Origin of the sequence: Streptomyces sp. MspMP-M5, assembly GCF_000373585.1 — a bacterium.
Lineage (GTDB): Bacteria > Actinomycetota > Actinomycetes > Streptomycetales > Streptomycetaceae > Streptomyces.
This window is the reverse complement of the sequence record NZ_KB891910.1, coordinates 1-55,174: the sequence shown is the minus strand read 5'-3', so window position 1 is coordinate 55,174 and position 55,174 is coordinate 1. Positions and strand designations below refer to the sequence as shown.

Here is a 55,174-nt window from a genome sequence, read left to right as displayed (position 1 = left end):
TGCTGGTCCTTAGGGTTCTTGGGCTCGGGGGCCGTGGATCGGGTGGTCGGCGTCAGGAGGTGGCGGACACGGGCCGGGCGGGGGCCTGGGCGGGCGTGGCCGCGGCGTCCGCCTCGGCGGCTGCCGGGGCGGTGGCCGCCGGGGCGACCGGGCCCGCCGGGGGAGGGGCGACGGCCTGCAGCGCCGTGGTGACGACACCGGCCGGCTCCGCCGCCGGACCCTCGTTGACGTTGGTGTGGTCGACCGGCTTGCGCCGGGAGGCCGCCCAGATGCCGCCGCAGACCGCCAGCGCCAGGACGGCCACCGCCGCCACACCCCAGGTGCCCTGGTCGGCGAGGAACGCGGCCCCCGCGGAGACCAGGCCGGCGGCCGGCAGCGTCAGCCCCCAGGCCACGACCATCCGCCCGGCCGTGGACCAGCGCACCACGCCGCCCTTGCGGCCCAGCCCGGAGCCCATCACGGCGCCCGAGCAGACCTGGGTGGTGGAGAGCGCGAAACCGAGGTGGGAGGAGGCCAGGATGGTGGCGGCCGCGCCCGTCTGGGCGGCGAAGCCCTGCGGCGGCCGGATGTCGGTGATGCCCTTGCCCATCGTGCGGATGATCCGCCAGCCGCCCAGGTAGGTGCCGAGCGCGATGGCCAGGCCGGCGGAGGCGATCACCCAGAGCGGCGGGTCGGAGTGCGGGGCGATGACCCCGCCGGTGATCAGCGCGAGGGTGATCACGCCCATCGTCTTCTGCGCGTCGTTGGTGCCGTGGGCCAGCGAGACCAGCGCCGCCGAGGCGATCTGACCGGCGCGGTAGCCCTTGGCGGTGTCCTCCTCGGCGCGGCCGCGGGTCAGCCGGTAGGTGAGCCGCGTCGCCGCCATCGCGGCGAGCCCCGCGACGAACGGCGCGGCCACCGCCGGGATCAGGACCTTCATCACCACGGCCTGGCCGTGCACCCCGTCGGCGCCCGCGGACACCAGGGTCGCGCCGATCAGACCACCGAACAGGGCGTGGGACGAGCTGGAGGGGAGACCGGCGAGCCAGGTCAGGAGGTTCCAGATGATCGCGCCGACCAGACCGGCGAAGATCACTTCAGGTCTGACGCCGGCCCGTTCGTCGATGATGCCGCCGGAGATGGTCTTCGCCACCTCCACGGAGAGGAATGCCCCGACGAGATTGAGTCCCGCCGACATCGCCACCGCGACCTTGGGTCGCAGAGCCCCGGTGGAGATGGTGGTGGCCATTGCGTTGGCCGTGTCGTGGAAGCCGTTCGTAAAGTCGAACACCAAGGCCGTGACGATCACGATCCCGATGAGAAGCGTGATGTGTTCCATTCACCCAGGCAATCCGTTCGATGGTCAGTGTCCTCGGGAACGTACGGACAGCGGGTGAACGGAAAGTGAACTGGGCCGGGCGCCGCGGTGACGCCCCCGCAGTGTTCACGCGGAGGCGCCTCAGCCGTCACTTCCGTCTCACCCGTCGGCACATTCCTTGTGCTGGGCCGGGGTGCCGTTCCAGCGGTCCTGATCCCCCGGCAGCGGGCCATGGTGTAGATCACCGGCCGCCGGCCCGTTCTGCGCCTGCCGGGTGTCCGACGAAGCGCTGGGCACCGCGAAGTCGCGGCCGTCGGCCGCGTCCGGCGGGCGGCGCGGTCACAGGTCATGGGTGCCCCCTGGCGATGACATGTGAGGAGGTGCGGATCACTCGACGTTAACGGATGATCGACGCAAGGTGGTCGAACTCCGGCCAATCACCCGCAGTGGAACAGCCATCCCTATACGGCGGATACCGGGCGGCCGGTGCCGGCGCGTACAGTGCCCCGGCCCGCCCGTACGGTGTCGTGCACCGCCCTCGTGCCTTTCCGCACGTCCCGCAGCGTCGCACCGGAGGAACGCCATGAAGGAGCACCCCGACCACCTCTCCGACGCCTGGAGCGAGCTGGTCGCCACCGCCCGCCGGACCGCCGCCGACGGCCTCGTCGTCGGTACCTCGGGCAACGTCTCGGTCCGCGTCAGGGACCTGATCCTCGTCACCCCCAGCGGCATCCCCTACGACCGGCTGGGCCCCGCCCATCTCACCGGGGTGGACATCGAAGGCCGCCCGATCGTCGGCAGACTCCGCCCGACCAGCGAACTCCCGCTCCACCTGGCCGTCTACCGCCACACCCCGGCCACCGCGATCGTGCACACCCACGCCCCGCACGCCACCGCCGTCTCCACCCTCGTCCCCGAACTCCCGCCCGTCCACTACATGGCCGCCGCGCTCGGCGGCCCCGTGCGCGTCGCCCCCTACGCCCTCTACGGCAGCGACGAACTCGCCGCCCACATGCTCGACGCGCTCCGCGACCGCACCGCCGCGCTCCTGCAGAACCACGGCACCATCGCCTACGGCGACAGCCTCGCCCAGGCCCTGGAACGCACCGCCCAACTGGAGTGGATGTGCCGGGTCTGGCTCACCGCCGCCGCCGTCCCCGGCCACACCCCCAGCCTGCTCTCGCCCGCCCAGCTCGACGCCGCCGGCGAACGGCTGCGCGGCTACGGCCAGCCCGAAGACGATGCCCGGTAGCGCCCCGCGCGGCACGGCACCGCCGGCACGGCCGGTCCGGCCGCCGGTCCCGGGCGCCCGGTGGCCGGGACCGGTGGCGCTGCGCACACTGGAGGGGTGCGACTGGGTACCGTGGCGGCGGTGACCGCCACCACCGTGATCGGAGCCGGGGCGGCCGCCGTGGCGGCCGGGCGGTACGCCGGCGACGTTGCCCTGAAACCGTCCCCCGGCCACCCCTTCCCGGGCGACTCCCGCCTCACCGTCCACTCCGCCGACGGCGACCACATCGTCCTCACCCGCAGCCTGGGATCCCTCCGACCCGGCATCTACGGCCTCTCCGGCGCCGGCTGCCACGCCGTCGTCGGTCCCGTCGTCCACGGCACACCGCATCCGCCCGATGCCGTCGTCCGCCGACTGGAGCGGGTCACCCACGGCACCCTGCGGCCCGGCGCGCGGATGCGGCTGACCCCGCAGGTGCACCTCGGCACCCCCTACGACGCCCTCGGCCTCGCCTTCACCGACGTCGACGTCCCCGGCGAACTGGGCGCCCTGCCCGCGTGGTTCGTGCCCGGTGCCCGCGACACCTGGGTCATCACCGTGCACGGCCTCGGCACCACCCGCGAACACCCCATGGTGGTGCTGCCCTTCCTGCACCGGCACCGCTTCCCCGTCCTCGACCTCGCCTACCGCAACGACCCCGGCGCCCCGCGCACCGCCGACGGCCTGCACCACCTCGGCGACACCGAATGGCGCGACCTGGACGCCGCGATCCGCTACGCCGTCCGGCACGGCGCCCGCGCGGTCGTCCTCCACGGCTGGTCCGCCGGCGCCACCATGGCCCTGCGCGCCGCCCTCAACTCCCCGCTGCGCGACCGGGTCTCCGGCCTCGTCCTGGACTCCCCGGTGCTCGACCGGCACGCCACCGTCCGCGCGCTGGCCGCCGCCCGGCGCATCCCGCGCGCCCTGCTCCCGCTGGCCGTCCGCGCCGCCGAGGGGCACACCGGACTGCCGGTCGACCGCCCCGCCGACGCCGTCGAGGCCGACGAACTCGACGTGCCCGTCCTCCTCTTCCACGGCCCCGAGGACACCCTCGCCCCCTGGGACGCCTCCCGCCGCCTGGCCGCCCGCCGTCCGGAGCTGATCACCCTGCACCCCGTCCCGCACGCCCCGCACGCCGCGATGTGGAACGCCGCCCCGGACCGCTACGAGGAGACCCTGCGCCGCTTCCTCACCCCGCTGATGTGACCCCGCCGCCCGGCGGACCCCCGGGTGCCTCCGCTTCCGCGGCCGGAGCCGGAGATGGCCGGCCGGACAACTCCCACCGGCCGGAGCGGGACGGCGGGGTGACGCGGGGCCGAAGAGCCGCAAGCAGGGTTCCGATTGGGTTTTCGGGCCGTCAGCGGCAAGACTGCTCCTGTGACGTCCCGTACACCGCGCGACTCCCGGCTCCGACTCGTCCCCCGACAACCGATTGCGGCCGCCCGCCGGGCGGTGAGCACCCGGGCCGCCCGCCCGGCGCCCCGGCCACCCGAGGGCACTCCGCCGCCCGCGGAACTGGCCCGCCAGGCGCGCGCCGTACTGGCCGGCGCGGCCCGTCTCGCGCGCTGGGCCGACCACGCGGGCAGCCTCCGCGCCGGCCCCGACGGATCGCTCCCGGAAGCCGCCGTCGCCGGCGCTGCCGAGGCCCTGGGCCTGACCCACCGCCAGGTGCGCGCCGACTGGGACCGGGCCCGGCTCGCCGGGCTCGTCGAACTCCACGACGGCCTGGCCCGCCCCGGCTGGCGGCTGCGTGCCTGGGACCGCGACGACACCGCCGCCCTGCGCGGCTGGGTCGCGCTCTTCGACGCCTGGTCGCTGGCCCTCGCCGCGCCGGCCGCGGCCGGCCCCTCCGCCGTCGCCGAGGTCGTCGAGGCCGTCCCGCAGCTGCTGTCCCTGCTGCACCTGTCCGCCGGACCGGTCCGGCTGCCGGTGCTGCTGGACATGCTCGGCCAGCGCGTCGCCGAACTGCGCACCGAGCGCTGCGAGGTGCCCTACGGAACGGACCCGGCGGACGGTACCGACGCCGCGGGGCCGGCGAGCGACGCCGCGGGGGCGCCGCTCGCCGACCTCCTGCGCTGGGCGCTGGACGCCCTGCTCGCGGTCGGCGCGCTGATGCCGCCGCGCGGCGCCCACGAGGCCGGCGAAGGCACCGGTGAGTGGCACCACGGCCAGGAGGCGCAGCTGACGCCGCTGGGCAACTGGTCGGTGTGGGTCAAGCTGGAGCAGATCTGCGTCGCCGCGCAGAGCCCGGCCGGCAACATCGAGCAGTCCGCGGAGGCGATGCTGCGCGGCTGCGCCCGGCTGACCCCGGGCCCGGCCCGCGCCGAGTACCGCGCCTGGCTCGCCGCCCGCTCCGTCGGCGCCGCCGTCGAGGAACTCCTCGCCGTCGCCCGCGGCGAGGACGCGCTGCTGCGCGGACTGGCCTTCGAGGCGCTGCGCGCCGTCGGCGCCCCCGCCGAACCGGCCGTGCGCGCCGCCGCCGACGAGTCCGTGCTGCGCCCCTACGCCCTGCTGTGGCTCTTCGAGCACGAGGGCGGCGATCCCGAGACCGCCTCCGACGTCCTCACCCGCGAGGAGTCGACCTGGCTGTGGGTGGACACCGCGGCGGCCGTCGCCGACCACGGGGAGACCCAACTGCTCGTCCGGCACCTGGACTCGGCCGTCCAGGGCTCGGTGCCGCGGCTGCTGGCGGAGGTCCGCGCCGTCGGCCACCCCCGCACCGTGCAGGTGCTGGTCGCGCTGGCCGCCGCGCACCCCGACCCGGCCCTCGCCAAGGCCGTCCGCCGGGCCGCCTTCCAGGTCCACACCGGCGGCGCGTAACGCCCCGGGCACCCCGGCCGGGCCCTGGCGGCTCATGACCCCGCCCCGCCCGGCCGGTAGGTGCCGAAGCTCCAGACATTGCCCTCGGCATCCCGGGCCAGATAGTCGCGCGAGCCGTAGTCCTGGTCGGTGGGCGGCACCAGGATCTCCACCCCGGCCCGCCGGGCCCGCTCGCAGTGCGCGTCGGGATCGTCGACGACGACATAGACCCCGCTCGGCCCGGCGTCCCCCATCGCCTCGTCGAACGGGCCGCCGTGGCCCTTCGAACCGACCATCACCGCGCCGTCGCCGTAGGCGAGTTCGGCATGCAGCACCGTGCCGTCCTCCCCGTCGTACCGTGCGGCGACGGTGAATCCGAACGCCTCCGTCAGCTGACCCAGGGCGGCCGGGGCGTCCCGGTAGCGCAGCGTCGGGAACATCGTCGGCGTGCCTGCCATGCTGATCACCATGCCTCTCGCGCACCGGACGGCGCCCTGCCGCCCGGATTCCTGTGTCCTGCCTCACAGTCTCGCAGGAGGGTCCGACAACGCCGGAAAACGATTTGCCCCGGCCCGTTAGACTGCCTGCATGGCAGTTCTCCTCTGGGTTCATTAGACGGCGCAGACCGCTCTCGGACCGTCCGTCCAACCCGCCGTCTTCCTGCCCTGGAGTTTTCCCCGTGATCACCGCTTCCGGCCTTGAGCTGCGCGCCGGCGCCCGCGTCCTCATCGAGTCCGCCTCGTTCCGTATCGCCAGGGGCGACCGCATCGGCCTGGTGGGCCGCAACGGCGCCGGCAAGACCACCCTCACCAAGGTCCTGGCTGGCCAGGGCATCCCGGCCGGCGGCTCGGTCACCCGCTCCGGCGAGGTCGGCTACCTCCCGCAGGACCCGCGCACCGGCGACCTCGACGTGCTGGCCCGCGACCGCATCCTGTCCGCCCGCGGCCTGGACACCGTGCTGCGCAAGATGCGCGAGAACGAGGACCGGATGGCGAACGGCAAGGGCGCCACCCGCGAGAAGGCCATGAAGAAGTACGAGCGGCTGGAGACCGAGTTCCTCACCAAGGGCGGGTACGCCGCCGAGGCCGAGGCCGCGACCATCGCCGCCAGCCTGGGCCTGCCCGACCGCATCCTCGGCCAGCCCCTGCACACCCTCTCCGGCGGACAGCGGCGCCGCGTCGAGCTGGCCCGCATCCTCTTCTCGGACTCCGACATCCTGCTGCTCGACGAGCCCACCAACCACCTCGACGCCGACTCCATCGCCTGGCTGCGCGACTACCTCAAGACCTACCGCGGCGGCTTCATCGTCATCTCCCACGACGTCGACCTCGTCGAGACGGTCGTGAACAAGGTCTTCTACCTGGACGCCAACCGCGCTCAGATCGACGTCTACAACATGGGCTGGAAGCTCTACCAGCAGCAGCGCGAGGCCGACGAGAAGCGCCGCAAGCGCGAGCGCGCCAACGCCGAGAAGAAGGCCGCGGCGCTCAACTCCCAGGCCGACAAGATGCGGGCCAAGGCCACCAAGACCGTCGCCGCCCAGAACATGGCCAAGCGCGCCGACAAGCTGCTGGCCGGCCTGGAGGCGGTGCGGATCTCCGACAAGGTCGCCAAGCTGCGCTTCCCGGACCCCGCGCCCTGCGGCAAGACCCCGCTCACCGCCGAGGGCCTCTCCAAGTCCTACGGCTCCCTGGAGATCTTCACCGACGTCGACCTCGCCATCGACAAGGGCTCCCGGGTCGTCATCCTGGGCCTCAACGGCGCCGGCAAGACCACCCTGCTGCGGCTGCTGGCGGGCGTCGAGACGCCCGACACCGGCGAGGTCCGCCCCGGCCACGGCCTGAAGCTCGGCTACTACGCCCAGGAGCACGAGACCCTGGACCCGGAGCGCACGGTCCTGGAGAACATGCGCTCCGCCGCGCCCGACATGGACCTCGTCGAGGTCCGCAAGGTGCTCGGCTCCTTCCTGTTCTCCGGCGACGACGTCGACAAGCCCGCCGGCGTGCTGTCCGGCGGCGAGAAGACCCGCCTCGCGCTGGCGACGCTGGTCGTCTCCTCCGCCAACGTCCTGCTGCTCGACGAGCCCACCAACAACCTCGACCCGGCCAGCCGCGAGGAGATCCTCGGCGCGCTGCGCACCTTCACCGGCGCGGTGGTCCTGGTGACGCACGACGAGGGCGCGGTGGACGCGCTGGCGCCGGAGCGGATCATCCTGCTGCCCGACGGCGTCGAGGACCTGTGGGGCCAGGACTACGCGGACCTGGTCGCGCTGGCCTGATCACCGCCATACCGCCGCCACCGGTTGGATCACGCCCGCTGGATCATTCGGCCCATGGGTGATCCATCATCTGAGTGAGAACGGCTCGTACACCGGCGAGCCTGCAGCAGGGGGCCGGGCCCTCCCGGCTCGGCCCGCGCCGTTTCGGTGACATACCACCTGACCTGGCACTTCTCGCCCACCGGGGCGTGCGTCGGCGTCGCGGGGCGCGCGGAAGAAGGAGTTCCGACCGCTCCGGGCGCCCGCAGGACGGCGAAGGATGTCGCACAGACCTTGCGGAATGGGTGGCCAGGAAGCCGGGGAGGGGTGATCATGAGAGTCCAGAGCGCACTTCCCACGAGGAGGCACGGGTGGCCGAGACTCTGAAGAAGGGCAGCCGGGTGACCGGCGCCGCGCGCGAGAAGCTCGCGGCAGACCTGAAGAAGAAGTACGACGCCGGAGCGAGCATCCGGGCGCTGGCCGAGGAAACCGGCCGCTCCTACGGATTCGTGCACCGGATGCTCAGCGAATCCGGCGTGATCCTGCGCGGCCGTGGCGGAGCCACGAGGGGCAAGAAGGCCGCCTCGGTCTGACGGTCGCGGCTCCGGGTAAAGGCGGTGCCCCCCGGCCGTCCGAGCAGTCGGCCGGGAGGTTACCGTTCAGTCACTTACGCACGCAGGTGCGGTGGCTGACTCGGAGGCGCCCTCATGACTCTGCTCGACAAGCACGGTGTGCGGCTCACCGTGGACGACGCGATCGCCACGGTGACCCTCGCCAACGCGGCCAAGCGCAACGCCCAGAGCCCCGCCATGTGGCGGGCACTGGCCGAGGCGGGTTCGCTGCTGCCGGGAAACGTACGGATCGTGGTGCTGCGCGGAGAGGGCAGGTCCTTCTCCGCGGGGCTCGACCGGCAGGCGTTCACGCCCGAAGGGTTCGACGGTGAGCCGTCGTTCCTCGATCTGGCGCGCGGTACGGACGAGGCGCTGGACGCCACGATCGCCGAGTACCAGGAGGCGTTCACCTGGTGGCGGCGGAACGACCTGGTGTCGATCGCCGCCGTCCAGGGGCATGCCATCGGCGCCGGCTTCCAGCTCGCGCTCGCCTGCGACCTGCGGGTCGCCGCCGACGACGCGCAGTTCGCCATGCGCGAGACCAGTCTGGGCCTGGTCCCGGACCTGACCGGCACGCACCCCCTGATCGCACTGGTCGGCTACGCCCGGGCGCTGGAGATCTGCGCCACCGGGCGCTTCGTGCACGCCGCGGAGGCCGAGCGGATCGGCCTGGTCAACCTCGTCGTGCCCGGCGGCGAACTCGACGCCGCGGCGGCCGATCTGGCCGCCGCGCTCGTCGCCGCGCCCCGGGACGCCGTCATCGAGACCAAGGCCCTGCTGGCCGGCGCCGTGGACCGGACGTACGAGGAGCAGCGCCGCGCGGAGCGTGCCGCCCAGGCGCGGCGGCTGCGGGACCTGGCCGGCGTCGGCGACTGACCGCCCGCGGCTCCGGTCGTCAGCCGTCCGCCACCGCCGTGACCAGCACCGCGGCCGACTGCGGTGCCGGCGGCGGACCGGTGACCGCCCGGCGGACGGCGCGGGCCACGTCCACGGGGCGGTGGCCGGCGGCGGTCGCCAGCTGGACGAGGACATGGTCGCCGGTGCGGGCCACCGGGCGGGAGCGGCCGGCCAGGGCCGGGGCGAGCCGGGCCACCCCGGGGACGGCGAGCACCCGGGCGACGAGGTCCGCGGGGTCCGTCGCGGCGTCGCCTGGTTCCGCGGTGGCCGGTGCCGTGGCGGCCGGTGCCGCGGCCCGGCCGGCGGTCCGGTCGCCGTCCCCGGGGCCGCCCTCGGCCGGGGCGTCCAGCAGTTCGCCGATCCGGAGGTCCACCGCGCTCACCCGCAGCCCCAGGCCGTCCTCGGCCGCGGCCAGCAGCGCCGTCCGCACGTGCGCGGCGAGCGCCGGCAGCGGGCGGCCGGGCGGTGCGGCCAGGTCGGCGGTGATCCGCAGCCGGCCCGGCGGCAGGGCGCTGGGCGGTGCCGGCACGGTCGGCGCCGGGGCTTCGCCGGGGGTGGCGAGGGAGAGTCGCAGGGCGTCCAGGCGCACGCCGGGCGGGGTGCCGGGGGCCCGCAACAGGGCCGCGCGGGCCGCGCGTTCGGTGATCCAGGCCCCGTCCGCCGGGCCGCCGAGCGGCAGGATCCGGCCGATGCCGAGCTGCTGCCGCACCGTGTGTGCCAAGCCGTTCGCGGCCACCGCGTCACCTCTTTCCCGGACCACCTCCCCAGCCTGCCCCAGCCCGCCCGCCGCGGCAGGCTGCGGCACTCCGCTGCCGCATCCCCGGAGCGCACCCCGCCGTCCGCCCCTACTGTGGGGAGTGGGATGAATGGTGTGAAAGGTGCATAACCCAGAAGGGACGCGCGGCGATGACCGAGAGCCAGCTGGGCGCGGACGCGGCGAGGCCGGTGAAACGGGGCGGCGGCGACCCCGGCACCCGCGGTCGGACCACCATCGCCGACGGCGTCGTGGAGAAGATCGCCGGACTCGCCGCCCGCGATGTGGTGGGCGTCCACGCGATGGGCAGCGGATTCGCCCGCACGCTCGGCGCGGTGCGCGACCGGGTGCCCGGCGGCGGGCGGTCGGCCGCTCCCACGCGCGGGGTCAAGGCCGAGGTCGGCGAGGTGCAGACCGCGCTGGACCTGGAGATCGTGGTCGATTACGGGGTCGCCATCGCGGAGGTGGCCCGGGCCGTCCGGGAGGACGTGATCGCCGCCGTGGAGCGGATGACCGGTCTGGAGGTCGTCGAGGTCAACATCGCGGTGAGCGATGTGAAGCTGCCGGACGAGGCGGACGGCGACTACGGGCCCCACGCGGCCGAGGCGGCGGAACCGCGGCTCCAGTGACCGGGCCCGGACGGAGCCGTAGCGAAGGAGCGCACGATGAGCATGACCGTGATCGGTCTCGTGGCCGGGATGGCGCTGGGCTTCGCCGGGTACTTCGGCGGGTTCGGGGCGTTCGTCCTGGTGGCGGCGCTGGGCGCCGTCGGGTTCATGGCCGGCAGGTTCCTCGACGGGGACCTGGCGGTCGGGGAGTTCTTCCGCGCCCGCACCGGCGACCGCGACGACCGGCGGCGGTGAGCGCGGATGGCAGCCGTCTACCGGGCGGCCCCGCCCGCCGCTGCCGGCGACGTACCGGCCGGTGAGCGCGGCGCCACCAGGATCGCCGACCGGGTGGTCGCCCGGATCGCCGCGCGGGCGGCCCGCGAGGCACTGCGCGAGGCGGCCCCCGGCGCCCCCACCGATGCCCATGCCACGGTGACGGTGACCCGCCGGGACACCCGCCCGCCGTTCGGCGAGGCCCGGCTGCGGATCGCCGTGGAACTCGCCTACCCCGCCCCCATCGGCGCCCACTGCCGCTTGGTGCGCCGTCAAGTGACCGAGCGGGTAAGGGCATTGGCGGGGACGACGGTCACCGAGGTGGCCGTGCAGGTGGAGCGGCTGAACTCGCCGCTGCTGACGGACCGGGCCCGGGAGCGGGTGCGGTGAGCGGGCCGGCACCGGGGCCGGGAAGCGCCGGGGAGGCCGGGACCGGTGCGGCGACCGGCGGGCGCTCCGGTGAACCGCCCGGCACCACGGGCGAGTTGGCGGCGCCGGGAGCGGCGGAGCCCGCCCCGGTCGCCAGCGGGCCCGCCCGGCGCTTCTGGTCGGCCCGCCGGGTGCCCGCGGCGCTGGTCGCCCTGGTGCTGCTGGGCGCCGGCGGACTGCTGCTCTACGACGTGGCCGCCGTACGGGCCGGCCGCACCGCGATGGCCTGGCGCCGGCGGCTGGCGCACGAACTGACCGTCCGGCACCTCGACGACCCCTGGGTGCTGGGCGCCGCGGCCGCCGCGCTGGCCCTCGGGATCTGGCTGCTCGTCCTGGCCGCCACCCCGGGGCTGCGGACCGTGCTGCCGATGCGGCGCACCGCCCCCGGCGTCCGCGCCGGTCTCGACCGGTCGGCCGCCGCGCTGGTGCTGCGCGACCGGGCCATGGAGGTCGCCGGCGTGCAGGCCGTACGGCTGACCGTCGGCCGGCGCCGGGCGCGGGCCCGGGCCCTGGCGCACTTCCGGGAGCTGGAGGCCGTCCGCGGCGACCTCACCACCGTGCTCGGCGACGGCCTGCGCCAACTCGGCCTGACCCGCCGGCTGCGGCTGACCGTCGACGTCCGGCGCCCGAAGAGGAGGTGAGCGCGCGATGCGCACCGTCCGCGCGAGCGTCAACCGGGTGCTGCTCGGGCTGGTCGGCGTGCTCCTGCTCGGCGCCGGCGGGCTGGTCCTGCTGGGCGGCCTCGACCTGCCCGCCCGCCTGCACCTCGACCTGCCGTCCGGCTGGCCCTGGGCCCGCCCGGACGACGTCCTGCTCCCGGCGGCGGACCGCACCCGCTTCACGGACCGCGGCTGGTGGTGGCCGGCGGTCATCGCCGGGCTGGCCGTCCTGGTGCTGTTGCTGCTGTGGTGGCTGCTGGCGCAGGTCCGGCGGCGTCGGCTCGGCATGGTGCTGGTCGACAGCGGCGACGGGGAGGGCGCGACGGTACGGGGCCGGGCGCTGGAGACCGTCCTGGCGGCCGAGGCGGCGGCGGTGGACGGCGTCGACCGGGCGGCCGCCGTGCTGACCGGCCGCCGCACCGCGCCGCAGGTGCGCGCCCTGCTCGTCCTCGCCCCGCACGCCGACCCCGGGACCGTGGTGCTGCGGCTCTCCGACCGGGCGCTGGCCGACGCCCGCAGCTCGGCCGGCCTGGACCGCCTGCCGACCGAGGTCCGCCTGCGGGCGGTCCGCCACCGGCCGGAACGGGTCAGCTAGCGCGGAGCCGAGGGGGCATGGGGACGCCGCGCCTGGCACGGAACTCCCCGGCCGATGCCAGCCCGGGAGCCACCCCGACCACCGGACGCCGCGGCCCGGCCCGCCCCGCCGGCCTCAGAAGCCGCGCCGGGCCCCGCCGTCCACCGGGACCATCACGCCCGTCAGATAGGACGCGGCGGGGGAGAGGAGGAAGGCGGCGGTGCGGCCGAACTCCGCGGGGTCGCCGTAGCGGCGCAGCGGGATGGTGGCGGAGTTGCGGGCGCGGGAGCCCTCGGGGTCGCCGGAGAGCTCGTCGAGCTGGGTCATCCGGTCGGTGGCGATCCGGCCGGGGAGCACGCCGACGACGCGGATGCCGCGCGGCCCGACCTCGTCGGCCAGGGACTTGGCGAAGCCGGCCAGGCCCGGGCGCAGGCCGTTGGAGACGGTGAGCCCGGCGATCGGCTCGTGGACGGAGCCGGAGAGCACGAAGCCGATGACGCCGCCCTCGCCCAGCTCGGCGGCGGCCGTGCGGGCGAACCGCACCGCACCGAGGAAGATCGTCTCGAAGTCCGTCCGCCACTGGTCGTCGGTGGTGTCGGCGGCCCCGCTGGGCGGCGGGCCGCCCACGCTGATCAGGAGGCCGTCGAAGCGGCCGAAGCGCTCCCGGGCGGCCGCCACCAGGCGGGCCGGGGCCCCGGCGTCGGAGTTGTCGGCGGCCACGCCCAGGGCCCGCTCGCCCAGGGAGGCGGCCGCCTTGGCCGCGGCCTCCTCGGAGCGGCCGGTGAGCACCACATTGGCGCCGTCGGCGACCAGTTCGCGGGCGGTGGCGAAGCCCAGCCCGCGGGTGGCGCCGGTGACGAGATACGTCCGGTCGGTGAGTCCAAGATCCATGGCCCTAGTCTGCCCCCGCCCCGGCCCGCAACGCGAAGGCGGTCCCCACCAGGCCGACATGGCTGAACGCCTGCGGGAAGTTTCCCAACTGCCGCCCGGTGGCCGGGTCGTACTCCTCCGAGAGCAGCCCCACGTCGTTCCGCAGCGCCAGCAGCCGCTCGAACAGCTTCCGGGCCGCCGCCCGGCGCCCGGTCAGCAGCAGCGCGTCCGCCAGCCAGAACGAGCAGACCAGGAACGTGCCCTCGCCGCCCGGCAGGCCGTCCACCGACCGCCCCTCGGTGCTGTAGCGGCGGACCAGACCGTCGTGGGACAGCTCGCGGCGCACCGTGTCGACGGTGGAGACCACCCGCGGATCGTCCCCCGGCAGGAAGCCGACCCGCGGGATGAGCAGCGTCGCGGCGTCCAGTTCCGCGGAGCCGTAGGACTGGGTGAAGGTGCCCCGCTCGGCGTCGTAGCCGTGCGCGCAGACCTCCCGGTGCACCTCGTCGCGCATCGCCCGCCAGCGGTCCACATCCCCGCTGAGCCTGGGGTGCTGCTCCAGCGCCCGTACCGCGCGGTCGGCCGCGACCCAGGCCATGACCTTGGAGTGCACGAAGTGCCGGCGCGGGCCGCGGATCTCCCAGATGCCCTCGTCGGGGTCGCGCCAGGTGGACTCCAGGTAGTCCACCAGCGCCCGCTGGATGTTCCAGGCGTGCGGCTCGGCCGGCAGCCCCGCGGTGCGCGCGACATGGAACGAGTCGATCACCTCGCCGTAGACGTCGAGTTGGCGCTGCGCCACGGCGGCGTTGCCGATCCGCACCGGCAGCGAGTCCTGGTACCCGGACAGCCAGGGCACCTCGAACTCCGGCAGTCGCCGCTCCCCGGCCAGCCCGTACATGATCTGCAGGTCGTCGGGGGCGCCGGCCACCGCGCGCAGCAGCCAGTCCCGCCAGGCGCCGGCCTCGTCGAGATACCCGGCGGAGATCAGGGAGTTCAGGGTCAGGCTGGCGTCCCGCAGCCAGCAGTAGCGGTAGTCCCAGTTGCGGACCCCGTGCGGCTCCTCGGGCAGCGAGGTGGTGGGGGCCGCGACGATCCCGCCGGTGGGCGCGTAGGTGAGCGCCTTGAGGGTGATCAGGGAGCGGATGACCGCGGCGCGGTACGGGCCGTCGTAGCGGCACCGCGCGGACCAGGCGTGCCAGTCGTCGGTGGTCTCCGCCAGCGCCTCGAACGGGTCGATCCGGTCGGGACGGGGCTCGTGCGAGGGGTGCCAGGTCAGCACGAACGCGGTGCGCTGGCCGGCGGCGACGGTGAAGTCCGAGCGGGTGCTGAAGTCCTTGCCGTAGGTGGTGCCCTGGGCCGGGGTGCGCAGCCAGACGGAGTCCGGGCCGGCGACCGCCACCCGGCAGCCCTCGGTGGCGCGCACCCACGGCACCACCCGCCCGTAGTCGAACCGCAGCCGCAGCTCCCCGCGCATCTCGACCCGGCCGCGCAGCCCTTCCACGACCCGGACGACGTCGGGCATGCGGTCGCGCTGCGGCATGAAGTCGGTGACCCGGACGCTGCCGCCGGGGGTCTCCCAGACGGTGTCGAGGATCAGCGAGTCCCCGCGGTAGGAGCGTTCGGCGCGGGCCTCGGCGGCGCACGGTGCCAGCGTCCAGTGGCCGTTGTCCTTGCCGCCGACGAGGGCGGCGAAGCAGGCGGGGGAGTCGAAGCGGGGCAGGCACAGCCAGTCGATGGAGCCGTCCCGGCCGACGAGCGCGGCGGTCTGGAGATCGCCGATGAGTGCGTAGTCCTCGATGCGTGGGTGCACTCCGCGGCCTTTCCCGCGCGGCGGGGGCGTTACTCGGGGGCGACCGCCGTCCGGGCTACGGCCCCGGCGCCGCCGCTCTCCGCCGGCGCCGCGTCCTCCTCGTCGCCCTCGGACCCCCCGTCCCGCTTGTCCGGCTCGGCCGGCTCGCCCTGCCCGGCCTCCTCGGCCGCGGCGGCCAGCCGGTCGCGGCGCTCCCGGCGGACCAGCACGACCCAGCCGACCGGCACCGCCGCCGCGAACAGCCACCACTGCACCGCGTACGCCATGTGCGGCCCGATGGAGTCGTGGTCCGGCTCGGGCACCTGCTCGGGGGTGTCCGCCTTGGGCGCGGTCTGCTCGATGTAGCCGCCGAGCATCGGGCGGCCGCTGAGCTTCGCCTGCTGCCGACTGTTGATCAGCATGACCTGGCGGGGCGGCAGGCCCTTGGTGTCCTTGATCCCGCTGGCCGCGGTGGTCTCGTCGGCCATCATCCGGCCGGTGACCGTGACCGTGCCCTTGGGGGCGGCCGGCACGTGCGGGAACTTGGTGAGGTCGTCGCCGGCCGGGATCCAGCCGCGGTTGACCACCACCGCCTGCCCGTTGCCGAGCACCAGCGGCGTCAGCACGTAGTAACCGATCTTCTGCTCGTCGGCGGCGGTGCGCTGGCGGACGACGACCTCGTGCGCGGTGTCGTAGCTTCCGGTGGCGGTGACCCGGCGCCACATCTCGCCGTGCGGCAGGGTCCGGCCGACCGCGGTCAGGTCGGTCACCGGGACCGGGGTGGCGGCGAGGTTGTGCGCGATCTGCGCGTTCTGCGCCACCTTGTGCTGATGGCGGTGGAACTGCCAGAACCCCAGCTTGATCATGACCGGGATCAGGACGAGGCCCACGAGGGTGAGGATCACCCACTGCCGGGACAACAGGAAGCGGTACACGGCAGCGACGGTACCCCGCGGCCCTCGGCGCCCGGCCCGCGGGTCCCCCCCCGGCGGCGGCGCGCGCCGGGCCCGCCGGGGCCGCGGGGCGCGCCGGGGCCGTCGGCGCCGTCAGACCCGGTCGACGATGCCCACCCGCCCCGCCGAGCGGGCGCAGTGCGCACCGCAGTACCACTGCCCGTCCGCCTCCACGCCCTGCCCGATGATCTGCACCCGGCAGTGCTCGCAGATCGGTGCCATGCGGTGGATCGCACAGGCGAAACAGTCGAAGACGTGCACCGCGCCCTGCGCGTGCACTTCGAACGTCATGCCGTAGTCGTTTCCGCAAACCTCACAACGTGCCATGCGCCACAGCGTGCGGGCGGGGCCGTCGGCGGGCGAGGTGCCAGCGGGTGTGTTGGCCGCGCTTCACCCGGACGACGGTGCCGCCGGCCGGACGTCCTGGAGAAGCTGCATGAACGCCGCCTCGTCGACGACGGCGGTGCCGAACGAGGCGGCCTTGACCGTCTTGGACGTGCGGGCGTCGGGGTCGTTGGTCACCAGCAGGCTCGTCAGCCGGGACACGCTCGTCGCCACGTGCAGTCCGGCCTCGATCGCCCGGTCCTCCAGCAGCTCGCGGTCGACGGAGGTGTCGCCCGAGAACGCGACCCGCATGCCCTGGACCAGCCTGCCGCCGGGCTCGTAGCGCCCCGGGTTCGGGTACGGGCAGGCCGGGCGCTTGCGGGCCGGCCGCCAGGACGCGGGGCGGTACGCGGAGCCGGTGCCGCGCGGGCGGGGGGCGGGGGCGTCGGACCACTCCGTCAGCGGCTGGCAGGTCAGCAGTGGCAGCCGGACGTCGCTCTGCGCGGCTCGGCGCAGGCTGGGGCGGAACGCCTCGGCCAGCACCCGGGCGTCGTCCAGGGCGTGGTGCGCGCGCTCCTGGACGACGCCGAAGTGCGCGGCGAGGGACTCCAGCTTGTGGTTGGGCAGCGGCAGGCCCAGCTCCTTGGAGAGCGCGATGGTGCACAGCCGCTGGCGCACCGGCGCGACCGCGGAGGCGCGGGCGTACTCGCGGGCCAGCATCGACCAGTCGAACATGGCGTTGTGCGCGACCAGCACCCGGTCGGCCAGCCGGTCGGACAGCTCCGGCACGATCTCGGGGAAGAGCGGTGCGTCGGCCAGCACCTCGCTCGTCAGACCGTGGATCCAGACCGGGCCGGGATCGCGCTGCGGGTTGACGAGGGTGTACCAGGAGTCCTGGAACTCGCCGTGGGCGTCGAGTTGGTACACGGCGGCGGAGATGATCCGGTCGTCGCGGGCCAGGCCGGTGGTCTCCACGTCGACCACCGCGTATCCCTGGGGATACCCGGCCGGCCAGTCGGCCGGCGGCGTCTGCGGGCCCGGCTGCCGGCCGATCTTCGGCGCGATCGAGGGGGCGGCTGCGCTGCGGTCTTCGAGCATGGTCACTGAGGATACGGGCCACCACCGACAGCCACCGAACCGCCGGGGCACATCCGGCCGGGACACCCGCACCACCGCGGCCGGCCGGCGCCGTCCTGATGCCGACACCGCATCAGCCCGGCCGTCGCGAACGGGCCTTCCGCACCGGGGGGCTACCGCCGGTACGTCCACCGGGGCTACCGCCGGTACGCCCGCCCCCGAAGCTGACGCCGAGTCTTACATACTTCTGAGTAACAACCCCTAGCCGTACGCCCGTCGGCGCACTTATGGTGCGGGGCATGCCGCACCTGCCCGATGTCGTGTTGTGGTCCGTGCCCGCCTTCGTCCTGCTCACCGTCGTGGAGATGGTGAGCTACCGCCTGCACCCCGACGACGACGCCGCCGGCTACGAGGCGAAGGACGCGGCCACCAGCGTCACCATGGGGCTCGGCAGCCTGGTCTTCGACGCGCTGTGGAAGATACCGATCGTGGCGATCTACGCCGCGCTGTACGAGCTGACCCCGCTGCGCATCCCCGTGACGTGGTGGACGCTGCCGCTGATGCTGCTCGTCCAGGACTTCTTCTACTACTGGTCGCACCGCGGCCACCACGTGATCCGTGTGCTGTGGGCCTGCCACGTGGTCCACCACTCCAGCGAGAAGTTCAACCTCACCACCGCGCTGCGGCAGCCCTGGACGACCTGGACGGTCTGGCCCTTCTACGTGCCGATGGTCGCGCTGGGCGTGCACCCGGCCGTGATCGCCTTCACCTCCGGCGCCAACCTCGTCTACCAGTTCTGGGTCCACACCGAGCGGATCGGGACCCTGCCCCGCCCCGTCGAGTTCGTCTTCAACACCCCCTCCCACCACCGCGTCCACCACGCCTCCCAAGGCGGCTATCTGGACCGCAACTTCGGCGGGATCCTGATCGTCTGGGACCGGATGTTCGGCTCGTTCGTCCCCGAGACCGAGCGGCCCGTGTTCGGTCTCACCAAGAACATCAGGACCTTCAACCCGCTGCGGGTCGCCACCCACGAGTACGCCGCCATCGCCCGCGACGTCCGGGCCGCCGAGAGCTGGGGCGAGCGCGCCGGCCGGGTGTTCCGCGGGCCCGGCTGGCAGCCGGCCCGGCTCCGGGACGCGGCGCCGGGCGGCACCACGGGGGCCGCGGGCACCACGTCCGTGAAGGCCGGTGCGCCGGCCGGCAGCCGCCCCGCCGCGGACCGGGCCCCGGCCGCCGGGCCGGCCGAGCCCACCGTCGGGGAGCCCGCCGCGTGAGACCCCTCGCACCCCGGCCGCGCGCCGCACGGGCCCTGCTCGTCGTCTTCGCCGTACTGGCCGCCGGCCACCTCGCCGCCCTCCTGGCGCACGTCGCCGCCGCGCCCGGCAGCGGCCCCGCGTCCCTCGCCGGCACCGCCGTCCACCTGACCAAGCCGGCCCTGATGCCGCTGCTCGCCGCCCACGTCCTGCTCCGCGGCGGCCCGCCGCTGCTGGCCGGGGCGCTGCTGTTCGGCTGCGGCGGCGACACCTTCCTCCAGATCGGCGGCGCGACCGCGTTCCGCCTCGGCATGGGGTCGTTCGCCGCCGGACACCTCTGCTACCTGCTGCTCTTCGCCCGGCACGGCGGCCCGATCGGCTCCCGGCCGACGCGCACCGCCGCGGTCGCCGGGCTGTACGCGGCCGCGCTGGTCGCCACCGTGCTGCTGCTGTGGCCCGACCTGCCCGCCGGTCTGCGGATCCCCGTCGCCGGATACAGCCTGCTGCTCACCGCGACGGCGTTCGGCGCGCTCCGCGCCGGCCCGCGCGCCGCCGCCGGCGGACTGCTCTTCCTGCTCTCCGACTCCCTGATCGCGGGCGGCCTCGCGCACTGGCCGCAGCTGCCCGCCCCTCAGTTCTGGATCATGCTCACCTACACGGCGGCCCAATACGCCCTCGCCCTCGGGGTGTTGGCGGCCGCGGCCGGACCGGACGAGCCGGTGCCCCCGGCGCCGCGCCCGCCGGTGGCGTACGGTGCCGCTTGAGTCTCCCCCCGTGGGAGACCCGAAGGTGGGGGCATGTACGAGGACGGCACGGAACTGCTCCCGATCGGCGCACTGTCACGCCTGACCGGCATCCCGGTCAAAACGATACGGAACTGGTCGGACCAGGACCTGCTGCCGCCCGCCGCCCGCACCCCCGCGGGCTACCGCCTCTACGGACCGGACGCCCCCGCCCGCCTGGAGATCGTGCGCAGCCTGCGCGACCTGGGCGTCGGCACGGCGGCGATCCGCGCCGTCCTGCGCCGCCGGCAGTCCCTCGCCGACACCGCGGCACGGTCGGCCGACGCACTGGACGCGCAGATCTCCGCGCTGCGCGCACAACGCGCCGTCCTGCGGGCGGTGGCCGCGCGGGGCAGCACCGCAGAGGAACTGCCGCAGATGACCCGACTCGCCCGCCTGACCGCGGGGGAACGCCGCCGGATCGTCGCCGACGCCGTCGGCGACGCCCTGGCCGGCGTACCCGCCCCCGCCTACCGCGGCGGCCTGCTGGCCGCCACCCCCGACCTGCCCGACGACCCCACCCCCGAGCAGCTCGCCGCCTGGATCGAACTGGCCGCCCTGGTCCGCGACCCGGAACTCCGCGCCGCCTGGCGCCGCCTGGCCGCCTACAGCGCCCGGACGGCCCCCGGGACCGGCGCGGCCACCGGCGGCGAACCCGAGGCCGCCGCCGCGGCCGAGGCCGCCGCCCGGCGCGTCGCCGCCCTGATGCACACCCGCGCCGAGGCCGCCGTCGCCGACGGCATCGCCCCGGACTCACCCGCCGCCGCACCGGTCGTCGCCGAACTGGTGGCCGCCTGGCTCCCCACCCAGAAGGCCCTGCCCGACTCGCCCACCGAGGACGGCCCGGCCGCCCGGACCCGGCTGCTGGAACAGCTGGAGACCGCCGCCGAACCCCTCGTCGAGCGCTACTGGCGGCTGCTGTGCACCGTCACCGGCCGCCCCGCGCCGCCCCGTTGGGAAACCGCCGGTGCCTGGACCGCCGCCGCCCTGCGCGCCCACCTCACCCCCGTCGAGGTGGACCGCGGCACCTTCGCCGGCACCGACCCGGAGCGGGTGCTGTACGCGTACGAGCGGGTCGCCGGCGCGGTCGGCGCGCTCGTCGCCGGTCTGCGGCCGGCGGACCTGGCGCGGCCCACCCCCTGCGCCGGATGGACCGTCCGGGAACTGCTCGGCCACATCGTGTGGGAGAGCCTGATGGTCGCCTCGATCGCCGAGGGGACACCGCGTACCGACCACTTGGCCGACCACCTTGGCGACGACCCCCGCGCCGCCTTCGAGGAGTCCGCCCGCGCCGCGCTCGCGGTCTTCCGGAGCAGCGGGATGACGGCCCGCACCTTCGGCCCCCACGAGGCGCCCGGCGCGCTGCTCGTCCAGCAGGTCGTGATCGAACTCCTCGCGCACGGCTGGGACTTGGCACGGGCGCTCGACGCCCCGACCGGGCTGGCGCCGGAGGTCGCCGAGGAGACCCTGGCGGCGGCGCGGCGCCTGTACGGGGCCGCGCCGCGCACCGCGGGCGGCTCGTTCGCCCCGGAGCGCCCCGCCCCGCCCGGCGCCACCGCCGCGGACCGGCTCGCCGCCTACCTGGGCCGCGAGGTGTGACGGACCGGCGGCACCGGGCCGCCGGTCGCCTCACCGGGCGGTCGCTATTCCACGGCCTTCAACGCGTCGACGATGCCGTAGCCGAAGTGGCTGTTGACGCTCCGGGTGCCGGTGCAGGTGGCGTCGCCCGCCGGGCATCCGGGATTGTCCGCCTGCTCCTTGAGCAGCCACTGGATCTCCTGCGGGCTCGCCTTCGGGTGGGCGCTCTTCAGGAGCGCCGCCACGCCCGCGACATGCGGGGAGGCCATGGACGTCCCGGCGTAGAACGCCCAGTCGCCGCCGGGGATCGTGGAGAGGATGTTGCCGTTCTTGGCGGGCAGTTCGGGCACCTGCTTGGCGTCGCCGCCCGGTGCCGCGACGTCGATCTGCCCCAGGCCGTAGTTGGAGTAGCCGGACTTCAGGCCGTGCGATCCGGTCGCCGCGACGGTCACCGTCCCCGGCAGCTGGGTCGGCACGTCCCAGCAGGTCCTGGGGCTGACGGTGCGGGTGACGGGGGTGGAGTCGTTGGGGCTGCCGGTGTCGGTGAGCTTGTCGGCGGCGAGGTCGGCGTCGGCGTTGCCCGCGGCGGCGACGTTCACCACGCCCTTGTCCTGGGCGTACTTCGCCGCCCGGCCGACCGCGTCGACGATGGCCGCCTGGTCGGCGTCGTCCTTGCAGTTGAACATCCACGGGTCCACGAAATAGCTGTTGTTGGTGACCTGGACGCCGTGATCGGCGGCGAAGACGAAGGCGCAGACCACGCTCTCGGCGTAGAAGAAGCTGGTCTTCGGCTCGCTGACCTTGATGGCGGAGACCTTCACGCCCGGCGCGACGCCGGTCACCCCGATGCCGTTGCGGGCCGCCGCGATGGTGCCCGCCACATGCGTGCCGTGCGCGTCGCTCACCGGGTCGGAGGGCCGCCAGGCCCCGGGGGAGGTGTCGGGCACCCCGCCCACGCAGCTGGCGGACTGCCGGGCGGAGAAGTTCGGTTTCAGGTCCGGGTGGGTGTCGTCCACGCCGGTGTCGATGACCGCGACGGTCACCTTGCGGCTGCCGGGGTTCACCTTGGCCGCCCGGTCGGCCTTGATGGCGGGGATGTCCCACTGGAGCGGCTCCAGCGGCTCCTCGCCCTTCGCCTTCGCGGTCCGCTCCGCCGCCACGAGCTGGGCCCTGGTCAGCCGCTGTGGTTTGCCGTAGTCGGTGGTGCCGGTCTGCTTGAGGGGCGCGGTGCGGGTCGCGCCCGCCGACTGCACGCCCGCCACCGTCCGGATGGTGGCGGCGAACTTCGGGTTGGCCGAGTGGACGACGATCACGCCTATCCGCTCGTGGGCGGTGACCACCTTGCCGCCGGCCCGGCCTATCGCCTGCTCGACCTTGCCGACCGCGGCGTGGCCGGGGGTGGTGTTCACGACGTACGACAGCAGCGGGCCGTCGGCCGGCGGCGCGGCGCCGGCCGCGTCCGGGAGGAAGCCGAGCGACGCGGTCAGTGCCAGCCCGAGCGGTACGGCCAGGGCCCGCAGGCGTCTGCGGCGGGGATGTGCAAGGGGACGTGCCATGGGTACTCCACCTCATCCGTCGGACCGCCGGGGCGCGGGGCGCGCACCGGCGGTTGCACGACAGGTGAAGCTAGCGGCGATCACCGGCGCAGAGCAACGGAACGCGGAAAAAACCTCTCAGGGGCGGCAAATTGACGCCCGGTCAGGTGGTTTGACGGCCCGTCAGGTGTGTACGGGGGGTGGATGCGGCGCCGGCGTCCTCAGTCCCGGCGTCCCGCACTGTCACGGCGCCGCAGGGTGCCCATGCTCAGGGGCGGCAGCGGGACCCGCGGCCCGTACCAGCGCCGGGGCTCCCGCCCGGGGCGCGGCCGCGACGGGGTGGGGGCGATCGGCGCGGCCAGCCGGACGCTGCCGTACGGGCGCCGGCGCGGGGCGTACGGCGCCGGGTCCTGTCGGGGCGGCGGAGTCATGACCGACTCAACGAAGCGTCGCCCGGGCGGTGGCGGCCGGTGCACCCATTCCCCCGATTTCTTCGGGAATTCAACCATCCACCGTCTGTCGCATCGCGGCCGACCGTCCTACGATGCGTGATCCATGTCACTTATCGGGGCCTTATTTCCGGCTCCATCTCAGCTCGCCGAGCGTCAGGAGACTCCGTGATCACCGCACCCCACGCCGACCGGGGACCGCACGACCCGCCCGACTACCCCCAGGTGCAGGCGAGCCCGGAGTTCGCCGAACTCCGGCGCGCCCACCGGTCGTTCGCCTTCCCGCTCACCCTCGCCTTCGTCCTCTGGTACCTCGGCTACGTGCTGCTGTCGAGCTACGCCGGCGGCTTCATGGCCACCAAGGTCGCCGGCAATCTCAACATCGCCTTCGTCCTCGGCATCGCCCAGTTCGCCACCACCTTCCTGATCGCCTGGTGGTACTCCCGGTACGCCGCCACCCGCCTCGACCCCCGCGCCGAGGTCCTCAAGGCCCGCCTGGACGGTCCGGCACCCGCATCCGCACCGGCGACCGCCCCGCAGGCCGGTGCGGCCCGGACCGGACCCCCGCAGGCCGCCCCGGAGGACGGCCCCGAGCAGACCGGTGTCCAGGAGGCCGGCGCATGAACCTCACCTCCCACCTCGCCGCCGGCGCCGCCGGCGAGCACCGGACCCTGATCGTCACCCTCTTCGCGGTCTTCGTCGCCGCCACCCTCGGCCTCACCGTCTGGGCCGGCCGGCAGACCAAGGGCGCCGACGACTTCTACGCCGGCGGGCGGAAGTTCAGCGGCTTCCAGAACGGCCTGGCCATCTCCGGCGACTACATGTCCGCCGCGTCCTTCCTGGGCATCGCCGGTGCCATCGCCCTCTTCGGCTACGACGGCTTCCTCTACTCCATCGGCTTCCTCGTCGCCTGGCTCGTCGCGCTCCTCCTGGTCGCCGAACCGCTGCGCAACTCCGGCCGGTTCACCATGGGCGACGTCCTCGCCTACCGGATGCGCCAGCGCCCGGTCCGCACCGCCGCCGGCACCTCCACCATCGTCGTCTCGATCTTCTACCTGCTCGCGCAGATGGCCGGCGCCGGCGCCCTGGTGACGCTGCTGCTGGGCATCACCAGCGAGGCCGGCAAGATCCTCGTCGTCGTCCTCGTCGGCATCGTGATGATCCTGTACGTCACCATCGGCGGCATGAAGGGCACCACCTGGGTCCAGATGGTCAAGGCCGTGCTGCTGATCGCCGGCACCCTGCTGATCACCTTCCTGGTGGCGCTCAGGTTCCACTTCGACCTCTCCGCCCTGCTCGGCGCCGCCGCCGAGAACAGCGGCAAGGGCGCAGCCTTCCTGGAGCCCGGCCTCAAGTACGGCGCCACCGCCACCTCGAAGATCGACTTCATCTCGCTCGGCCTCGCCCTCGTCCTGGGCACCGCCGGCCTGCCGCACATCCTCATCCGCTTCTACACCGTGCCCACCGCCAAGGCCGCCCGGAAGTCGGTGAACTGGGCGATCGGCATCATCGGCGTCTTCTACCTGATGACCCTGGCCCTCGGCTTCGGCGCCGCGGCCCTCCTCAAGCCCGGGACCATCACCCACGACAACAAGGCCGGCAATACCGCGGCCCCGCTCCTCGCCCAGGAGATCGGCGGCGGCGCCGGCTCCACCGGCGGCGCCGTCCTGCTCGCCGTCATCTCCGCCGTCGCCTTCGCCACCATCCTCGCCGTGGTCGCCGGCCTCACCCTCGCCTCGTCCTCCTCCTTCGCCCACGACATCTACGTCAACGTGCTCCGCAAGGGACAGGCCACCGAGAAGGAAGAGGTCGGCGCGGCCCGCTGGGCCACCGTCGGCATCGGCGCGGTCGCCATCGTCCTCGGCGTCTTCGCCCGCAGCCTCAACGTCGCCGGACTGGTGGCCCTCGCCTTCGCCGTCGCCGCCTCCGCCAACCTCCCGACCCTCCTCTACAGCCTGTTCTGGAAGCGCTTCACCACCCAGGGCGCCCTGTGGTCCATCTACGGCGGCCTGCTCTCCTCCGTCCTCCTCGTCCTCTTCTCGCCCGTTGTCTCCGGCAAGGAGAGCTCGATGTTCCCCGGCGCCGACTTCGCGGTGTTCCCCCTGGAGAACCCGGGCCTGATCTCCATCCCCCTGGGCTTCCTCCTCGGCTGGGCCGGCTCCCTCCTGACCAAGGAGCAGCCGGACGCCGCCAAGTACGCCGAACTGGAGGTCCGCTCCCTCACCGGAAGCGGCGCCCACTGAGTCCTCCTCCCCGGCGCTGAGCCATCCCTACAGCCCACGGGCGGGGTGATGTCGTAGAGACCTACGACGTCACCCCGCCCACCTCGTGCTTCTCACGCCTCCTCGCTGTCGGACCCATCGCGTAGTCTCGAAGACGTACTGATCGACGGACCGGTCCGGACTCTCGGGGAGGGGGCCCAGTGCTCATCGACACCTACGGCCGCATCGCCACCGACCTGCGGGTCTCACTCACCGACCGGTGCAATCTGCGGTGCACCTACTGCATGCCCGAGGAGGGCCTGCAGTGGCTCGCCAAGCCCGATCTGCTGACCGACGACGAGATCGTCCGCCTGATCGGCATCGCCGTCCGCGACCTCGGTGTCGAGGAGGTCCGCTTCACCGGGGGCGAGCCGCTGCTCCGCCCCGGCCTGGTCGGCATCGTCGAGCGGGTCGCCGCCCTCGCCCCCCGCCCCCGGATGTCGCTGACCACCAACGGCATCGGCCTGGCCCGCACCGCCACCGCCCTGCGCACCGCCGGCCTGGACCGGGTCAACGTCTCCCTGGACACCCTCCGCCCCGACGTCTTCCAGGCCCTGACCCGCCGCAAGCGCCACGCCGACGTCCTCGACGGCCTTCAGGCCGCCCGCGCCGCCGGCCTCACCCCCGTCAAGGTCAACACCGTCCTGATGCCCGGCCTCAACGCCGACGAGGCCCCCGACCTCCTGGCCTGGGCCGTCGAGAACGACTACGAGCTGCGCTTCATCGAGCAGATGCCGCTGGACGCCCAGCACGGCTGGAAGCGCGAGGGAATGATCACCGCCGGCGACATCCTCGCCTCGCTGCGCAGCCGCTTCACCCTCACCCCCGAGGCCCGGGAGGAGCGCGGCTCGGCCCCCGCCGAGCGCTGGCTCGTCGACGGCGGCCCGCACCGCGTCGGCGTCATCGCCTCGGTGACCCGCCCCTTCTGCCGCGCCTGCGACCGCACCCGGCTCACCGCCGACGGCCAGATCCGCACCTGCCTCTTCGCCACCGAGGAGACCGACCTGCGCGCCGCCCTGCGCTCCGGCGCCCCCGACGCCGAGATAGCCCGCATCTGGAAGGTGGCCATGTGGGGCAAGAAGGCGGGATCCGGCCTCGACGACCCCGCCTTCCTCCAGCCGGACCGCCCGATGTCAGCCATCGGAGGCTGACCGCGCCTCCCACTCCTCCAGCGTCACCACGTCCTTGAGGAAACCGCGCACGCCCAGGAACTGCGACAGATGCTCCCGGTGCTCCTCGCACGCCAGCCAGGTCTTCCGCCGGTCCGGCGTGTGCAGCTTCGGGTTGTTCCAGGCCAGCACCCACACCGCGGCGGCGCGGCAGCCCTTGGCCGAGCAGATGACGGTACTCGCGGAATCGTTCGGGGAGTTCACTCCTCAACCCTACGACCCGGCCCGCGCCCGCTTCCGACGCCGTCTCCCCGAGAGGGCAGCTCCAGAGTGCGGACATGACGACGCCGGGCAGCCACGGGGGGAGCCGCCCGGCGTCGGTCCGTCGCTCCGACGGGGGATGCGGAGCGCGTACGCAGTATGTCACGGGTAACGGGGCGCGGTGCAGCGGAACCGCATGATTGATCTGAGCTTTTCTTGAGCTTTGCTGAGCCGATCGGGGGCGGCGGACCTCAGCCCCGCCCCTCGTGCGGCTGCGAGGACTCCTCCGCCCGCCGTTCCGGAACGGATTCCGCAGAGCCCGTCGTCAGCGCCCGCCGGGACGCGGTGACCAGAGTCGAGGGCAGCGAAGGGACGTTCTCCCGGCCGGCGTTGGCGATGACCACCGCGATGTACGGGAGCCCCATGCCGATGACGAGCGTTGCAATGGCAACCGGCCGCTCGACGTTCCAGAGCACCGCGGTGAGCACCACGGCCACCGTCCGCACCGCCATCGAGATCACATACCGCCGCTGGCGACCCCGCACATCCTCGGTCAGCCCCTGACGGGCCCCCGTGATCCGGAAGGTCTGTGCACCGGCGCTCTGCTTCCGCATCACGTTCCACCACCTGCTCGGTCCCGCCGGATTCTCCCCGTATTCCGGTCTGAATCCACGGTACGCCGCCCCTTCCCGCCCCACGAGACCGGGTCGCTTCGACGGCGTACGGACCGCTCCGCCGTATGCCGTAGCGGTCCGTCGGCCGATCGTGCGGCCGGCCCTCCCACGGCGGGCGGGCCGGGCCGAAGCCCCGCGCCCCGCCCGGCGGGAGAGCCGACGGCGTTACGCCGGGCCGGCCTGGCGGCCGGTGATCTGGGCCAGCTTGCGCCCGGCCTTGAGGTACGCGGTGCCCTCGTCGCCGGCGAGCTTCTCCGCCAGCACCTCGGCCAGCGGACGCACCGCGTCGGCCTCCGCCAGCACATGCGTCGACTGACCGGACGCGCCCTCGACCACCAGCCGCAGCGCGTTCTGCTTCGCCAGCCGCCGCGCCGCCGAGGCGCTCGGGGTGAACTCCAGCGCCGTCGTCAGCACCGCCGCCACCGTCAGCGCGCCGTGCTCAGCGGCGTCCACGACCGGCAGCGACTCCACGTCCGCGAACGACTTCTTGGAGAACTGCGCCACGAAGCCGGCCCGGGCCGCCATCGCCGCGTCCAGCCCGTAGAGCGCGGAGACGACCTCGCCGGCGAGGACCTTCTTGAGGTCCATCGGGTGCAGCGAACGGTCCGCGACCCGGCCCAGGGCCAGCGCGACCTCCTCGTCCGTCCACTCCGTCCACGCCTTGAGGTACGGCTCCATCAACCGGTCCGGCACCGACATGATCTTGCCGAAGACATCGTCGGCGGGCGCGCTCAGCCCGACGTAATTGCCCTTGGACTTCGACATCTTGGCGCCGGTGCCGTCGGTGCCCTCGATCAGCGGCATGGTCACCACCAACTGCGGCCGCTGTCCGCGCAGTTCCATCAGCTTGCGGCCCATCTGGAGGTTGAGCAGCTGGTCGGAGCCGCCCAGCTCCACGTCGCACGCCAGCGCCACCGAGTCCAGGCCCTGCGCGATTGGGTACAGCAGCTCGGTCATCGTCAGACCCGAGCCGGCCGCCAGCCGGTTGCGGAAGTCCTCGCGCTGCAGCAGCTGCGAGGCCGGCACCTGGGCGAGCAGCCCCAGCAGCTCCGGGAAGGTGTACGGCGCCAGCCACTCGCTGTTCTGCCGGAAGCTGACCTTCTCGAAGTCGAAGAAGGGGCGCACCTGCTCGCGGTAGGTGGCGAGGTTGTGCGCGATGTCGTCGTCGGTCAGCGGCGGACGCTCGGCCGTACGGCCCGAGGGGTCGCCGATCTTCGCGGTGAAGTCGCCGATGATGAGCGTGACGTCGTGGCCCAGGCGCTGGAAGCGGCTCAGGATGATCAGCGGCACCGCGTGCCCGAGGTGCACATCGGTCGCCGTCGGGTCGATGCCCAGCTTGACGTGCAGGCCCTGACCGGCCGCCCGGCGCTCCTCGATCCGCTCGGCGAGCTTCTCCACGCCCGGCAGCACCTCGACCGTCCGGGACGCGATCAGCTTGGCCTGCTCCTTGGCCGACAGGTCCGTCAGGTCGAGATAGCGCCGCTCACGGGTCTCCTTCAGCAGCTCCCGGACGGTGTCGTCCGAGGAGAGGTCGGCGGAGAGCAGTGCGCTGGCGCGGGCGACGGATTCGCCGAGGCGTGTCATGGCGTTCCTGATCGATCGTGGTTCCCAAGAGGGAGGACAGGGCGACAGTCTATTAGGCCGGGATCGGCCGCTCACCGCGATATCCGCCCGGCCGGACGAGCCCGGGGCGGTACGCGGACGCCGCGGCCGGTACCGGGACCGGCACCGGCCGCCCGCCCTCACACGCCCGGGCTGACCGAACTCATGTTGAAGTCCGGCACCCGCAGCGGCGGCATCGCCGTCCGCGGGAAGTAGTCGCCCCACTCCCGCGACAGCGTCCGCTCCGTGCGCCCCGCCGCCACCGCCCGGCCCAGCAGGTCCACCGGCGACTCGTTGAACCGGAAGTTGTTGACCGCGCCGGTCACCTCGCCGTGCTCCACCAGATAGACCCCGTCCCGGGTGAGCCCGGTCAGCAGCAGCGTCGCCGGATCGACCTCGCGGATGTACCACAGGCAGGTCAGCAGCAGCGTCGGACCGTCGTGGCCGGCGGCGGCCACCATCGCGTCGAGGGACTGCGAACCGCCGCCCTCCAGCAGGAGGTTGTCGACGGCCGGCGCCACCGGCAGACCGGTGAGCGCGGCACCGTGGCGGGTGGCCACCAGCCGGTCCAGCACCCCCTCGCGCACCCAGTCGGTGGCGGCCAGCGGCAGCCCGTTGTCGAAGACCGAGGCGTCCGCCCCGGAGGAGTGGGCCAGCACGAACGGGGCGCACTCCAGCCCGGGGGCCGCCGGATCGCTGCGCAGCGTCAGCGGCAGCGCGGCGAGCCGGTCGCCGATCCGGGTCCGGGCCGCGCCCTGCCCGCCCCCGGCCTTGGAGAACACCGTCCGGCCCTCGGCGGCGTCCCGGGCGGTGGCCGACCACTGCTGGTAGATCAGCAGGTCGGCGACGGCGCTCGGCGGCAGCAGCGTGTCGTAGCGGCCGGCGGGCAGCTCGACCCGGCGCTCGGCCCAGCCCAGCCGCCGGGCCAGCTCGGCGTCCAGCTCCCGCGGATCGGTGTCGGCGAAGTCCCGGGTGGCCCGCCCGGCCCAGGCCGAACGGGCGCCGTCCGGGGACTTGGCGTTCAGCTCCAGCGTCCCGGTGGGCTGGTCGTGCCGCAGCCGCAACCCCGTCGAGCTGCCCAGATACGACGAGACCACGGTGTGCTGGGCGAAGCCGTACAGCTCGCGGCCGCCCGCCCGGGCCTGCCGGAACGACTCCCCGAGGGCCGGCGCGAACGCGGCGAAGACGTCCGGGGAGGTCTCCGCGGGATCGTCGGTGAAGCCCGCCGCCGGCTCCCCGCCCGCGACCAGCGGCCGGGCGTCCTCGGCCGGCCCGGCGTCCCGGGCGGCCGCCTCCGCGGCCCGCACCAGCGGCTCCAGGTCCCGCGCGGTCACCGCCGACCGCGAGACCACCCCGGACGCGGTGCCCGCCGCGCCGTCCACGGTCGCCACGACCGTGACCGTCCGGCCGCGGCCGGTGCCGTTGGTGGTCAGGGCGTTGCCCGCCCAGCGCAGATTGACACCGGAGTGCTCCTCCGCGATGACCACACAGCCGTCGGCGCGGGACAGCTCCAGCGCCCGCTCGACGATCTCGTACGGCCGGTTGCTGCGCGTAGCGCGCGGACTCATCGCCCCGCCTCCTGCGTCGTGTTGAGCACGTTCACACCCTCGAAGACCGCCGACGGGCAGCCGTGGGAGACCGCCGCGATCTGGCCCGGCTGGGCCTTGCCGCAGTTGAAGGCGCCGCCCAGGACGTAGGTCTGCGGACCGCCCAGCGCGGTCAGCGACCCCCAGAAGTCGGTGGTGGTGGCCTGGTAGGCGACGTCCCGCAGCTGCTCGGCCAGCCGCCCGTTGCGGATCAGGAACGCCCGCTGCTGGGTGAACTGGAAGTTGTGGCGCTGCATGTCGATGGACCACGAGCGGTCGCCGACGAGGTAGATGCCGCGCTCCACCCCGGCGATCAGCTCCTCGGTGGACGGGCCGTCCGGCGCCGGCCGGAGCGAGACGTTCGCCATCCGCTGGACCGGCACATGGCCGGGGGAGTCCGCGTACGCGCAGCCGTTGGAGCGCGGGAACCCCTTCAACCTGGCCATCCTGCGGTCGAGTTGGTAGCCGGTGAGCACGCCGTCCCGGATCAGGTCCCAGGACTGGGCGGCCACCCCCTCGTCGTCGTAGCCGACCGTGGCGAGGCCGTGCTCGGCGGTCCGGTCGCCGGTCACCTGCATGAGCGGCGAGCCGTACACCAGCGAGCCCAGCTGGTCGAAGGTGGCGAACGAGGTGCCCGCGTACGCCGCCTCGTAGCCCAGCGCCCGGTCCAGCTCGGTGGCGTGGCCGACCGACTCGTGGATCGTCAACCAGAGGTTGGACGGGTCGACGACCAGGTCGTAGGCGCCCGGTTCGACGCTCGGGGCGCGCAGCTTCCCGGCGAGGTGCTCGGGGATCGCGGCCAGTTCGGCGTCCCAGTCGTGGCCGCCGGTCAGATACTCCCAGCCGCGGCCGACCGGCGGCGCGAGGGTCCGCATCGACTCGAAGTCGCCGGTGGCCGGGTCCACCGCGACCGCGGTCAGCTCCGGGTGCAGCCGGATCCGCTGCTGGGTGGTGCTGGTGCCCGCGGTGTCCGCGTAGAACTTGTTCTCCTGGGCGGCCAGCAGCTGCGCGTCGACGTGCGCCACGCCCGGGGCCGACAGCAGCCGGGCGCTCCACTCGGCCAGCAGCCCGGTCTTCTCGGCGTCCGGCACGTCGAACGGGTTCACCTCGTAGGACGAGACCCAGGTGCGGTCCGCGTGGACGGGCTCGTCGGCCAGCTCCACCTTCTCCCCGGTGCCGGCCGTCGCGGCCACCCGGGCGGAAAGCTTCGCCATCGCCACCGCCTGCCCGGCCACCCGCGCGGCGGCGTCCATGGTCAGGTCCACGCCGGAGGCGAAGCCCCAGGCGCCGTTGTGCACCACGCGCACCGCGTAGCCGAGGTCGGTGGTGTCGGAGGTGGCGGAGGTACGGGCGTCCCGCAGCCGCCACAGCGCGCTGCGCACCCGCTCCAGGCGGAAGTCGGCGTGTTCCGCGCCCAGCGCGCGGGCCCGTGCCAGTGCGGCGTCGGCCAGCGCGCGCAGCGGCAGCGCGCGGAAGGTCTCGTCAAGGTCGTGGGGTGCGGCTGGCACAACATCCTCCCGTGGTCGGCGGGTGCATCATGCCGTGCCGCGGTGCCTCCTGGCGCGCTTCTGTGGAGACCCGACAGTGAACCAGGGCACGCCCCTGTCCGGGCTCGATTCCCCGGATGGGCGCCCCGACCGATAGTTTCGTACCGAACGCAAGACGGACGGGAAACGGAAAGGGTGATCTCTTGAGCCGCTCGGTTCTGGTCACCGGAGGCAATCGTGGCATCGGCCTGGCCATTGCCCGCGCCTTCGCCGAGGCAGGCGACAAGGTCGCCATCACCTACCGCTCGGGCGAGCCCCCGGCGGGATTTTTGGCCGTGAAGTGCGACATCACGGACGGCGAGCAGGTCGAGCAGGCGTACAAGGAGATCGAGGACAAGCACGGTCCGGTCGAGGTGCTGGTGGCCAACGCCGGCATCACCCGCGACCAGCTGCTGATGCGGATGTCCGAGGAGGACTTCAGCGCCGTCCTCGACACCAACCTCACCGGCACCTTCCGCGTGGTCAAGCGCGCCAACCGCGCGATGCTGCGGGCCCGCAAGGGCCGGGTCGTGCTGATCTCGTCCGTGGTCGGTCTGATGGGCGGAGCGGGGCAGGCGAACTACGCCGCCTCCAAGGCCGCGCTGGTCGGCTTCGCCCGCTCGCTCGCCCGTGAGCTGGGCAGCCGCAACATCACCGTCAACGTCGTCGCCCCCGGCTTCGTCGACACCGACATGACCCGGGTGCTCAGCGACGAGCAGCGGGAGAACATCGTGAAGCAGGTGCCGCTGGCGCGTTACGCCCAGCCCGAGGAGGTCGCCGCCTCGGTCCGCTTCCTGGCCTCCGACGAGGCCGCGTACATCACCGGAGCCGTCATTCCCGTCGACGGCGGATTGGGCATGGGGCACTGATCAGTATGAGTGGAATCCTCGCAGGCAAGCGCATTCTGGTCACCGGAGTGCTGACCGAGTCGTCGATCGCGTTCCAGGCGGCCAAGGTCGCCCAGAACGAGGGCGCCGAGGTCGTCCTCACCGGCTTCGGCCGGCTCTCCCTCGTCGAGCGGATCGCCAAGCGGCTGCCCAAGCCCGCCCCGGTCATCGAGCTGGACGTGACCAACCAGGAGCACCTGGACGGCCTGGCGGGCAAGATCCGCGAGCACCAGGGCGACGACGCCCGGCTCGACGGCATCGTGCACTCCATCGCGTTCGGCCCGCAGGGCGCCTTCAACTTCCTGGAGGCCGACTGGGAGGACGTCTCGACGGCCGTCCAGGTTTCGGCGTACTCCTACAAGTCGCTGGCGATGGCATGCCTGCCGCTGATGGAGAACGGCGCCTCGATCGTCGGCCTCACCTTCGACGCGCAGATCGCCTGGCCCAAGTACGACTGGATGGGCGTGGCCAAGGCGGCGCTGGAGAGCACCAACCGCTACCTGGCGCGCGACCTGGGCCCGAAGGGCATCCGCTGCAACCTGGTCTCGGCCGGCCCGATCAAGTCGATGGCCGCCAAGTCCATCCCCGGCTTCGAGGAGCTGGCGGACGTGTGGAACCACCGCGCCCCGATCGGCTGGGACCTGACCGACCCGGAGCCGGCCGGCCGCGGTGTCGTCGGCCTGCTGTCGGACTTCTTCCCGCGCACCACCGGCGAGATCGTCCACGTCGACGGCGGCGTGCACATGATGGGCGCCTGAGAACTGAAACGAGAGGTGCGGGGCGCCCGTGAAGGTGGGCGTCCGACACCCCGTAGCGCGCACCGCGCCACTGCCCGTCCCGGGAGACCGGGGCGGGCGGTTGTGCGTTCGGGGGTGCCTGTTTCTGGATGGTTGCGGTGTTTCCGGAAGTTTGCCGGAGGGGCGTCCCTGTCCGGTGGAGGGCGCCCGCCCCCGCGGGGCGACGGCCAGAAGTGCCTGTCGCGGGAAGGCCGTTCGCCGCGGGAATGCCCGCCCGCTGTGGGAATACCCGCCCGCCCCGCCCTGTTGAGGGCCCCGAGGGGCGCTCACGACCCTTACGGGGTCTGTTCGACCGCCCCTAGGTCCCCGGTCCCCGCCCCCGGCCGGCAGCCGTAGGGGTGCGCGCCGGCCTCGGCGGCGGCCCGTTCGCCGTCGCCGGTGCGGATCGCCTCGACCAGGCGGGAGTGGTCCATGTGGGCCTCGGGGCGCAGGACGGAGCCGACGTCGGCCCGCAGGAAGTCGCGCAGTACGCCGCCCAGATCGGCGTAGATCGCGGCCAGTACGTCGTTGTGGGCGGCCGCCACCACCGCCATGTGCAGGGTCGCGTCGGCCTCCACGAACGCCTCGGCGGCGCCGGACTCCCAGGCCCGCTCCCGGCGCTCCAGCAGGGCGTCGAGCTGGCGGAGGTCCTGCTCGGTGCGGCGGTGGGCGGCGAGCCGGGCGGCCTCGGCCTCCAGGGCGGAGCGGAGTTCGGCGACGTGCCCGGGGTCGGCGTCGGCGAACCGGCGGTTCATCACCCCGGCCAGCTCGCTGGTCGCCACCACGTACGTGCCCGAGCCCTGCCGGATGTCGAGCAGGCCGTTGTGCGCCAGCGCCCGGACGGCCTCGCGGACGGTGTTACGGGCCACCCCGAGCTGCTCGACGAGCTCCGGTTCGGTCGGGATACGGGACCCCACCGGCCAGTCGCCGGACGTGATCTGGGCGCGCAGCTGCGCGATCACCTGGTCGGCCAGCGCGGACCGGCGGGGCGAGGTCAGGGGCATGGCTGGGCTCCGGGGTGCTGGGCCCGGTGGGCCGGGCGGGCGGCGGGGTGGTTGCGGGCGGCTCGATGTCCGTGGCGCCGTGGGGGCGAGCCGAGGCTACCGATAACGGCTGGACAACCATTCATCCCATGATTCTATGATGGCGCGTATGGCAGATGAAGACCTCGCGACCCTCGGCCCGGCCGCCGAGCCCCTGACCCCCGCCCGGCCGGACGGCGCCCGTGAGCGCGTCCCGGAGCCCGGGCCCGCCGCCCGCTGGCTGCCGCGGATCGTGATCGCCGGTCTCGTCCTCGCCGCGCTCAATCTCCGCCCGGCGATCACCAGTCTCGGCGCACTGCTCAAGGAGGTCCGCGACGGTCTCGGCATGAGCGGCACCGTCGCCGGCCTGCTGACGTCCGTACCGGCCCTGTGCTTCGCCGTCTTCGGCTTCGCCGCGCCCCGGCTGGCCCGGCGCTGGGGCCCCGGCGCGATCGTCTGCGCCGGTATGGCCGCGATCGCGGTGGGCGTCGCGGTGCGCCCGTTCGCCGGCGGTACGCCCGGCTTCCTGGCCGGCAGCGCGCTGGCGCTGGCCGGTATCGCGGTCAGCAATGTGCTGCTGCCGGTGGTCATCAAGACCTGGTTCCCCACCAAGGTCGGCCCGATGACCGGCCTCTACTCCATGGCGCTGGCCCTGGGCACCTCGCTCGCCGCGGCGCTCACCGTTCCCATGACGGGTGCGCTGGGCGGCAGTTGGCGTACGGGGCTGGCCGTGTGGGCGCTGCTCGCCGTGGTCGCGGTGGTGGCGTGGCTGGTGGTGCTGCGGCGGCGGTCCGCGTCCGAGGCGGCGGCGTCGGGCGGGCAGCCCGCTTCCGGTGCACCGCCCATACGGATCGCCGCCTCGCCGACCGCCTGGGCGCTGGCCGTCTTCTTCGGCCTCCAGGCGACCGCCGCCTACATCACCATGGGCTGGATGCCGCAGATCTTCCGCGACGCGGGCGTCTCCGCGGGCACCGCGGGGGTGCTGCTGGCCCTCACCATGGCGGTGGGTGTCCCGCTCTCCTTCGTCCTGCCGCGCCTGGCGTCCCGGATGCGGCACCAGGGCCCGCTGGCCGTGGCCCTGGGCCTCTGCGGGCTGGCCGGCTATACGGGGCTGTGGCTGGCGCCGGCCGCCGGTGCCTGGGCGTGGGCGCTCCTGATGGGCATCTCCAACTGCGCCTTCCCGCTGGCCCTGACGATGATCGGGATGCGCTCCGCCAGCCCGGCCGGGGTGGTCAAGCTCTCCGCCTTCGCGCAGAGCGTCGGCTATCTCATCTCCATCCCCGGGCCGTTGCTGGTCGGCACGCTCTATCAGCACAGCGGTGGCTGGGGCCAGCCGATCGCGTTGATGGTCGGGCTAATGGTGCCGCAGATCGCGGTGGGCGTGCTGGCGGGGCGGAACCGCCGCATCGAGGACGAGCGGTGACGGTGCCGGCCGCGGGCTGAGCGTTGCGGCCGGGCCACCTCGGGGCGGGCTTCGGGGTGCCTCGGAGCGCGCCTCGTGGTCTTGGAGCGCGCCTCGTGGTGTCTTGGCGACGCGGGCCGACGGCGCTCCGGGCCCGCGCCCCGGAGACCGGCTGCGGTGCGCGCGCCACCGGCTCGCCGGGGCGCGCTTCCGCAAGCCCCGCCCGCACTCCGCCGCATCTCGACGTGTGCCGCCCACCCCGTGGCGTGCCCCGTCGCGTGCCCTGGCCGGAGTCGCGCCGACGACGGGTGCGACACTGGGCGCATGCCAGTGCTCGAACCGAATCCGCAGGGCAGCCAGAAGAAGTTGCTGCTCGTCCTGGCCCTGATGCTCGGGGTGACCGTCGTCGTCGGGATCATCGCGAGCATCGCCGCGCCATGACCCGGTGGCGGCCGCGCCCCGTGGGGCGGCCGCCGCGGGCCCCGGGGTGGGGTTGACCCCCGATCCCTTAGGGGGCGGGTATCAGGGATGCATGGGTGGCTTCCCGGATAGGAACGGCCGCCGGAGATCCGTAGCGTCGGAGTCACACCGCGGAACCGCCGTGGGTGCGCCGCCGCCGGCGGTCGCGTCATCCTGCGACCTCTCCTGGAGCCCGCCATGTCCGTCGCGTTCAGCCGCCCGTCCGCAGCGAGGGCACCGTGCCTGCAGAAGGCGCTGCCGTGGTGGGGGCTGGCACTGCCGGTGCTCTCCTTCATAGCCCTGCTGGTGCTGGTGGCCGGTCCCGGCGAGGCGAGCGCGGCCGGTGCGGCGCGGGCCACGCAGAGCCTCGCGCCGCTGCTGGAATTGCTCGCCCGGGTGCTCCGGCTCGCGGGGTGAGCCGGGCCCGCGCGCGGGCGCCTTCCAGCGGTGGGCGGGGACCATCACCCGGCCGGGCGGAGCGCTCCAACACCCCGCGCCGGGCGGCGGGTTTCATGCGAAGCTGGGACGCATGAGCGTCGATACACCCCGCCGGATTGTCCTGCTCCGACATGCCAAGGCCGAATGGTCCGACGACAGCGACCATGAGCGTCCGCTCGCCGATCGCGGCCGGAAGGACGCCCCGGTCGCCGGCCGCTGGCTGGCCGGAGCCGGTGTCGCCCCCGAACTGACCCTCTGCTCGACGGCCGCCCGCACCCGCGAGACCTGGAAGCTGGTCGTCTCCGAGCTTCCGCAGCGCCCGAAGACCGTCTACGACGAGCGGCTCTACGAAGCCTCCCTCGGCGAGCTCATCGCGATCCTGAACGAGACCTCCGAGGACGTGAACGACCTTCTGGTCGTCGGGCACAACCCCGGGGTGCACGCCCTCGCCGACGCCCTGGCGGGCGAGGCCGAGGGGGATCTGCTGGCGCGGATGAACCGCAGCGGCTTCCCGACGTCGGCCATGGCCGTGCTGACCTTCAACGGCAGCTGGAAGTCGGTCGAGCACGGCATCGGCCGCCTGGTGGGCTTCTGGTCGCCGCACGCCTGAGAGGACTCCGGCGCCCGGCGGGACGGCGCCCCCTCGGGAGGGTGCGCCCGCTCCGGCCGTGCACCGGCCGTCCGCGGCGCCCCTCCCGGACGGTGCGGGACCCGCGGCGGCGGGTCACCGGCGGTAGGGCCCCGGCGCGCTTCCTGCGTACCGGGGCCCTACCGCTGTCCGGGAGCGACGGACCCGCGGGAGCCGACCGTGGCCCCAGCGGGAAGGGACCTCAGCCCCGCGGGAGGGGACTCGCCCCCGTAGGAAGGGGACTCGGCCCGTGGGAGGGGCGGCCGCCGCCCCTCACTCCACGTGGGTGGCCGCCGCCTCGACCTCTTCGCGGGTGATCCCGAGCAGATAGAGCACGGTGTCCAGGAACGGCACGTTGACCGCGGTGTGCGCGGCCTCGCGGACCACCGGCTTGGCGTTGAAGGCGACCCCCAGCCCCGCCATGTTGAGCATGTCCAGGTCATTGGCACCGTCGCCGATCGCCACGGTCTGCGCCAGCGGCACCCCGGCCTCGTGGGCGAACCGCCGCAGCAGCCGGGCCTTGCCCGCCCGGTCCACGATCTCCCCGGTGACCCGGCCGGTGAGCTTGCCGTCGACGATCTCCAGGGTGTTGGCGGAGGCGAAGTCCAGCCCCAGCTCCTCCTGGAGCGCGTCGGTGACCTGCGTGAAGCCGCCCGAGACCACCCCGACTTGGTAGCCGAGCCGCTTGAGGGTCCGGACGAGGGTGCGGGCCCCCGGCGTGAGCCGCACCTCCTTGCGGACGAGGTCCACCACCGACGCGTCCAGCCCGCGCAGCAGCGCGACCCGGGCGTGCAGCGACTGCTCGAAGTCCAGCTCCCCGCGCATCGCCGCGGCGGTCACCTCGGCGACCTCCGCCTCGCACCCGGCGTGCGCCGCGAACAGCTCGATGACCTCGTCCTGGATGAGGGTGGAGTCGACGTCCATCACCACCAGCCGCTGCGCCCGGCGCTGCAACCCGGCCGCGACGACCGCGACGTCCACCCCGAGGAGCGCCGCCTCCGGGGCCAGCACGGTGCGCAGCGCCTCGGTCTCCGCGCCCGAGACCGCGAACTCCACGGCCGTCACCGGATATTTGGCGAGCCGGAAAATACGGTCGATATTGCCGCCGGTGGCCGTTATGGCCGAGGCGATGGCGGCCGTCGACTCCGCGGTGAGCGGGTGCCCCAGCACGGTGACATGGGACCGGCCGACACCGCGCGGACGGTTGTCGCCGCGGCCGGAGATGATCTCGGCCTGGAGGTTCAGCGACTCGGCCCAGCTGTGCACGGTGGCCCGGAGGTCGCCTTCGGAGGAGCCGGTCGTGCCCTGACCGGGGGAGGGGGTGGTGACCAGCGCGCACAGGGTGATGCGCCCCCGGGTCACCACCTGCTCGATGTCCACGACATCGACGGCGTAGGCGGCGAGGGTGTCGAAGAGGCCCGCGGTGATGCCGGGCCGGTCCTTCCCGAAGATCTTGACGAGGAGAGTCGGTACGTCTTCGCCTGGTGCGGCGGTGGCAGGCGGGGTCTGCGATGCGCTCATGGTGCCCTTACGGTATCCGGCGGACGGCCCGGACCGTACGGGGTGTCCGGGGAGCGGACCCCGCGCCCGCGGGGGTGCCGGACGGCCCCCGCGGCGGCCGCACGCCACGCCCCCGGGGCGGAGGGTGATCGTTATGCACTCGTTTCCGCACCGGCCCGGTTGTACCGGTTCGAGGGGTCCGGCCGGCACGCCAACTCCCCTTTTGGTATGGCGCTTTCGGGCCGGGGGAGGTGCCCGGCGCCACACTCGACGGACCGAATGCCCGGAATTCCCTGCATTGCAGACATCGCGGGCCTTTCCGGCTCTCCAGGAGGGTTCGTCGGATGCCGGCCAGGGCGCCCGGCACCCCCTCCCGTCCCGGTTTCCGGTCCGCGGGCCGAGCCTGAAATAGTTCCTCACGATGTTTCGCCATCCCTAGACTTCCCGCACAGGGCGTCACTCGGGGGACTATGTAATGGGGCGTGGAGTGCCTGAACTCGTACTGGAATTGAACGGAAGGTCCTGGCCGCTCGACCCGTCCAGGACCTACAGCGTGGGGCGTGATCCGCAGGGCGACATGGTGCTCGACGACGCCAGGGTCTCCTGGCGCCACGCCACCCTCCGATGGTCCGGCCGCAGCTGGCTCATCGAAGACCACGGCAGCACCAACGGCACCTACGTCCAGGGCCGGCGCGTCCAGCAGCTGGAGATCGGCCCCGGCGCCGCCGTCCACCTGGGCAACGCCACCGACGGCCCGCGGCTGACCCTGTCCGCCGCCGCGGCGCCCGCCGACGCCTTCAGCGCGCCGCCCGCCGCGGCCGCGCCGCACCAGGGCTGGCAGCAGCCGCCCGCCCAGCAGCAGCCGCCGGTCCACCAGGACTGGCAGGCCCCGGCCCAGGGCGGACAGCAGCCGTACGTCCCGCCCCAGCAGGCCCAGCAACCGCAGCAGCCCCGGCAACCGCAGCAGGCCCAACAGCCGCAGCAGGCCGTCCCCGCGCAGCAGCAGCCCGCGCGCCCCCAGGCCCCGCAGCCCCAGGCCCCGCAGGCCCAGGGCGGCGACCGCAGCCCGACCACCTTCCACCGGCTGGACATGGGCCGGGTGATGCGGATCGGCCGTGCGCTCGACAACGAGCTGGTCGTCTCCGACCTGCAGGTCTCCCGCCACCACGCGGAGTTCCGGGCCACCCCCGACGGCCGGTTCGAGATCCGCGACCTCGGCAGCCACAACGGCACCTACGTCAACGGCCAGCCGATCCCCAAGTCCGGCAGCGCACCGGTCGGCCCGAACGACACCGTCGGCGTCGGCCACTCCACCTTCCGGCTGGTCGGCGACCGCCTGGAGGAGTTCGTCGACACCGGCGAGGTCTCCTTCTCGGCCCGCCACCTCACCGTCACCGTCGAGGGCGGCAAGCAGATCCTCAAGGACGTCTCCTTCGGCGTCCCCGAGAAGTCGCTGATCGCCGTCATCGGCCCCTCCGGCTCCGGCAAGTCGACGCTGCTCAAGGCCCTCACCGGCTACCGCCCGGCCAACCAGGGCGAGGTCCTCTACGACAACCGGAACCTCTACAAGCACTTCGCCGAGCTGCGCCAGCGCGTCGGCCTGGTCCCGCAGGACGACATCCTCCACAAGGAGCTGACCGTCCAGAAGGCGCTCCGCTACGCCGCCAAGCTCCGCTTCCCCGGCGACACCGCGGAGTCCGAGCGCGAGGCCCGGATCGGCGAGGTGCTGCGCGAGCTCAAGCTCGACGTCCACAAGGACAAGAAGGTCACCTCGCTCTCCGGCGGCCAGCGCAAGCGCGTCTCGGTCGCCCTGGAGCTGCTGACCAAGCCGTCGCTGATCTTCCTGGACGAGCCCACCTCGGGCCTCGACCCGGGCATGGACCGCGACGTGATGCAGCTGCTGCGGGGCCTCGCGGACGACGGCCGCACCGTCCTGGTCGTCACCCACTCGGTGGCCGAACTCGCCCTGTGCGACCGGCTGTTGGTGATGGCCCCGGGCGGTTCAGTGGCCTACTTCGGCCCGCCCGAGGAGGCGCTGAACTTCTTCCAGTACGAGACCTGGGCCGACGTCTTCTCGGCGTTCGAGAACTACCGCGACTACGACTGGGCCGGCCGCTGGCGCGGCTCCCCGCACTACCAGATGTACGCCGCGGACCTCGACGCCGCCCCGCCCCAGTCGGTCAGCGTGCAGGCCCCGCCGGCCCGCATACAGAAGTCGCAGAGCTGGGGCTCCCAGCTGTGGACCCTGATGCGGCGCTATGTCTCGGTGCTCGCCTCCGACCGGGGCTTCCTCGCCCTGATGGTGATCCTGCCGGCCGTCCTCGGCGTGGTCTCCCTGCTGATCCCCAGCGACTACGGCCTCGGCTACGGCCCGGTCGGCAAGCACCAGACCAACCGCGACGCGAGCACCATCTCGCTGATCCTCGCGGTCGGCATGTGCTTCTCCGGCGCGGCCAACTCGGTCCGTGAGCTGATCAAGGAGCGGGTCATCTACGAGCGCGAACGGGCCACCGGCCTGTCGCGGTCGGCCTACCTGATGTCCAAGATCATCGTGCTGGGCGTGGCCACCGCCCTCCAGGGCGTGATCATCGCCGCCATCGGGTTCTCCACCCGCCAGATGCCCTCCCAGGGCCTGCTCGCCGCCAAGGCCCCGGCCGTCGAGATGACGATCGCGATCATCGCCCTCGGCTTCACCTCGATGATGGTCGGCCTGATCATCTCGTCGCTGGTGAAGACCGCCGAGAAGACCATGCCGCTGCTGGTCATGTTCGCCATCGTCCAGGTCGTCTTCACCGGCGTCCTCTTCCAGCTCTTCGACACCGTCGGCGTCTCCCAGGTCTCCTGGCTGATGCCGTCCCGCTGGGCGGTCGCCGCACTCGGCGCCACCGAGGACATGAACACCCTGCTGCCGTGGGAGCCCGGCCACCCGGACCCGCTGTGGAAGCACCAGACCGGTGTCTACGTCATGGACGTGGTCATCCTGATCGCCCTGGGCGTGGCGCTCGCCTTCGTCGTCGCGCGGCTGCTGCGCCGCCACGAGCCGGAGGTCATGCGCAAGTAGCGCCCGCGGTCGTCCGCCAGGCACGCCCGAGGGGCGGCACCCGGAATCGGGTGCCGCCCCTCGGCGGTGTGCACGGTCCGCGGTCCGCGGCGGAACGTCCGGCTCAGTAGGCCGAGTTGACGTTGTCCATCGAGCCGTAGCGGGCGGCCGCGTAGTTGCAGGCGGCGGTGATGTTGGCGACCGGGTCGTAGATGTTCCAGGAGGTACCGGGGACGTGGTACTGGCGGAACGTCGGGTCGATGACCTGGAGGAGGCCCTTGGAGGGGATGCCCGCCTGGGCGTTGGAGTCCCAGAGGTTGATCGCCATGGGGTTGCCGGACGACTCGCGCATCAGGTTGCGGTAGATGCCGTTGTAGGAGCCCGGGATGTTGTGCTGGGCCATGATGTCCAGCGACTGGCGGATCCAGCCGTCCAGGTTGTTGGGGTAGACCTTGGCCGGCTTCTCGACGGCGGCGGGAATGGCCTTGCGGACGGCGGCGCGGCTCGCGGCCTCCTTGACCTGGCGCTCCTTCTCGGCCTTCGCCTCGGCCTTCTTCTTGGCGGCGGCGGCCTCGGCCTTGCCCTGTGCGGTGGAGGCGTCGGCCTGCTGGGCTATGGTCGCCTGCTGGGCGCGGGCGGCGGTGTCGACGGCGCTGAACGCCACCGGCTGCACGTTGACGCCGGCCGGAGCCGCCTCGGCCTTGCCCTGGCTGGCGTCGGCCCCCGGAACGCTGGTGAAGATCAGCGCGGCGGCACCCGCGGCGGCGATTCCGGCGGCGGTGATCTTGTGGGTGCGGGTCAGGTTCAGACCGGAGATGGCGTGCTTGGGCATGGCGGACTCGACCTCTTCCGATGGGGGACGCCGCGCGGGCCAATGAGCGGAGGCAGAACGCCGAGTTCTGATCACGGCGCCGAGCGACGGGAGCCATTCTTAGCGGCCGGAAATTCGCCGGGCAATGATGTGACGTACGACCCCGGTTAGTGGAACCTGCCCTGCCCGGAATGCGTCCGGGCGGGAATATTCCCAGTTCAAAGCGGGTTGGGCGGTCCACTAACCGAGGTCGTAAGTGACCTGCGCCCTATGCGCGGGGTCACACCGGGCAGGGGTTTATCTCGCCAGCAGTAATTGCAATCGCACAGGCTGTGTGCAGGCTGTGGGCCGGCTGTGCGGCCTCAGACCTCGACCAGCACTTGGTCAAGGGACTTTCGCACCAGATCGGGCACCTGACAGTCCCGGGCCGGGTAGCCGACGGGAATCACCGCGAACGCCTTCTCGTTGGCCGGCCGCCCCAGCGCCTCCTGGAGGAACCGCATCGGGCTCGGCGTGTGCACCAGCGCCGCCAGCCCCGACAGATGCAGCGCGGACAGCAGCATGCCGACCGCGATGCCCACCGACTCGTCGACGTAGTAGTGCTTGCGCTTGGTGCCGTCCGGGCCCAGCCAGTGCCGCTGCTGGAAGACCACGATCAGCTGCGGGGCGTCGGTCAGATGCGGCTTGACCTCGTCCGTGCCCAGCGGCCGCAGCGCCGCCAGCCACTCCTCGCCCAGCCGCCCCTCGTAGGAGCGCTGCTCCTCGGCCTCCGCGGCCGCCCGGATCCGGCGGCGCACCTCGGGGTCCTTGACCAGGACGAACGTCCATGGCTGCTGATGGGCCCCGGACGGTGCGGTGGCCGCGCAGGCGATCGCGTCCCGGACCACCTGCTCCGGCACCGGGTCCGCGGCGAACTGCCGGACCGTCCGCCGGCGGTCCATCCGCTCCCGCAGCTCGGCGGCGCGGGCCAGGGACTCGGCCGCGGGCATCCGCTCGGGCCGGTACGGCACCGGGCGGTAGGGCTCTCCGTGCGTGGGCGTCCAGCGCTTCGTGGGCGAGGGCGGCGCGGTGCGCGCCTGTGATGAAGAGGACATGGCCCGAGTCTCGGACCGCACCGGCTCAGGGAGACGCGGATCACAGGATTCCAGCCGAGATCACCCGGCTCCACGACGGGATCGACGTGAACTCGCCCCTCGGGACCGCCCCACCTGTCCCTATATAAGGGGAGAAGCGCGGATTGCCGGATGTCGCCCGCCCCGCCCCACCGGCAACATCACCCATCAAGCACCGGACTCCTCCTTAAGGGGCCCCTCTATATAAAGAGGAGGAAGAAGGCGCGTAAGGAGGTGGATAGGGCAAATCACCGCAAGATGAATCAAACCGCGATGCCCTCACCCCCGCGCCCCGCCGCCCGCCGACCCGCCCCGCCGGGCCGTCCGCCCTAGGCCCCCGGCCGTAGGTACGCAGCGTCGGCGGACCGATACGCACCGGTCGGCCCGCCGGTACGGTGAAGCCATGAGCAACGGACCGGGAGCCGGGATCCCCGCGGTGAGCACCGCGATCCTGGCCATGAGCAGGCATCTGGAGGTGCGCGACGTCCTCAAGACGATCGTCGCCTCGGCCCGTGAACTGCTGGACGCCGAGTACGCCGCGCTCGGTGTGCCGGACGACCACGGGGGCTTCGCCCAGTTCGTCGTCGACGGCGTCAGCGCCGAGCAGTGGAAGGCCATCGGCCCGCTGCCCCGCCAGCACGGCATCCTCGCCGCGATGCTGCACAACGCCACCCCCGAGCGGCTCGCCGACGTCCGCGAGGACCCCCGCTTCGGCGGCTGGCCCGCCGCCCACCCGGACATGTCCGACTTCCTCGGCCTCCCGGTCGCCGACGGCGACGAGATCCTCGGCGCCCTGTTCCTGGCCAACAAGCGCTGCCCCAAGCCCGCCGGCGGCTGCGGCTTCACCGAGGAGGACGAGCGCCTGCTCGGCATACTCGCCCAGCACGCCGCCATCGCCCTCACCAACGCCCGCCTCTACGAGCGCAGCCGCGAGCTGACCATCGCCGGCGAGCGCGCCCGGCTCGCCCACGAGCTGCACGACGCGGTCTCCCAGAAGCTCTTCTCGCTCCGGCTCACCGCCCAGGCCGCGACCGCCCTGGTCGACCGCGACCCGGCCCGCGCCAAGGACGAACTCCACCAGGTCGCCGCACTGGCCGCGGAGGCCGCCGACGAGCTCCGCGCCGCCGTCGTCGAGCTGCGCCCCGCCGCCCTGGACGAGGACGGACTGGTGGCCACCCTGCGCTCCCAGTGCCAGGTCCTCGACCGCGCCCACTCCGCCCACGTCACCTTCACCGCGCACGGCGTACGCGCCCTGCCCTCGGCCCAGGAGGAAGCCCTGCTCCGGGTCGCCCAAGAGGCGCTGCACAACGCGCTGCGGCACTCCGGCGCCGAGCGCGTCGAGGTCAGCGTCACTCGCTCCGGCCAGGGCGCCCTGCTGCGGGTCGCCGACGACGGCCGGGGCTTCGACACCCGCGCGGTCCGCCGGGCCGGCCGGCACCTGGGACTGGTCTCGATGCGCGACCGCGCCGGCGGCGTCGGTGGCAAGCTCACCGTGGAATCGGAGCCCGGCAAGGGCACCGCTGTCGAGATGGAGGTGCCCGGTGGCTGACACCACGCGCGGCGGTACGGAACGCGCCACGGGCGAGGGGCACGCGATCCGCGTACTGCTCGTCGACGACCACCAGGTCGTACGCCGCGGCCTGCGGACGTTCCTGGAGGTCCAGGACGACATCCAGGTGGTGGGGGAGGCGTCGGACGGTGCCGAGGGCGTCGCCGCCACCGAGCAACTGCGCCCGGACGTCGTCCTCATGGACATCAAGATGCCAGGCATGGACGGCATCGAGGCCCTCCGCCAGCTCCGCACCCTCGACAACCCGGCCAAGGTGCTGGTCGTCACCAGCTTCACCGAGCAGCGCACCGTCGTCCCGGCCCTGCGCGCCGGCGCGGCCGGCTACGTCTACAAGGACATCGACCCCGAGGCCCTGGCCGGCGCCATCCGCTCGGTGCACGCCGGGCATGTGCTGCTCCAGCCCGAGGTGGCCGACGCGCTGCTCTCCCAGGAGGAGAGCAACAACGGCCAGGGGCGCGGGAGTTCGCTCACCGACCGGGAGCGTGAGGTGCTGGGGCTGATCGCGGACGGCCGCTCCAACCGCGAGATCGCCCGCGCCCTGGTGCTGTCGGAGAAGACCGTCAAGACCCATGTCTCCAACATCCTGATGAAGCTGGACCTCGCCGACCGCACCCAGGCCGCGCTGTGGGCCGTGCGGCACGGCATCGGGGCCTGAATCGCGGGGGAGCGGGCCTACTGATGAGGTATCAGAACGATTAGCCGAACGTCGCCTCGGAGATCCCGGATTCATACTGTCGTGTATACGTAGCCCGTTTGGCGTATCCCAGCTCCGTGCCGGGCCGTTTCCCAGTGCAGTCGTGGCGGCTGGCCACGGCATCGGCAACGAGGAGCAAGAGAAGTGAAGAACATCAAGCGGGTTGCGGCCATCACGATGGCGGGGGCCGGGCTCGTCCTGGCGGGCGCCGGCGCCGCCTCCGCGCACACCCCGCAGTCCCAGGGTGCCGCGGTGCAGTCCCCGGGCGTTCTGTCGGGCAACGTCGTCCAGGCGCCGGTCCACATTCCCGTGAACGCCTGCGGCAACACCATCTCCGTGGTCGGCCTGCTCAACCCGACCTTCGGCAACACCTGCGTCAACGACTGACCGTCGGAGCGCCCGCTCCGACCCCCTGACCCCTGCGCCGGGCCCTTCGCCGGGCCGCGCGGGTCACCCGGACCGGCCCCGCCAGCCCTGGCCGTGCGGCCGGTCCGCTCTCCACAACCACCGTCATTCCGGCCCAGTGCCACCACGTGAGGATCACGCCACCATGAACAGCGTCAAAAAGGCCGCCCTTGTCCTTGCCACCACCGGTCTGGCCGTCGGTGCCGCCGCCGGTTCGGCGTTCGCCCACGACGGCGGGCACGCCAAGGGCGAGGCCGTGAACTCCCCTGGCGCCGGCTCGGGCAACGTCGTCCAGACCCCGGTGCACATCCCCGCGAACGTCAGCGGCAACAGCGTCAACGTCGTGGGCATCCTCAACCCGGCCTTCGGCAACCCGGCCGTCAACAACTGACGCCACCCGGCCCCGGGCTCAACTCCCGGGCCGCCCAGGGCACTTCCGCCCCGGCTCTCTCTCCGGGTCCCGCCGGCCGCGCCATGGCCGGCGGGACCTCTGCCGTCTCACCCCCGGCGTCGCTCCCACTCCTCCACCGCGGAGTTGTACGCCGCCACCTGCGCCCGGCGGGCCGTTCGCTCCACCGGCCGCAGCGCCTCGGCACGGGCCGCGATCTCCGACGAGCTGACCGCCGCACCGTGCTCCCGGCCGCCCCCGCCCGCGCCCCGGGCGATGCCGATCAGCGCGCCCACCCGCTGGGCCAGCTCCAGCACCCGCACCGCCCGCGGCGGATAGCCCGGCGCCAGCAGCTGCCGGCCGGCCTCCGCCCGCGCCCGATACGCGGCCAGCGCCGCGTCCGCCACCGGGCCGGAGCCGCCCACGTCCAGCCGGGAGAGCACCTCCGTCGCCTCCCGCAGCGCCTCCGCCAGCTCCCGCTCGGCCTCGCCCAGCGACGGCACATCGGACGGCGGCGCCTCCCGCGCCGGCAGACAGTGCCAGACCACCTCGACATGCACGTCGGGTGCGGCGGCGCCCTCGGGGCCCGCCTCATGGACCTCCGGGACCAGGCCCAGCCCGGCGCCCTGGGCGAGCACCGCCTCCCCGGCCTCCAGTGCCCGCGCGTTGAACTCCGGCGGGCCGCTCAGGCCCAGCGGATGCCCCGGCACCGGCAGGGCCACCCGCAGGCCGATCGCGCCGAGCGTCCGCAGCCGCCCCAGCGCGAGCGTCAGGCCGACCGGGCCGTCCTCCCCGGGCAGGCCCGAGACGCGATGGACGGCGTCGTCGTCCGCGATCCGGTGTGCGGCGTCATCAGGTGAGACAAGTCCGGCCAAAAGGGCATTTCCCCATGCCGCCAGCCGTCCTGAGCGAGGTTCGTCGAGCATGGCCCCCAGCCTAGGGAACAGCACTGACAGCGAGTGGCGTAGGTTTGCAGGGGGGCTGCGCCTACAGGCGCACACGACGACCGAGAAGCAATGGGAGACAGTGCGCTCATGAGCGATGTGCTGGAGCTGGTGGACGTATCCGTGGTCCGCGACGGACGGGCTCTGGTGGACCAGGTCTCGTGGTCGGTGAAGGAGGGGGAGCGCTGGGTGATCCTCGGCCCCAACGGCGCCGGCAAGACCACCCTGCTGAACGTCGCCTCCAGCTACCTCTTCCCGAGCACCGGCACCGCCCGGATCCTCGGCGAGCAGCTCGGCCGCGTCGACGTCTTCGACCTGCGCCCGCGCATCGGCATCGCCGGCATCGCGCTCGCCGACAAGCTGCCGCGCAGCCAGACCGTGCTGCAGACGGTCCTCACCGCCGCCTACGGCATGACCGCCACCTGGCGCGAGGACTACGACGAGATCGACGAGCAGCGCGCCCGCGCCTTCCTCGACCGCCTCGGGATGAACGCCTACCTCGACCGGAAGTTCGGCACCCTCTCCGAGGGCGAGCGCAAGCGCACCCTGATCGCCCGCGCGATGATGACCGACCCCGAGCTGCTCCTGCTGGACGAGCCCGCCGCCGGCCTCGACCTGGGCGGCCGTGAGGACCTGGTGCGCCGCCTCGGCCGGCTCGCCCGCGACCCCTACGCCCCCTCGATGATCATGGTGACCCACCATGTCGAGGAGATCCCGCCAGGCTTCACCCACGTCCTGATGATCCGTCAGGGCAAGGTGCTGGCCGCCGGCCCGCTCGACCTCGAACTGACCTCCAGCAACCTCTCGCACTGCTTCGGCCTCCCGCTCGTCGTCGACCGCAACGGCGCCGACCGCTGGACGGCCCAGGGCCTCCCCCTCAAGTGACGAGCCGCCACTGACCTGTCGCGCCCTGTCCCCGGGCCGCCCGGCGGACCTACCATGAGCCCGTGGATCCATGGGTGTGGTGGCTGATCGCCGCCGTAGGACTGGGTATTCCGCTCGTCGTGACCGCGATGCCCGAATTCGGGATGTTCGCGGTCGGCGCCGTCGCCGGTGCCGTCACCGCAGCGCTCGGTGGCGGCACCGTGCCACAGGTCCTGGTGTTCGTGGCGGTGTCCGTCGCGCTGATCGCCGTCGTCCGGCCGATCGCCAACCGCCACCGAGGCCAGAGCCCCCGCCTCGCCTCCGGCATCGACGCCCTGAAGGGGCGGACCGCCACCGTCCTGGAGCGGGTCGACGGCGGCGACGGCGGCCGCATCAAACTCGCCGGGGAGATCTGGTCCGCCCGCGCGCTCGACGGCGACCACGTCTACGAACCCGGCCAGCAGGTCGACGTGGTGGAGATCGACGGCGCCACCGCCCTCGTCATCTGACCGAACCCGATGCGCGACGCCCCGCACCTCTGAAAGACTGATCAACCACAAAGCCGGCCGCGGCCGGACGGACCAGCAACGAAGGGCACGGGAGCCGCTGTGGAACCGATCATCATCGTCCTGATCATCCTGGTGGTGCTCGTGTTCATCGCACTCATCAAGACGATCCAGGTCATTCCCCAGGCCAGTGCCGCCATCGTCGAGCGGTTCGGCCGCTACACCCGCACCCTCAACGCCGGCCTGAACATCGTCGTCCCGTTCATCGACACCATCCGCAACCGCATCGACCTCCGCGAACAGGTCGTGCCGTTCCCGCCGCAGCCGGTGATCACGCAGGACAACCTCGTCGTCAACATCGACACCGTCATCTACTACCAGGTCACCGACGCCCGCGCCGCCACCTACGAAGTCGCCAGCTACATCCAGGCGATCGAGCAGCTGACCGTCACCACCCTCCGCAACATCATCGGCGGCATGGACCTCGAACGCACCCTGACCTCCCGCGAGGAGATCAACGCGGCGCTGCGCGGCGTCCTCGACGAGGCCACCGGCAAGTGGGGCATCCGCGTCAACCGCGTCGAACTCAAGGCGATCGAGCCGCCCACCTCCATCCAGGACTCGATGGAGAAGCAGATGCGCGCCGACCGCGACAAGCGCGCCGCCATCCTCCAGGCCGAAGGTGTCCGGCAGTCCGAGATCCTCACCGCCGAGGGCCAGAAGCAGTCCGCGATCCTGCGCGCCGAGGGTGAGGCCAAGGCCGCGGCCCTGCGTGCCGAGGGCGAGGCCCAGGCGATCCGGGTGGTCTTCGAGTCCATCCACGCCGGCGACCCGGACCAGAAGCTGCTGTCGTACCAGTACCTCCAGATGCTCCCGAAGATCGCCGAGGGCGACGCCAACAAGCTCTGGATCGTCCCCAGCGAGATCGGCGACGCGCTCAAGGGCCTCGGCGGCGCCATCGGCAACTTCAACCCCGCCGGCGGCGCCACCATCCCCAAGCCCGGCGGCGGCCCCGAGCGCCAGGCACCCCCGATCGACTGACGCCGCATCACCCCTCGTGCATGATCAGGGTTGCCTCCTCGACCTCAAGGGCGAGGAGGCAACCCTGATCACGTGAGGAGTTGGACTTGTCCCCCTGGGAAGCAGTCGCAGTCTTCGCCGCCGGCCTGGGCGCCGGCACCATCAACACCATCGTCGGTTCCGGCACCCTGATCACCTTCCCCGTCCTGCTCGCCGTCGGCCTCCCGCCAGTGACCGCCAACGTCTCCAACTCCCTTGGCCTGGTGCCCGGTTCGATCAGCGGCGCAATAGGGTACCGCCGTGAACTGCGCGGCCAGGGAAGCCGGGTGCTGCGCTTCGCAGTCGCCGCCGTCATCGGCGGCCTGGCTGGCGCCGTCCTGCTGCTGGCGCTGCCGTCCGGCGCCTTCAAGGCGGTCGTCCCCGGCCTGATCGCCGTGGCCCTCGTCCTCGTCGTCGCCCAGCCCCGGCTCGCCGCCGCGGTCCGCGCCCGCCGCGCCCGCAACGGCACCACCGGCCACCGCGACGGCGGCCTCGGACTCCTCGCGGGCCTGCTGCTGGCCAGCGTCTACGGCGGCTACTTCGGCGCCGCCCAGGGCATCATCTACCTGTCCCTGATGGGCGTCCTGCTCAGCGACGACCTCCAGCGCATCAACGCCCTCAAGAACGTCCTCACCGCCCTCGTGAACGCCGTCGCGGCGGTCTTCTTCCTCTTCGTCGCCCACTTCGACTGGACCGCGGTCGCCCTGATCGCGGTCGCCTCCGCGCTCGGCGGCCAGATAGGCGCCAGGATCGGCCGCCGCCTGCCCCCGATCGCCCTGCGCGCCGTGATCGTCGCGGTGGGGCTGGTGGCCATCGTCCAACTCCTCCTGCATTAGGACGAGTTGGACGACGGCGGCCGGCCCTCCGGGCTCACTCGTCAGAAGCGCCCTAGGCCGGGAGCGCCAGCCACTCCGGCAGCTCGTCCCGCACGGACACCCCCAGGGCCGACACCAGCGCATCCGCCGGCGTCGGGACGAACGGCCGCCGGAGCAGCCGCATCCCCGCCTGCTCGGGCGTCCGGTCCGCCTTGCGGTGGTTGTCCTCCGAGCAGGAGGCGACGGTATTCAGCCAGGTGTCCCCGCCGCCGTGCGACCGCGGCACCACGTGGTCCACGGTCGTCGCCCGCTTCCCGCAGTACGCGCATCTGTGCTGGTCACGCGCGAGCACCCCGCGCCGGGACCACGGCGCCTGTCTTCGGAACGGCACCCGGACGTATCTGCTGAGCCTGATCACCCGCGGCACCGGCACATCCACCGACGCCGCCCGGATCCGCAGCCCAGGGTGGGCGTGCTCGACGACCGCCTTGTCCTGCATGACCAGCACCACCGCGCGCCGCAGCGACACCGTCGCCAGCGGCTCGAAGCTCGCATTCAGCACCAGCGTCTCGCGCATCCCGTCCACCTCCCGGACCCCGATCGCCCCCGTGGCGAAGTGGCTCCACTGTGCAGGGGCAGGTATTTCCCGGACAACGCAATTTCCGTGTGCCACAAGGGAAATGGCGGGTGGACACCGCATGAAGAACAGGTGTGCCGCAACGGCGGCGGGCACGCGCGAGCAGCGCGGAAAGAGAGTGCGCTCCGGGTTCCGACCCCCGTGACACACGGAACCCGGAGCGAACGACAGCCGACGCGGACGTCCCGGCACGCGGGACTCCGGCCGGGGACCGGGAACACCTGCCATGCCCTTGGGACATGGGGGAGTGGGCGCACACACCAGCGCCCCGGCGCTCCCGCCACCGCGGTACCGGCTGCCCGCCACCTCGCGGAGGCGGCGGTACGGATACCACTGTGCGCGGCGGAAACACCGGGGCGCAACGCATTTCTCCCGGGCCCGACGGGGCCGATGCGTCCGACGGGCCCGGCCTGCCTAGCCGGCGGCGGGCACCTCGTACTCGCCGACCAGCTGCGCCCGCCCGATCGTGTGGAACCGCAGGTTGAAGCCGACCACCGCGGGCGAGGCGTCCGCGTCCGGCCCCAGCTTCTCCTGGTCCACCGCGTAGACGGTGAACACATAGCGGTGCGGCCCGTCGCCGGGCGGCGGCGCGGCGCCCCCGAAGTCCCGCGTCCCGTAGTCGTTACGGGCGTGCACGGCCCCCTCCGGGAGCCCCTTCATGTCACCGCTGCCCGCCCCGGCCGGCAGCTCCGTCACCGACGCCGGGATGTCGAACAGCACCCAGTGCCAGAACCCGCTGCCGGTCGGCGCGTCCGGGTCGTAGCAGGTGACGGCGTAGCTCCTGGTCCCCGCGGGAGCGCCCTCCCACCGCAGCTGCGGCGAACGGTTCCCGCCGGCGTGGACCTGCTCCGACCGCAGCGTCCCGCCCGGCTCCACCTCCTCGCTCACCACCGTGAACTCCGCCACCGGCGGATGGAAATCGTGCGGGAGCGGCCGCCGCTTCAGCTCGGACACCTCGGACCTCCTGGTCGCTTGCTGACACTTCGTCCGGCCAGGTTAGAGCCAGTTGCGCCGCCCGCCGACCTCGGCCAGCCACTGGTGGAGATATCCGGCCCAGTCGGTCCCCTCGAAGTCGTGCAGCCCCACCGTGAACGACCGGTAGCTGTCCGACCCCTCGCTGAACAGTCCCGGCTTCTTGTCCATCTCCAGCACCACGTCCATCTCCCGGCCGTCGGCCACGAAGGACAGCTCCACCTCGCTCAGCCCCCGGTACTGCGGCGGCGCCGAGAACTCGATCTCCTGATAGAAGGGCAGCCGCTGCCGCGTCCCGTGGATCCGCCCCTGCTCCAGATCGGCCGCCGCGAACCGGAACCCGAGCCGCTCGAAGGCGCCCAGGATCGCCTGCTGCGCCGGCAGCGGATGCACCCGCACCGGATCGAGATCACTGGAGTCGACCGCCCGCGCGATCGCCAGCTCCGTCGTCACCCCCACGCCCATCCCGTGCAGCGGACGCCCGAGGAACGTGGTGACCGGCGTCTCCCAGGGGATCTCCAGCCCGAACGGCACCGTGTGCACGGCCCCCGCCCGCACCTCGAACGCCCCGCCCAGCCGCAGCCGGCTGAACTCGACGTCCCGCCGGACCTCCTCTTCTTCGCGCTCGGCCTCGACCCGCGCCTGCAGCCCGACGGACAGCCCCTGGATCGCCTGCGGCACCGACCCGCCCTGGATTCGTACCTCTCCCTGCACCACGCCACCGGGCACCACGTTCTCCTCGAAGAGCACCGTCTCCACGGACGCGCCCCCGGCCCCCAGACTCGCCAGCAACTTCCTGAACCCCACGCTCGTCCTCCCCTGACGCACCCCGCGCCCCAGCCACCCGGCAGATCGTGGCCAGATCCTTGCGCATCCCGAACCGATCGACCGAATCGCGCTTTCCACAACCCCCACATCGCCCCACCGCCCACCCACGACTCCTCGGTTACGCTCGGGACGCATGACGGACGTACCGGACCGCACCCCTCTTCCGCGCGACTTCTTCGACCGCCCCGTTCTGGACGTCGCCCCGGATCTCCTCGGCCGCATCCTGGTACGCCACAGCCCCGCCGGCCCGATCGAGCTCCGCCTCACCGAGGTCGAGGCGTACGACGGCGAGTCCGACCCGGGTTCCCACGCCTTCCGGGGCCGCACCGCCCGCAACGCCACGATGTACGGTCCGCCCGGCCACGCCTACGTCTACTTCATCTACGGCATGTGGTTCAGCATCAACCTGGTCTGCGGCCCCGAGGGCAGGGCCGGCGCCGTGCTGCTGCGCGCCGGCGAGATCCTCACCGGTACGCCGCTCGCGGCCGGCCGCCGCCCCAAGGCCCGCAACACCAACGAACTGGCCAAGGGCCCGGCCCGCCTGGCCACCGCCCTGGACATCGACCGCACCCTGGACGGCACCGACGTCTGCGGCACCGACCGCAGCCCGATCACGATCCTCCAGGGCACCCCGGCCCGGCCCGGCCTCGTGCGCAACGGCCCCCGCACCGGCGTCGGCGGCGACGGCGCCGAACACCCGTGGCGCTACTGGATCGACGGTGACCCCACCGTCAGCCCCTACCGCCCCCACGTGCCCAGGCGGCGCAGCGCCCCGACTGCTTGACTCTGCCCTGCCAAGCGCCTAACGTATCCCGAGCCGCTGGTTCCGGGCAGCGCTTTCTGCGTACCCCCGAGGCGGCACAAACCACTACTCTGAACGACTCCCTGACCGGGTCTCTTTTGGCGTTGCCGAAATTCGACCCGAACGGCCCGATTATGAGCCGTCAGGGAAAGCCGCTAAAGTAGTGACCACGCCGAAAGGCAAACCCCTCCGACGGGAAATCGGAACCGAATTTCGAAGCCGGAAGCTGCTCACCGAGAAGCGGCCGGAAACGAAAACGGATCTGCTAGAGTCGGAACCGCGAGAAAGCCGAAAGGCCGGACCGCACCGGCGAAAATCGGAGCCGAAAGGATCTGATAGAGTCGGAGACGCAAGACCGAAGGGAAGCGCCCGGAGGAAGCCCGCGAGGGCAGGCCGAAGGAAGCGTCCGTTCCTTGAGAACTCAACAGCGTGCCAAAAGTCAACGCCAGATATGTTGATACCCCGTCTCCAGCACAAGCTGGGACGAGGTTCCTTTGAAAGACCTCCCAACATGCTTGGGAGGCACACAGCGAGGACGCTGTGAACCGCGAGGAT

General features: G+C 73.2%; 56 protein-coding genes. 33 read left to right on the top strand and 23 right to left on the bottom strand.

Translation table 11 applies throughout. The annotated features are described in order from the left end of the window. Window positions 1–52: 52 nt before the first annotated feature. The gene (locus B073_RS0127210; RefSeq protein ID WP_018541250.1) at window positions 53–1,318 is read right to left on the bottom strand and encodes an inorganic phosphate transporter; all 1,266 of its coding nucleotides are present in this window, start codon (window positions 1,316–1,318) and stop codon (window positions 53–55) included. 562 nt (window positions 1,319–1,880) lie between these two features. Between B073_RS0127210 and B073_RS0127205 the strand changes: the two genes are divergently transcribed. The 3 genes from B073_RS0127205 to B073_RS0127195 all read left to right on the top strand — a co-directional run bounded on the left by B073_RS0127205 (window position 1,881) and on the right by B073_RS0127195 (window position 5,387). Continuing rightward, window positions 1,881–2,549 carry a class II aldolase/adducin family protein gene (locus B073_RS0127205; RefSeq protein WP_018541249.1) on the top strand — a complete coding sequence of 223 codons (669 nt, stop codon included), beginning with the start codon at window positions 1,881–1,883 and terminating at the stop codon, window positions 2,547–2,549. A gap of 96 nt (window positions 2,550–2,645) precedes the next feature. After that, the gene (locus B073_RS0127200; RefSeq protein WP_018541248.1) at window positions 2,646–3,773 is read left to right on the top strand and encodes an alpha/beta hydrolase; all 1,128 of its coding nucleotides are present in this window, start codon (window positions 2,646–2,648) and stop codon (window positions 3,771–3,773) included. Between the two features lie 171 nt (window positions 3,774–3,944). Then, window positions 3,945–5,387 carry a hypothetical protein gene (locus B073_RS0127195; protein WP_078508203.1) on the top strand — a complete coding sequence of 481 codons (1,443 nt, stop codon included), beginning with the start codon at window positions 3,945–3,947 and terminating at the stop codon, window positions 5,385–5,387. A gap of 32 nt (window positions 5,388–5,419) precedes the next feature. Here the strand turns inward: B073_RS0127195 and B073_RS0127190 are convergent, their stop codons facing one another. Continuing rightward, the gene (locus B073_RS0127190) at window positions 5,420–5,824 is read right to left on the bottom strand and encodes a VOC family protein (protein ID WP_037812890.1); all 405 of its coding nucleotides are present in this window, start codon (window positions 5,822–5,824) and stop codon (window positions 5,420–5,422) included. Between the two features lie 221 nt (window positions 5,825–6,045). On the opposite strand from B073_RS0127190, the gene B073_RS0127185 reads away from it, so the two are divergent. The 3 genes from B073_RS0127185 (at window position 6,046) to B073_RS0127175 (ending at window position 9,110) form a co-directional block, all read left to right on the top strand. Next, window positions 6,046–7,644 (top strand): ABC-F family ATP-binding cassette domain-containing protein, encoded by a 1,599-nt coding sequence (locus tag B073_RS0127185; protein WP_018541245.1) that lies wholly within the window; start codon window positions 6,046–6,048, stop codon window positions 7,642–7,644. 350 nt (window positions 7,645–7,994) lie between these two features. Beyond that, the gene (locus B073_RS0127180; protein ID WP_018541244.1) at window positions 7,995–8,216 is read left to right on the top strand and encodes a helix-turn-helix domain-containing protein; all 222 of its coding nucleotides are present in this window, start codon (window positions 7,995–7,997) and stop codon (window positions 8,214–8,216) included. 114 nt (window positions 8,217–8,330) lie between these two features. Beyond that, a complete protein-coding gene (locus B073_RS0127175; protein ID WP_018541243.1) occupies window positions 8,331–9,110 on the top strand; it encodes an enoyl-CoA hydratase/isomerase family protein in 780 nt (259 codons plus the stop codon). Between the two features lie 19 nt (window positions 9,111–9,129). Here B073_RS0127175 and B073_RS0127170 read toward each other — a convergent pair whose 3' ends face one another. Beyond that, complete coding sequence (locus B073_RS0127170; RefSeq protein ID WP_018541242.1) at window positions 9,130–9,867, bottom strand: hypothetical protein; 738 nt, start codon at window positions 9,865–9,867, stop codon at window positions 9,130–9,132. A 170-nt stretch (window positions 9,868–10,037) separates the two neighbouring features. Here B073_RS0127170 and B073_RS0127165 point away from each other — a divergent pair, with 170 nt between their 5' ends. Genes B073_RS0127165 through amaP form a run of 5 tightly spaced genes read left to right on the top strand, consistent with a single transcriptional unit; the run spans window position 10,038 to window position 12,449 of the window. Continuing rightward, window positions 10,038–10,514, top strand: coding sequence for an Asp23/Gls24 family envelope stress response protein (locus B073_RS0127165; RefSeq protein WP_018541241.1), 477 nt, complete (start codon window positions 10,038–10,040; stop codon window positions 10,512–10,514). 36 nt (window positions 10,515–10,550) lie between these two features. Then, window positions 10,551–10,748 carry a hypothetical protein gene (locus B073_RS0127160; RefSeq protein WP_018541240.1) on the top strand — a complete coding sequence of 66 codons (198 nt, stop codon included), beginning with the start codon at window positions 10,551–10,553 and terminating at the stop codon, window positions 10,746–10,748. Window positions 10,749–10,754: 6 nt separating this feature from the next. Continuing rightward, window positions 10,755–11,156, top strand: a complete 402-nt coding sequence (locus B073_RS0127155) for a hypothetical protein (protein WP_018541239.1) — start codon at window positions 10,755–10,757, stop codon at window positions 11,154–11,156. Then, window positions 11,153–11,836, top strand: a complete 684-nt coding sequence (locus B073_RS0127150; RefSeq protein WP_018541238.1) for a DUF6286 domain-containing protein — start codon at window positions 11,153–11,155, stop codon at window positions 11,834–11,836. Before B073_RS0127155 ends, B073_RS0127150 begins: the two co-directional genes overlap by 4 nt. Before the next feature lie 7 nt (window positions 11,837–11,843). Beyond that, window positions 11,844–12,449 carry an alkaline shock response membrane anchor protein AmaP gene (amaP, locus tag B073_RS0127145; RefSeq protein ID WP_018541237.1) on the top strand — a complete coding sequence of 202 codons (606 nt, stop codon included), beginning with the start codon at window positions 11,844–11,846 and terminating at the stop codon, window positions 12,447–12,449. Window positions 12,450–12,563: 114 nt separating this feature from the next. On the opposite strand, the gene B073_RS0127140 is transcribed toward amaP, so the two are convergent. From B073_RS0127140 to B073_RS0127120, 5 genes are all read right to left on the bottom strand, one after another. Continuing rightward, a complete protein-coding gene (locus B073_RS0127140; protein ID WP_018541236.1) occupies window positions 12,564–13,319 on the bottom strand; it encodes an SDR family oxidoreductase in 756 nt (251 codons plus the stop codon). A gap of 4 nt (window positions 13,320–13,323) precedes the next feature. Further along, window positions 13,324–15,108, bottom strand: coding sequence for a glycoside hydrolase family 15 protein (locus B073_RS0127135; RefSeq protein ID WP_018541235.1), 1,785 nt, complete (start codon window positions 15,106–15,108; stop codon window positions 13,324–13,326). 29 nt (window positions 15,109–15,137) lie between these two features. Beyond that, window positions 15,138–16,022 carry an SURF1 family protein gene (locus B073_RS0127130; protein ID WP_018541234.1) on the bottom strand — a complete coding sequence of 295 codons (885 nt, stop codon included), beginning with the start codon at window positions 16,020–16,022 and terminating at the stop codon, window positions 15,138–15,140. Window positions 16,023–16,133: 111 nt separating this feature from the next. Beyond that, a complete protein-coding gene (locus B073_RS0127125) occupies window positions 16,134–16,367 on the bottom strand; it encodes a hypothetical protein (protein WP_026247770.1) in 234 nt (77 codons plus the stop codon). 63 nt (window positions 16,368–16,430) lie between these two features. Then, window positions 16,431–17,462 carry a DEDDh family exonuclease gene (locus B073_RS0127120; RefSeq protein ID WP_037812888.1) on the bottom strand — a complete coding sequence of 344 codons (1,032 nt, stop codon included), beginning with the start codon at window positions 17,460–17,462 and terminating at the stop codon, window positions 16,431–16,433. A 278-nt stretch (window positions 17,463–17,740) separates the two neighbouring features. Here B073_RS0127120 and B073_RS0127115 point away from each other — a divergent pair, with 278 nt between their 5' ends. The 3 genes from B073_RS0127115 to B073_RS48845 are packed head-to-tail and all read left to right on the top strand — an operon-like array spanning window position 17,741 to window position 21,078. Beyond that, window positions 17,741–18,718 (top strand): sterol desaturase family protein, encoded by a 978-nt coding sequence (locus B073_RS0127115; RefSeq protein WP_018541231.1) that lies wholly within the window; start codon window positions 17,741–17,743, stop codon window positions 18,716–18,718. Next, on the top strand, window positions 18,715–19,461 hold the full coding sequence (locus tag B073_RS0127110; RefSeq protein WP_018541230.1) for a lysoplasmalogenase: 747 nt from the start codon (window positions 18,715–18,717) through the stop codon (window positions 19,459–19,461). The genes B073_RS0127115 and B073_RS0127110 overlap by 4 nt, the downstream gene beginning before the upstream one ends. A 33-nt stretch (window positions 19,462–19,494) precedes the next feature. Further along, the gene (locus tag B073_RS48845) at window positions 19,495–21,078 is read left to right on the top strand and encodes a TIGR03086 family metal-binding protein (protein ID WP_018541229.1); all 1,584 of its coding nucleotides are present in this window, start codon (window positions 19,495–19,497) and stop codon (window positions 21,076–21,078) included. 44 nt (window positions 21,079–21,122) lie between these two features. Here the strand turns inward: B073_RS48845 and B073_RS0127100 are convergent, their stop codons facing one another. After that, window positions 21,123–22,613, bottom strand: a complete 1,491-nt coding sequence (locus B073_RS0127100; RefSeq protein ID WP_018541228.1) for a S8 family serine peptidase — start codon at window positions 22,611–22,613, stop codon at window positions 21,123–21,125. 200 nt (window positions 22,614–22,813) lie between these two features. Continuing rightward, window positions 22,814–23,023 carry a hypothetical protein gene (locus B073_RS0127095; RefSeq protein WP_018541227.1) on the bottom strand — a complete coding sequence of 70 codons (210 nt, stop codon included), beginning with the start codon at window positions 23,021–23,023 and terminating at the stop codon, window positions 22,814–22,816. A gap of 186 nt (window positions 23,024–23,209) precedes the next feature. Here B073_RS0127095 and B073_RS0127090 point away from each other — a divergent pair, with 186 nt between their 5' ends. From B073_RS0127090 to moaA, 3 genes are all read left to right on the top strand, one after another. Then, the gene (locus B073_RS0127090) at window positions 23,210–23,665 is read left to right on the top strand and encodes a DUF485 domain-containing protein (RefSeq protein WP_018541226.1); all 456 of its coding nucleotides are present in this window, start codon (window positions 23,210–23,212) and stop codon (window positions 23,663–23,665) included. Next, entirely contained in the window at window positions 23,662–25,284 is a 1,623-nt protein-coding gene (locus B073_RS0127085) for a cation acetate symporter (protein ID WP_018541225.1), read from the top strand. The genes B073_RS0127090 and B073_RS0127085 overlap by 4 nt, the downstream gene beginning before the upstream one ends. A gap of 179 nt (window positions 25,285–25,463) precedes the next feature. After that, window positions 25,464–26,453, top strand: coding sequence for a GTP 3',8-cyclase MoaA (gene moaA, locus B073_RS0127080; RefSeq protein WP_018541224.1), 990 nt, complete (start codon window positions 25,464–25,466; stop codon window positions 26,451–26,453). Here moaA and B073_RS0127075 read toward each other — a convergent pair. The 5 genes from B073_RS0127075 to B073_RS0127055 all read right to left on the bottom strand — a co-directional run bounded on the left by B073_RS0127075 (window position 26,436) and on the right by B073_RS0127055 (window position 32,042). Continuing rightward, window positions 26,436–26,675 carry a hypothetical protein gene (locus B073_RS0127075; protein ID WP_018541223.1) on the bottom strand — a complete coding sequence of 80 codons (240 nt, stop codon included), beginning with the start codon at window positions 26,673–26,675 and terminating at the stop codon, window positions 26,436–26,438. The two genes, moaA and B073_RS0127075, sit on opposite strands and share 18 nt — an antisense overlap. Window positions 26,676–26,923: 248 nt before the next feature. After that, window positions 26,924–27,286, bottom strand: a complete 363-nt coding sequence (locus B073_RS0127070) for a DUF3099 domain-containing protein (protein WP_018541222.1) — start codon at window positions 27,284–27,286, stop codon at window positions 26,924–26,926. A gap of 225 nt (window positions 27,287–27,511) precedes the next feature. Next, complete coding sequence (gene tyrS / locus B073_RS0127065; protein WP_018541221.1) at window positions 27,512–28,930, bottom strand: tyrosine--tRNA ligase; 1,419 nt, start codon at window positions 28,928–28,930, stop codon at window positions 27,512–27,514. A 158-nt stretch (window positions 28,931–29,088) separates the two neighbouring features. Continuing rightward, window positions 29,089–30,516 (bottom strand): metallopeptidase TldD-related protein, encoded by a 1,428-nt coding sequence (locus B073_RS0127060; RefSeq protein ID WP_018541220.1) that lies wholly within the window; start codon window positions 30,514–30,516, stop codon window positions 29,089–29,091. Beyond that, window positions 30,513–32,042 carry a TldD/PmbA family protein gene (locus tag B073_RS0127055; protein WP_018541219.1) on the bottom strand — a complete coding sequence of 510 codons (1,530 nt, stop codon included), beginning with the start codon at window positions 32,040–32,042 and terminating at the stop codon, window positions 30,513–30,515. The genes B073_RS0127060 and B073_RS0127055 overlap by 4 nt, the downstream gene beginning before the upstream one ends. A gap of 182 nt (window positions 32,043–32,224) precedes the next feature. Between B073_RS0127055 and fabG the strand changes: the two genes are divergently transcribed. Both fabG and fabI read left to right on the top strand, forming a co-directional pair. After that, the gene (gene fabG, locus B073_RS0127050) at window positions 32,225–32,929 is read left to right on the top strand and encodes a 3-oxoacyl-[acyl-carrier-protein] reductase (RefSeq protein ID WP_018541218.1); all 705 of its coding nucleotides are present in this window, start codon (window positions 32,225–32,227) and stop codon (window positions 32,927–32,929) included. Between the two features lie 5 nt (window positions 32,930–32,934). Further along, entirely contained in the window at window positions 32,935–33,705 is a 771-nt protein-coding gene (fabI, locus tag B073_RS0127045) for an enoyl-ACP reductase FabI (protein ID WP_018541217.1), read from the top strand. Between the two features lie 314 nt (window positions 33,706–34,019). On the opposite strand, the gene B073_RS0127040 is transcribed toward fabI, so the two are convergent. Next, window positions 34,020–34,727: a FadR/GntR family transcriptional regulator gene (locus tag B073_RS0127040; protein WP_018541216.1), complete on the bottom strand. Its 708-nt coding sequence runs from the start codon at window positions 34,725–34,727 to the stop codon at window positions 34,020–34,022. 148 nt (window positions 34,728–34,875) lie between these two features. Between B073_RS0127040 and B073_RS0127035 the strand changes: the two genes are divergently transcribed. The 4 genes from B073_RS0127035 to B073_RS0127020 all read left to right on the top strand — a co-directional run bounded on the left by B073_RS0127035 (window position 34,876) and on the right by B073_RS0127020 (window position 37,654). Then, on the top strand, window positions 34,876–36,168 hold the full coding sequence (locus B073_RS0127035) for a CynX/NimT family MFS transporter (protein ID WP_026247768.1): 1,293 nt from the start codon (window positions 34,876–34,878) through the stop codon (window positions 36,166–36,168). A 303-nt stretch (window positions 36,169–36,471) separates the two neighbouring features. Continuing rightward, on the top strand, window positions 36,472–36,588 hold the full coding sequence (locus B073_RS48840) for an SGM_5486 family transporter-associated protein (RefSeq protein ID WP_018541214.1): 117 nt from the start codon (window positions 36,472–36,474) through the stop codon (window positions 36,586–36,588). A 216-nt stretch (window positions 36,589–36,804) separates the two neighbouring features. Then, entirely contained in the window at window positions 36,805–37,023 is a 219-nt protein-coding gene (locus B073_RS0127025) for a hypothetical protein (protein ID WP_018541213.1), read from the top strand. A 112-nt stretch (window positions 37,024–37,135) separates the two neighbouring features. After that, the gene (locus tag B073_RS0127020) at window positions 37,136–37,654 is read left to right on the top strand and encodes a SixA phosphatase family protein (RefSeq protein ID WP_018541212.1); all 519 of its coding nucleotides are present in this window, start codon (window positions 37,136–37,138) and stop codon (window positions 37,652–37,654) included. Window positions 37,655–37,945: 291 nt separating this feature from the next. Here the strand turns inward: B073_RS0127020 and serB are convergent, their stop codons facing one another. Continuing rightward, window positions 37,946–39,193 carry a phosphoserine phosphatase SerB gene (gene serB / locus B073_RS0127015; protein ID WP_018541211.1) on the bottom strand — a complete coding sequence of 416 codons (1,248 nt, stop codon included), beginning with the start codon at window positions 39,191–39,193 and terminating at the stop codon, window positions 37,946–37,948. Between the two features lie 454 nt (window positions 39,194–39,647). On the opposite strand from serB, the gene B073_RS0127010 reads away from it, so the two are divergent. Further along, window positions 39,648–42,233: an FHA domain-containing protein gene (locus B073_RS0127010; protein ID WP_078508201.1), complete on the top strand. Its 2,586-nt coding sequence runs from the start codon at window positions 39,648–39,650 to the stop codon at window positions 42,231–42,233. 103 nt (window positions 42,234–42,336) lie between these two features. Here B073_RS0127010 and B073_RS0127005 read toward each other — a convergent pair whose 3' ends face one another. Both B073_RS0127005 and B073_RS0127000 read right to left on the bottom strand, forming a co-directional pair. Beyond that, a complete protein-coding gene (locus B073_RS0127005; protein WP_018541209.1) occupies window positions 42,337–43,044 on the bottom strand; it encodes a transglycosylase SLT domain-containing protein in 708 nt (235 codons plus the stop codon). Between the two features lie 341 nt (window positions 43,045–43,385). Beyond that, window positions 43,386–44,117 (bottom strand): nitroreductase family protein, encoded by a 732-nt coding sequence (locus B073_RS0127000; protein WP_202487060.1) that lies wholly within the window; start codon window positions 44,115–44,117, stop codon window positions 43,386–43,388. A gap of 421 nt (window positions 44,118–44,538) precedes the next feature. On the opposite strand from B073_RS0127000, the gene B073_RS0126995 reads away from it, so the two are divergent. The 4 genes from B073_RS0126995 (at window position 44,539) to B073_RS0126980 (ending at window position 47,195) form a co-directional block, all read left to right on the top strand. Beyond that, on the top strand, window positions 44,539–45,684 hold the full coding sequence (locus tag B073_RS0126995; protein ID WP_018541207.1) for a GAF domain-containing sensor histidine kinase: 1,146 nt from the start codon (window positions 44,539–44,541) through the stop codon (window positions 45,682–45,684). Further along, the gene (locus tag B073_RS0126990; protein WP_018541206.1) at window positions 45,677–46,360 is read left to right on the top strand and encodes a response regulator; all 684 of its coding nucleotides are present in this window, start codon (window positions 45,677–45,679) and stop codon (window positions 46,358–46,360) included. The genes B073_RS0126995 and B073_RS0126990 overlap by 8 nt, the downstream gene beginning before the upstream one ends. A 216-nt stretch (window positions 46,361–46,576) precedes the next feature. Further along, window positions 46,577–46,786: a chaplin gene (locus tag B073_RS0126985; protein ID WP_037812886.1), complete on the top strand. Its 210-nt coding sequence runs from the start codon at window positions 46,577–46,579 to the stop codon at window positions 46,784–46,786. Between the two features lie 163 nt (window positions 46,787–46,949). After that, window positions 46,950–47,195, top strand: a complete 246-nt coding sequence (locus tag B073_RS0126980; RefSeq protein ID WP_018541204.1) for a chaplin — start codon at window positions 46,950–46,952, stop codon at window positions 47,193–47,195. Between the two features lie 107 nt (window positions 47,196–47,302). Here the strand turns inward: B073_RS0126980 and B073_RS0126975 are convergent, their stop codons facing one another. Next, the gene (locus tag B073_RS0126975; RefSeq protein WP_026247765.1) at window positions 47,303–48,118 is read right to left on the bottom strand and encodes a hypothetical protein; all 816 of its coding nucleotides are present in this window, start codon (window positions 48,116–48,118) and stop codon (window positions 47,303–47,305) included. Window positions 48,119–48,208: 90 nt separating this feature from the next. Here B073_RS0126975 and B073_RS0126970 point away from each other — a divergent pair, with 90 nt between their 5' ends. The 4 genes from B073_RS0126970 (at window position 48,209) to B073_RS0126955 (ending at window position 51,401) form a co-directional block, all read left to right on the top strand. Then, entirely contained in the window at window positions 48,209–49,021 is an 813-nt protein-coding gene (locus B073_RS0126970; protein ID WP_078508200.1) for an ABC transporter ATP-binding protein, read from the top strand. A gap of 74 nt (window positions 49,022–49,095) precedes the next feature. Further along, complete coding sequence (locus tag B073_RS0126965; RefSeq protein WP_018541201.1) at window positions 49,096–49,509, top strand: NfeD family protein; 414 nt, start codon at window positions 49,096–49,098, stop codon at window positions 49,507–49,509. Between the two features lie 99 nt (window positions 49,510–49,608). Further along, window positions 49,609–50,547, top strand: coding sequence for an SPFH domain-containing protein (locus B073_RS0126960; RefSeq protein ID WP_018541200.1), 939 nt, complete (start codon window positions 49,609–49,611; stop codon window positions 50,545–50,547). Window positions 50,548–50,633: 86 nt separating this feature from the next. After that, window positions 50,634–51,401, top strand: a complete 768-nt coding sequence (locus B073_RS0126955; RefSeq protein ID WP_018541199.1) for a sulfite exporter TauE/SafE family protein — start codon at window positions 50,634–50,636, stop codon at window positions 51,399–51,401. 52 nt (window positions 51,402–51,453) lie between these two features. Here B073_RS0126955 and B073_RS0126950 read toward each other — a convergent pair whose 3' ends face one another. From B073_RS0126950 to B073_RS0126940, 3 genes are all read right to left on the bottom strand, one after another. Continuing rightward, window positions 51,454–51,957: an HNH endonuclease gene (locus tag B073_RS0126950; protein ID WP_018541198.1), complete on the bottom strand. Its 504-nt coding sequence runs from the start codon at window positions 51,955–51,957 to the stop codon at window positions 51,454–51,456. Between the two features lie 474 nt (window positions 51,958–52,431). After that, the gene (locus B073_RS0126945) at window positions 52,432–52,971 is read right to left on the bottom strand and encodes a YbhB/YbcL family Raf kinase inhibitor-like protein (RefSeq protein WP_018541197.1); all 540 of its coding nucleotides are present in this window, start codon (window positions 52,969–52,971) and stop codon (window positions 52,432–52,434) included. Window positions 52,972–53,013: 42 nt separating this feature from the next. Next, window positions 53,014–53,796 (bottom strand): sporulation protein, encoded by a 783-nt coding sequence (locus B073_RS0126940; RefSeq protein ID WP_026247763.1) that lies wholly within the window; start codon window positions 53,794–53,796, stop codon window positions 53,014–53,016. Window positions 53,797–53,950: 154 nt separating this feature from the next. On the opposite strand from B073_RS0126940, the gene B073_RS0126935 reads away from it, so the two are divergent. Continuing rightward, window positions 53,951–54,601, top strand: a complete 651-nt coding sequence (locus tag B073_RS0126935; RefSeq protein WP_018541195.1) for a DNA-3-methyladenine glycosylase — start codon at window positions 53,951–53,953, stop codon at window positions 54,599–54,601. Window positions 54,602–55,174 lie beyond the last annotated feature (573 nt).

What these genes read in the sequence shown, in the direction of transcription:
- B073_RS0127210 (WP_018541250.1), bottom strand. Translation starts at nt 1,318, where the DNA reads ATGGAACACATCACGCTTCTCATCGGGATCGTGATCGTCACGGCCTTG.
- B073_RS0127205 (WP_018541249.1), top strand. Translation starts at nt 1,881, where the DNA reads ATGAAGGAGCACCCCGACCACCTCTCCGACGCCTGGAGCGAGCTGGTC.
- B073_RS0127190 (WP_037812890.1), bottom strand. Translation starts at nt 5,824, where the DNA reads ATGGCAGGCACGCCGACGATGTTCCCGACGCTGCGCTACCGGGACGCC.
- B073_RS0127175 (WP_018541243.1), top strand. Translation starts at nt 8,331, where the DNA reads ATGACTCTGCTCGACAAGCACGGTGTGCGGCTCACCGTGGACGACGCG.
- B073_RS0127165 (WP_018541241.1), top strand. Translation starts at nt 10,038, where the DNA reads ATGACCGAGAGCCAGCTGGGCGCGGACGCGGCGAGGCCGGTGAAACGG.
- B073_RS0127160 (WP_018541240.1), top strand. Translation starts at nt 10,551, where the DNA reads ATGAGCATGACCGTGATCGGTCTCGTGGCCGGGATGGCGCTGGGCTTC.
- B073_RS0127155 (WP_018541239.1), top strand. Translation starts at nt 10,755, where the DNA reads ATGGCAGCCGTCTACCGGGCGGCCCCGCCCGCCGCTGCCGGCGACGTA.
- amaP (WP_018541237.1), top strand. Translation starts at nt 11,844, where the DNA reads ATGCGCACCGTCCGCGCGAGCGTCAACCGGGTGCTGCTCGGGCTGGTC.
- B073_RS0127140 (WP_018541236.1), bottom strand. Translation starts at nt 13,319, where the DNA reads ATGGATCTTGGACTCACCGACCGGACGTATCTCGTCACCGGCGCCACC.
- B073_RS0127125 (WP_026247770.1), bottom strand. Translation starts at nt 16,367, where the DNA reads ATGGCACGTTGTGAGGTTTGCGGAAACGACTACGGCATGACGTTCGAA.
- B073_RS0127120 (WP_037812888.1), bottom strand. Translation starts at nt 17,462, where the DNA reads ATGCTCGAAGACCGCAGCGCAGCCGCCCCCTCGATCGCGCCGAAGATC.
- B073_RS0127115 (WP_018541231.1), top strand. Translation starts at nt 17,741, where the DNA reads ATGCCGCACCTGCCCGATGTCGTGTTGTGGTCCGTGCCCGCCTTCGTC.
- B073_RS48845 (WP_018541229.1), top strand. Translation starts at nt 19,495, where the DNA reads ATGTACGAGGACGGCACGGAACTGCTCCCGATCGGCGCACTGTCACGC.
- B073_RS0127100 (WP_018541228.1), bottom strand. Translation starts at nt 22,613, where the DNA reads ATGGCACGTCCCCTTGCACATCCCCGCCGCAGACGCCTGCGGGCCCTG.
- B073_RS0127095 (WP_018541227.1), bottom strand. Translation starts at nt 23,023, where the DNA reads ATGACTCCGCCGCCCCGACAGGACCCGGCGCCGTACGCCCCGCGCCGG.
- B073_RS0127085 (WP_018541225.1), top strand. Translation starts at nt 23,662, where the DNA reads ATGAACCTCACCTCCCACCTCGCCGCCGGCGCCGCCGGCGAGCACCGG.
- B073_RS0127070 (WP_018541222.1), bottom strand. Translation starts at nt 27,286, where the DNA reads ATGCGGAAGCAGAGCGCCGGTGCACAGACCTTCCGGATCACGGGGGCC.
- tyrS (WP_018541221.1), bottom strand. Translation starts at nt 28,930, where the DNA reads ATGACACGCCTCGGCGAATCCGTCGCCCGCGCCAGCGCACTGCTCTCC.
- B073_RS0127060 (WP_018541220.1), bottom strand. Translation starts at nt 30,516, where the DNA reads ATGAGTCCGCGCGCTACGCGCAGCAACCGGCCGTACGAGATCGTCGAG.
- fabI (WP_018541217.1), top strand. Translation starts at nt 32,935, where the DNA reads ATGAGTGGAATCCTCGCAGGCAAGCGCATTCTGGTCACCGGAGTGCTG.
- B073_RS0127040 (WP_018541216.1), bottom strand. Translation starts at nt 34,727, where the DNA reads ATGCCCCTGACCTCGCCCCGCCGGTCCGCGCTGGCCGACCAGGTGATC.
- B073_RS0127035 (WP_026247768.1), top strand. Translation starts at nt 34,876, where the DNA reads ATGGCAGATGAAGACCTCGCGACCCTCGGCCCGGCCGCCGAGCCCCTG.
- B073_RS48840 (WP_018541214.1), top strand. Translation starts at nt 36,472, where the DNA reads ATGCCAGTGCTCGAACCGAATCCGCAGGGCAGCCAGAAGAAGTTGCTG.
- B073_RS0127025 (WP_018541213.1), top strand. Translation starts at nt 36,805, where the DNA reads ATGTCCGTCGCGTTCAGCCGCCCGTCCGCAGCGAGGGCACCGTGCCTG.
- B073_RS0127020 (WP_018541212.1), top strand. Translation starts at nt 37,136, where the DNA reads ATGAGCGTCGATACACCCCGCCGGATTGTCCTGCTCCGACATGCCAAG.
- serB (WP_018541211.1), bottom strand. Translation starts at nt 39,193, where the DNA reads ATGAGCGCATCGCAGACCCCGCCTGCCACCGCCGCACCAGGCGAAGAC.
- B073_RS0127010 (WP_078508201.1), top strand. Translation starts at nt 39,648, where the DNA reads ATGGGGCGTGGAGTGCCTGAACTCGTACTGGAATTGAACGGAAGGTCC.
- B073_RS0127005 (WP_018541209.1), bottom strand. Translation starts at nt 43,044, where the DNA reads ATGCCCAAGCACGCCATCTCCGGTCTGAACCTGACCCGCACCCACAAG.
- B073_RS0127000 (WP_202487060.1), bottom strand. Translation starts at nt 44,117, where the DNA reads ATGTCCTCTTCATCACAGGCGCGCACCGCGCCGCCCTCGCCCACGAAG.
- B073_RS0126995 (WP_018541207.1), top strand. Translation starts at nt 44,539, where the DNA reads ATGAGCAACGGACCGGGAGCCGGGATCCCCGCGGTGAGCACCGCGATC.
- B073_RS0126985 (WP_037812886.1), top strand. Translation starts at nt 46,577, where the DNA reads ATGGCGGGGGCCGGGCTCGTCCTGGCGGGCGCCGGCGCCGCCTCCGCG.
- B073_RS0126980 (WP_018541204.1), top strand. Translation starts at nt 46,950, where the DNA reads ATGAACAGCGTCAAAAAGGCCGCCCTTGTCCTTGCCACCACCGGTCTG.
- B073_RS0126975 (WP_026247765.1), bottom strand. Translation starts at nt 48,118, where the DNA reads ATGCTCGACGAACCTCGCTCAGGACGGCTGGCGGCATGGGGAAATGCC.
- B073_RS0126970 (WP_078508200.1), top strand. Translation starts at nt 48,209, where the DNA reads ATGGGAGACAGTGCGCTCATGAGCGATGTGCTGGAGCTGGTGGACGTA.
- B073_RS0126950 (WP_018541198.1), bottom strand. Translation starts at nt 51,957, where the DNA reads ATGCGCGAGACGCTGGTGCTGAATGCGAGCTTCGAGCCGCTGGCGACG.
- B073_RS0126935 (WP_018541195.1), top strand. Translation starts at nt 53,951, where the DNA reads ATGACGGACGTACCGGACCGCACCCCTCTTCCGCGCGACTTCTTCGAC.